Annotated in this window: 63 protein-coding genes and 1 pseudogene (2 of these 64 running past the window's edge); 38 read left to right on the plus strand and 26 right to left on the minus strand. The window is 62.8% G+C overall.

Features of this window, described 5'->3' with window-relative positions:
• The 3 genes in view from NKH28_RS09800 to NKH28_RS09810 are tightly spaced (at most 5 nt apart) and all read left to right on the plus strand, a layout consistent with a single transcriptional unit that may run on beyond the window.
• A protein-coding gene (locus tag NKH28_RS09800; RefSeq protein WP_352978664.1) for an ATP-binding cassette domain-containing protein crosses the window boundary here: on the plus strand, window positions 1-87 show its 3' end. It extends 657 nt beyond the left edge of the window; the window shows 87 of its 744 coding nt (coding positions 658-744); its start codon lies beyond the left edge, outside the window; the stop codon is at window positions 85-87.
• The gene (locus NKH28_RS09805) at window positions 84-1,034 is read left to right on the plus strand and encodes an ABC transporter permease (protein ID WP_352978666.1); all 951 of its coding nucleotides are present in this window, start codon (window positions 84-86) and stop codon (window positions 1,032-1,034) included. Before NKH28_RS09800 ends, NKH28_RS09805 begins: the two co-directional genes overlap by 4 nt.
• Before the next feature lie 5 nt (window positions 1,035-1,039).
• Window positions 1,040-2,005: an ABC transporter permease gene (locus NKH28_RS09810; protein ID WP_352978668.1), complete on the plus strand. Its 966-nt coding sequence runs from the start codon at window positions 1,040-1,042 to the stop codon at window positions 2,003-2,005.
• Between the two features lie 66 nt (window positions 2,006-2,071).
• Here the strand turns inward: NKH28_RS09810 and NKH28_RS09815 are convergent, their stop codons facing one another.
• Both NKH28_RS09815 and NKH28_RS09820 read right to left on the minus strand, forming a co-directional pair.
• Window positions 2,072-2,908: an amidohydrolase family protein gene (locus NKH28_RS09815; RefSeq protein ID WP_352978670.1), complete on the minus strand. Its 837-nt coding sequence runs from the start codon at window positions 2,906-2,908 to the stop codon at window positions 2,072-2,074.
• A 67-nt stretch (window positions 2,909-2,975) separates the two neighbouring features.
• Window positions 2,976-3,764, minus strand: a complete 789-nt coding sequence (locus NKH28_RS09820) for an IclR family transcriptional regulator (RefSeq protein WP_352971062.1) — start codon at window positions 3,762-3,764, stop codon at window positions 2,976-2,978.
• 158 nt (window positions 3,765-3,922) lie between these two features.
• Between NKH28_RS09820 and NKH28_RS09825 the strand changes: the two genes are divergently transcribed.
• The 8 genes from NKH28_RS09825 to NKH28_RS09860 all read left to right on the plus strand — a co-directional run bounded on the left by NKH28_RS09825 (window position 3,923) and on the right by NKH28_RS09860 (window position 11,255).
• Window positions 3,923-5,242, plus strand: a complete 1,320-nt coding sequence (locus NKH28_RS09825; protein WP_352768372.1) for an ABC transporter substrate-binding protein — start codon at window positions 3,923-3,925, stop codon at window positions 5,240-5,242.
• A 142-nt stretch (window positions 5,243-5,384) separates the two neighbouring features.
• The gene (locus NKH28_RS09830) at window positions 5,385-6,281 is read left to right on the plus strand and encodes a carbohydrate ABC transporter permease (protein WP_352451568.1); all 897 of its coding nucleotides are present in this window, start codon (window positions 5,385-5,387) and stop codon (window positions 6,279-6,281) included.
• A gap of 2 nt (window positions 6,282-6,283) precedes the next feature.
• Complete coding sequence (locus NKH28_RS09835) at window positions 6,284-7,150, plus strand: carbohydrate ABC transporter permease (protein WP_352451567.1); 867 nt, start codon at window positions 6,284-6,286, stop codon at window positions 7,148-7,150.
• 1 nt (window position 7,151) lies between these two features.
• Window positions 7,152-8,249 carry an ABC transporter ATP-binding protein gene (locus tag NKH28_RS09840; protein ID WP_352978672.1) on the plus strand — a complete coding sequence of 366 codons (1,098 nt, stop codon included), beginning with the start codon at window positions 7,152-7,154 and terminating at the stop codon, window positions 8,247-8,249.
• A 4-nt stretch (window positions 8,250-8,253) separates the two neighbouring features.
• Window positions 8,254-9,366, plus strand: a complete 1,113-nt coding sequence (locus NKH28_RS09845) for a mandelate racemase/muconate lactonizing enzyme family protein (protein ID WP_352978673.1) — start codon at window positions 8,254-8,256, stop codon at window positions 9,364-9,366.
• A gap of 9 nt (window positions 9,367-9,375) precedes the next feature.
• The gene (locus tag NKH28_RS09850) at window positions 9,376-9,705 is read left to right on the plus strand and encodes an L-rhamnose mutarotase (protein WP_352978675.1); all 330 of its coding nucleotides are present in this window, start codon (window positions 9,376-9,378) and stop codon (window positions 9,703-9,705) included.
• The gene (locus NKH28_RS09855; protein ID WP_352978747.1) at window positions 9,701-10,774 is read left to right on the plus strand and encodes a Gfo/Idh/MocA family protein; all 1,074 of its coding nucleotides are present in this window, start codon (window positions 9,701-9,703) and stop codon (window positions 10,772-10,774) included. The genes NKH28_RS09850 and NKH28_RS09855 overlap by 5 nt, the downstream gene beginning before the upstream one ends.
• A gap of 1 nt (window position 10,775) precedes the next feature.
• Entirely contained in the window at window positions 10,776-11,255 is a 480-nt protein-coding gene (locus NKH28_RS09860) for a MaoC/PaaZ C-terminal domain-containing protein (RefSeq protein WP_352502203.1), read from the plus strand.
• Window positions 11,256-11,467: 212 nt separating this feature from the next.
• On the opposite strand, the gene NKH28_RS09865 is transcribed toward NKH28_RS09860, so the two are convergent.
• From NKH28_RS09865 to NKH28_RS09905, 9 genes are all read right to left on the minus strand, one after another.
• Window positions 11,468-12,424 carry a C-terminal binding protein gene (locus NKH28_RS09865; RefSeq protein WP_352502202.1) on the minus strand — a complete coding sequence of 319 codons (957 nt, stop codon included), beginning with the start codon at window positions 12,422-12,424 and terminating at the stop codon, window positions 11,468-11,470.
• A 12-nt stretch (window positions 12,425-12,436) separates the two neighbouring features.
• On the minus strand, window positions 12,437-13,195 hold the full coding sequence (locus NKH28_RS09870) for an HpcH/HpaI aldolase family protein (RefSeq protein WP_352819003.1): 759 nt from the start codon (window positions 13,193-13,195) through the stop codon (window positions 12,437-12,439).
• Between the two features lie 42 nt (window positions 13,196-13,237).
• Window positions 13,238-13,951 carry a hypothetical protein gene (locus tag NKH28_RS09875; RefSeq protein WP_352978677.1) on the minus strand — a complete coding sequence of 238 codons (714 nt, stop codon included), beginning with the start codon at window positions 13,949-13,951 and terminating at the stop codon, window positions 13,238-13,240.
• 26 nt (window positions 13,952-13,977) lie between these two features.
• Complete coding sequence (locus NKH28_RS09880) at window positions 13,978-15,288, minus strand: TRAP transporter large permease (protein ID WP_023676099.1); 1,311 nt, start codon at window positions 15,286-15,288, stop codon at window positions 13,978-13,980.
• Between the two features lie 3 nt (window positions 15,289-15,291).
• Window positions 15,292-15,804 carry a TRAP transporter small permease gene (locus NKH28_RS09885; protein WP_352978678.1) on the minus strand — a complete coding sequence of 171 codons (513 nt, stop codon included), beginning with the start codon at window positions 15,802-15,804 and terminating at the stop codon, window positions 15,292-15,294.
• 78 nt (window positions 15,805-15,882) lie between these two features.
• Window positions 15,883-16,860 (minus strand): TRAP transporter substrate-binding protein DctP, encoded by a 978-nt coding sequence (dctP, locus tag NKH28_RS09890; RefSeq protein WP_352750156.1) that lies wholly within the window; start codon window positions 16,858-16,860, stop codon window positions 15,883-15,885.
• Window positions 16,861-16,940: 80 nt separating this feature from the next.
• Window positions 16,941-17,486 (minus strand): flavin reductase family protein, encoded by a 546-nt coding sequence (locus tag NKH28_RS09895; RefSeq protein WP_352978679.1) that lies wholly within the window; start codon window positions 17,484-17,486, stop codon window positions 16,941-16,943.
• A complete protein-coding gene (locus NKH28_RS09900) occupies window positions 17,486-18,580 on the minus strand; it encodes an LLM class flavin-dependent oxidoreductase (RefSeq protein WP_352978749.1) in 1,095 nt (364 codons plus the stop codon). The genes NKH28_RS09895 and NKH28_RS09900 overlap by 1 nt, the downstream gene beginning before the upstream one ends.
• Complete coding sequence (locus tag NKH28_RS09905; protein WP_352978680.1) at window positions 18,580-19,296, minus strand: GntR family transcriptional regulator; 717 nt, start codon at window positions 19,294-19,296, stop codon at window positions 18,580-18,582. The genes NKH28_RS09900 and NKH28_RS09905 overlap by 1 nt, the downstream gene beginning before the upstream one ends.
• A gap of 446 nt (window positions 19,297-19,742) precedes the next feature.
• On the opposite strand from NKH28_RS09905, the gene NKH28_RS09910 reads away from it, so the two are divergent.
• The gene (locus NKH28_RS09910; protein WP_352502195.1) at window positions 19,743-20,003 is read left to right on the plus strand and encodes a hypothetical protein; all 261 of its coding nucleotides are present in this window, start codon (window positions 19,743-19,745) and stop codon (window positions 20,001-20,003) included.
• 15 nt (window positions 20,004-20,018) lie between these two features.
• Here the strand turns inward: NKH28_RS09910 and NKH28_RS09915 are convergent, their stop codons facing one another.
• The 5 genes from NKH28_RS09915 to NKH28_RS09935 form a co-directional block, all read right to left on the minus strand.
• Window positions 20,019-20,264 carry a hypothetical protein gene (locus NKH28_RS09915; protein ID WP_352978681.1) on the minus strand — a complete coding sequence of 82 codons (246 nt, stop codon included), beginning with the start codon at window positions 20,262-20,264 and terminating at the stop codon, window positions 20,019-20,021.
• Window positions 20,265-20,267: 3 nt separating this feature from the next.
• Entirely contained in the window at window positions 20,268-20,447 is a 180-nt protein-coding gene (locus NKH28_RS09920; RefSeq protein ID WP_352472894.1) for a hypothetical protein, read from the minus strand.
• Between the two features lie 126 nt (window positions 20,448-20,573).
• Entirely contained in the window at window positions 20,574-20,786 is a 213-nt protein-coding gene (locus NKH28_RS09925; RefSeq protein ID WP_036244132.1) for a hypothetical protein, read from the minus strand.
• A 94-nt stretch (window positions 20,787-20,880) separates the two neighbouring features.
• A complete protein-coding gene (locus NKH28_RS09930) occupies window positions 20,881-21,318 on the minus strand; it encodes a GFA family protein (RefSeq protein WP_352978683.1) in 438 nt (145 codons plus the stop codon).
• Window positions 21,319-21,343: 25 nt separating this feature from the next.
• On the minus strand, window positions 21,344-21,562 hold the full coding sequence (locus NKH28_RS09935) for a hypothetical protein (protein WP_352472892.1): 219 nt from the start codon (window positions 21,560-21,562) through the stop codon (window positions 21,344-21,346).
• A gap of 134 nt (window positions 21,563-21,696) precedes the next feature.
• Here NKH28_RS09935 and NKH28_RS09940 point away from each other — a divergent pair, with 134 nt between their 5' ends.
• Window positions 21,697-23,997: an FdhF/YdeP family oxidoreductase gene (locus NKH28_RS09940; RefSeq protein ID WP_352978684.1), complete on the plus strand. Its 2,301-nt coding sequence runs from the start codon at window positions 21,697-21,699 to the stop codon at window positions 23,995-23,997.
• Between the two features lie 66 nt (window positions 23,998-24,063).
• On the opposite strand, the gene NKH28_RS09945 is transcribed toward NKH28_RS09940, so the two are convergent.
• Together NKH28_RS09945 and NKH28_RS09950 are read right to left on the minus strand one after the other, a co-directional pair.
• Window positions 24,064-24,411 (minus strand): response regulator, encoded by a 348-nt coding sequence (locus tag NKH28_RS09945; RefSeq protein ID WP_352502221.1) that lies wholly within the window; start codon window positions 24,409-24,411, stop codon window positions 24,064-24,066.
• Window positions 24,412-24,419: 8 nt separating this feature from the next.
• Window positions 24,420-27,524, minus strand: coding sequence for a CheR family methyltransferase (locus NKH28_RS09950; RefSeq protein WP_352978686.1), 3,105 nt, complete (start codon window positions 27,522-27,524; stop codon window positions 24,420-24,422).
• Window positions 27,525-27,690: 166 nt separating this feature from the next.
• Here NKH28_RS09950 and NKH28_RS09955 point away from each other — a divergent pair, with 166 nt between their 5' ends.
• Together NKH28_RS09955 and NKH28_RS09960 are read left to right on the plus strand one after the other, a co-directional pair.
• Window positions 27,691-27,888, plus strand: coding sequence for a hypothetical protein (locus tag NKH28_RS09955; RefSeq protein WP_352472888.1), 198 nt, complete (start codon window positions 27,691-27,693; stop codon window positions 27,886-27,888).
• Window position 27,889: 1 nt separating this feature from the next.
• Entirely contained in the window at window positions 27,890-28,477 is a 588-nt protein-coding gene (locus tag NKH28_RS09960) for a response regulator (RefSeq protein ID WP_352768328.1), read from the plus strand.
• A 24-nt stretch (window positions 28,478-28,501) separates the two neighbouring features.
• Here the strand turns inward: NKH28_RS09960 and NKH28_RS09965 are convergent, their stop codons facing one another.
• On the minus strand, window positions 28,502-28,771 hold the full coding sequence (locus NKH28_RS09965; RefSeq protein ID WP_352467978.1) for a hypothetical protein: 270 nt from the start codon (window positions 28,769-28,771) through the stop codon (window positions 28,502-28,504).
• A 272-nt stretch (window positions 28,772-29,043) separates the two neighbouring features.
• Between NKH28_RS09965 and NKH28_RS09970 the strand changes: the two genes are divergently transcribed.
• The 9 genes from NKH28_RS09970 to NKH28_RS10010 all read left to right on the plus strand — a co-directional run bounded on the left by NKH28_RS09970 (window position 29,044) and on the right by NKH28_RS10010 (window position 38,304).
• A complete protein-coding gene (locus NKH28_RS09970; RefSeq protein WP_352978688.1) occupies window positions 29,044-30,150 on the plus strand; it encodes an NAD-dependent epimerase/dehydratase family protein in 1,107 nt (368 codons plus the stop codon).
• Window positions 30,147-31,223, plus strand: coding sequence for an NAD-dependent epimerase/dehydratase family protein (locus NKH28_RS09975; RefSeq protein ID WP_352978690.1), 1,077 nt, complete (start codon window positions 30,147-30,149; stop codon window positions 31,221-31,223). Before NKH28_RS09970 ends, NKH28_RS09975 begins: the two co-directional genes overlap by 4 nt.
• Window positions 31,220-32,512 (plus strand): TIGR04295 family B12-binding domain-containing radical SAM protein, encoded by a 1,293-nt coding sequence (locus NKH28_RS09980; protein WP_352978692.1) that lies wholly within the window; start codon window positions 31,220-31,222, stop codon window positions 32,510-32,512. Before NKH28_RS09975 ends, NKH28_RS09980 begins: the two co-directional genes overlap by 4 nt.
• Window positions 32,497-33,597, plus strand: coding sequence for a glycosyltransferase family 4 protein (locus NKH28_RS09985; protein WP_352978693.1), 1,101 nt, complete (start codon window positions 32,497-32,499; stop codon window positions 33,595-33,597). The genes NKH28_RS09980 and NKH28_RS09985 overlap by 16 nt, the downstream gene beginning before the upstream one ends.
• 2 nt (window positions 33,598-33,599) lie before the next feature.
• Entirely contained in the window at window positions 33,600-34,730 is a 1,131-nt protein-coding gene (locus NKH28_RS09990) for a CgeB family protein (protein WP_352978695.1), read from the plus strand.
• Window positions 34,727-35,821 carry a CgeB family protein gene (locus NKH28_RS09995; protein WP_352978696.1) on the plus strand — a complete coding sequence of 365 codons (1,095 nt, stop codon included), beginning with the start codon at window positions 34,727-34,729 and terminating at the stop codon, window positions 35,819-35,821. The genes NKH28_RS09990 and NKH28_RS09995 overlap by 4 nt, the downstream gene beginning before the upstream one ends.
• Window positions 35,818-36,927 (plus strand): CgeB family protein, encoded by a 1,110-nt coding sequence (locus NKH28_RS10000; protein ID WP_352978698.1) that lies wholly within the window; start codon window positions 35,818-35,820, stop codon window positions 36,925-36,927. The genes NKH28_RS09995 and NKH28_RS10000 overlap by 4 nt, the downstream gene beginning before the upstream one ends.
• 23 nt (window positions 36,928-36,950) lie before the next feature.
• Entirely contained in the window at window positions 36,951-37,997 is a 1,047-nt protein-coding gene (locus NKH28_RS10005) for a UDP-glucuronic acid decarboxylase family protein (RefSeq protein WP_352978699.1), read from the plus strand.
• Window positions 37,998-38,106: 109 nt separating this feature from the next.
• Complete coding sequence (locus NKH28_RS10010; RefSeq protein ID WP_023676132.1) at window positions 38,107-38,304, plus strand: hypothetical protein; 198 nt, start codon at window positions 38,107-38,109, stop codon at window positions 38,302-38,304.
• Here the strand turns inward: NKH28_RS10010 and NKH28_RS10015 are convergent.
• Window positions 38,241-40,073 carry a hypothetical protein gene (locus NKH28_RS10015; protein WP_352978701.1) on the minus strand — a complete coding sequence of 611 codons (1,833 nt, stop codon included), beginning with the start codon at window positions 40,071-40,073 and terminating at the stop codon, window positions 38,241-38,243. The two genes, NKH28_RS10010 and NKH28_RS10015, sit on opposite strands and share 64 nt — an antisense overlap.
• A 152-nt stretch (window positions 40,074-40,225) precedes the next feature.
• On the opposite strand from NKH28_RS10015, the gene NKH28_RS10020 reads away from it, so the two are divergent.
• The 10 genes and pseudogenes from NKH28_RS10020 to NKH28_RS10065 all read left to right on the plus strand — a co-directional run bounded on the left by NKH28_RS10020 (window position 40,226) and on the right by NKH28_RS10065 (window position 48,816).
• Window positions 40,226-41,329 (plus strand): inositol-3-phosphate synthase, encoded by a 1,104-nt coding sequence (locus NKH28_RS10020; RefSeq protein ID WP_352488477.1) that lies wholly within the window; start codon window positions 40,226-40,228, stop codon window positions 41,327-41,329.
• Window positions 41,326-41,922, plus strand: a complete 597-nt coding sequence (locus NKH28_RS10025) for a histidine phosphatase family protein (protein WP_352472876.1) — start codon at window positions 41,326-41,328, stop codon at window positions 41,920-41,922. Before NKH28_RS10020 ends, NKH28_RS10025 begins: the two co-directional genes overlap by 4 nt.
• 14 nt (window positions 41,923-41,936) lie before the next feature.
• Window positions 41,937-43,040: a CgeB family protein gene (locus tag NKH28_RS10030; RefSeq protein ID WP_352472875.1), complete on the plus strand. Its 1,104-nt coding sequence runs from the start codon at window positions 41,937-41,939 to the stop codon at window positions 43,038-43,040.
• A complete protein-coding gene (locus NKH28_RS10035; protein WP_352768297.1) occupies window positions 43,040-43,840 on the plus strand; it encodes a nucleotidyltransferase family protein in 801 nt (266 codons plus the stop codon). Before NKH28_RS10030 ends, NKH28_RS10035 begins: the two co-directional genes overlap by 1 nt.
• Window positions 43,841-43,842: 2 nt before the next feature.
• Window positions 43,843-44,604, plus strand: coding sequence for a TIGR04290 family methyltransferase (locus NKH28_RS10040; protein ID WP_352768295.1), 762 nt, complete (start codon window positions 43,843-43,845; stop codon window positions 44,602-44,604).
• Complete coding sequence (locus NKH28_RS10045) at window positions 44,597-45,529, plus strand: glycoside hydrolase 5 family protein (RefSeq protein WP_352818931.1); 933 nt, start codon at window positions 44,597-44,599, stop codon at window positions 45,527-45,529. Before NKH28_RS10040 ends, NKH28_RS10045 begins: the two co-directional genes overlap by 8 nt.
• A gap of 20 nt (window positions 45,530-45,549) precedes the next feature.
• Window positions 45,550-46,614: a glycosyltransferase gene (locus NKH28_RS10050; protein ID WP_352818928.1), complete on the plus strand. Its 1,065-nt coding sequence runs from the start codon at window positions 45,550-45,552 to the stop codon at window positions 46,612-46,614.
• A 7-nt stretch (window positions 46,615-46,621) separates the two neighbouring features.
• Window positions 46,622-47,611, plus strand: coding sequence for a GNAT family N-acetyltransferase (locus NKH28_RS10055; protein WP_352818925.1), 990 nt, complete (start codon window positions 46,622-46,624; stop codon window positions 47,609-47,611).
• A 59-nt stretch (window positions 47,612-47,670) separates the two neighbouring features.
• Window positions 47,671-48,372: pseudogene (locus tag NKH28_RS10060) on the plus strand (class I SAM-dependent methyltransferase); the annotation flags it as partial.
• A gap of 225 nt (window positions 48,373-48,597) precedes the next feature.
• The gene (locus NKH28_RS10065; protein ID WP_023676213.1) at window positions 48,598-48,816 is read left to right on the plus strand and encodes a hypothetical protein; all 219 of its coding nucleotides are present in this window, start codon (window positions 48,598-48,600) and stop codon (window positions 48,814-48,816) included.
• A gap of 188 nt (window positions 48,817-49,004) precedes the next feature.
• On the opposite strand, the gene NKH28_RS10070 is transcribed toward NKH28_RS10065, so the two are convergent.
• Both NKH28_RS10070 and NKH28_RS10075 read right to left on the minus strand, forming a co-directional pair.
• Entirely contained in the window at window positions 49,005-49,133 is a 129-nt protein-coding gene (locus tag NKH28_RS10070; RefSeq protein WP_352502174.1) for a hypothetical protein, read from the minus strand.
• Window positions 49,134-49,183: 50 nt separating this feature from the next.
• Window positions 49,184-49,747 (minus strand): sigma-70 family RNA polymerase sigma factor, encoded by a 564-nt coding sequence (locus tag NKH28_RS10075; protein WP_352488584.1) that lies wholly within the window; start codon window positions 49,745-49,747, stop codon window positions 49,184-49,186.
• A 317-nt stretch (window positions 49,748-50,064) separates the two neighbouring features.
• Between NKH28_RS10075 and NKH28_RS10080 the strand changes: the two genes are divergently transcribed.
• The 3 genes from NKH28_RS10080 (at window position 50,065) to NKH28_RS10090 (ending at window position 51,115) form a co-directional block, all read left to right on the plus strand.
• On the plus strand, window positions 50,065-50,268 hold the full coding sequence (locus NKH28_RS10080; RefSeq protein ID WP_292657608.1) for a hypothetical protein: 204 nt from the start codon (window positions 50,065-50,067) through the stop codon (window positions 50,266-50,268).
• A gap of 118 nt (window positions 50,269-50,386) precedes the next feature.
• Window positions 50,387-50,734, plus strand: coding sequence for a DUF982 domain-containing protein (locus NKH28_RS10085; RefSeq protein WP_352818920.1), 348 nt, complete (start codon window positions 50,387-50,389; stop codon window positions 50,732-50,734).
• 33 nt (window positions 50,735-50,767) lie between these two features.
• Window positions 50,768-51,115: a DUF982 domain-containing protein gene (locus NKH28_RS10090; protein ID WP_352978704.1), complete on the plus strand. Its 348-nt coding sequence runs from the start codon at window positions 50,768-50,770 to the stop codon at window positions 51,113-51,115.
• Here the strand turns inward: NKH28_RS10090 and NKH28_RS10095 are convergent.
• From NKH28_RS10095 to NKH28_RS10110, 4 genes are all read right to left on the minus strand, one after another.
• Window positions 51,103-51,600 carry a hypothetical protein gene (locus NKH28_RS10095; RefSeq protein ID WP_352971107.1) on the minus strand — a complete coding sequence of 166 codons (498 nt, stop codon included), beginning with the start codon at window positions 51,598-51,600 and terminating at the stop codon, window positions 51,103-51,105. The two genes, NKH28_RS10090 and NKH28_RS10095, sit on opposite strands and share 13 nt — an antisense overlap.
• Window positions 51,601-51,680: 80 nt before the next feature.
• On the minus strand, window positions 51,681-52,316 hold the full coding sequence (locus NKH28_RS10100; protein WP_352978706.1) for a LysE family translocator: 636 nt from the start codon (window positions 52,314-52,316) through the stop codon (window positions 51,681-51,683).
• Between the two features lie 4 nt (window positions 52,317-52,320).
• Window positions 52,321-52,506 (minus strand): hypothetical protein, encoded by a 186-nt coding sequence (locus NKH28_RS10105; RefSeq protein WP_352978708.1) that lies wholly within the window; start codon window positions 52,504-52,506, stop codon window positions 52,321-52,323.
• Between the two features lie 84 nt (window positions 52,507-52,590).
• Complete coding sequence (locus NKH28_RS10110) at window positions 52,591-53,421, minus strand: SIR2 family NAD-dependent protein deacylase (RefSeq protein ID WP_502906616.1); 831 nt, start codon at window positions 53,419-53,421, stop codon at window positions 52,591-52,593.
• Between the two features lie 329 nt (window positions 53,422-53,750).
• Between NKH28_RS10110 and NKH28_RS10115 the strand changes: the two genes are divergently transcribed.
• A protein-coding gene (locus NKH28_RS10115; protein ID WP_352978751.1) for a methanol/ethanol family PQQ-dependent dehydrogenase crosses the window boundary here: on the plus strand, window positions 53,751-54,124 show its 5' end (the start). It continues 1,420 nt past the right edge of the window; 374 of the gene's 1,794 nt are visible here — the first part of the coding sequence; it begins with the start codon at window positions 53,751-53,753; its stop codon lies beyond the right edge, outside the window.

A 54,124-nucleotide genomic window follows, 5' to 3' on the forward strand; every position in this document is an offset into this window, starting at 1 on the left:
CGCGAACAGCAGGTGGCGGCTGAAATCACCGGAGACGAGATGAAAAGCGATACGGTGATCGCCGCCATGTTCGGGCGCGCGGCATGAGCGGGTTGCGGCGCATGGCGGCGCGATGGCGCGGCGCCGGCTTTGCGGCAGTGCTGTTGGTGATCCTGATCGCGGTCAATCTGCTGCTCAATCCGGCGCGCTTCCATCCTGCCGCCTGGGGCGCGCTGATCGGGCTCGCCGCGCCGCTGATCGGCGCAGCGCTCGCCTCGGCTCCGGTGATCCTCGCCGGGCGCGGCGGCATCGACATTTCCGTCGGGCCATTGATGGGCTTCGTCAATGCGATGGTGATCCAGGTGCTGTTCCTCAGGCTTGGCATATCTTCGCCGCTGGTCATCGTGCCGGCGGCGCTTCTGATCGGCGCGATCGTCGGCGCTGCCAACGGCTTTCTGGCGACCATCGTCCGCATCCAGCCGATCGTTGCGACGCTCGGCACCTATCTGATCCTCACCGGCATGACGCTGACCGTCCTGCCGGCGCCGGTCGGGCCGGCGCCGGGCTGGCTGAAGGCAATGGCCGGACCCTGGTCGGCGCTGCCGCTGGCGCTGATCTTGCTGTTCTGGTGGCTGGTGCGACAGACGCCTTATTACGACCAGCTGATGGCGGTGGGCAGCGACGACCGCGCCGCCTACACGGCCGGCATTCCGGTGACGAAAGTGCGTTTCATAGCCTATGTCATGACCGGCATACTTGCCGCCTGTGCCGGCCTCATGCTGACCGCCCTGATCGGTTCGGCCGACCCCAATATCGGGCCGACCTACACGCTGATCGCGATTGCCGCGGTGGCGCTCGGCGGCGTCAGCCTCGCCGGCGGGCGCGGCGGGCTCGCCGGGGCCGCGATCGGCGCTGTCGATATCTTCCTGCTGCAGAGCGTGCTGACCGCCTTCAACGTCTCCACCTATGTGCTGCAGATCGCCTATGGCGCGATCCTGGTTGTGGCCGTCATCATGACGGCGCTGCAGGAACGGCTCTCGGGAGGGAAAGGCTGAGAAGCATGCGCCAGACCTGGTTCCAATCCACCAATGCGCGTGTCGCCGGTGCCTTTGCCGTCGCTGCCGCCTTGCATATCCTTGGCACCTTGCTCATTCCGGGTTACTCCCAGCCGTTCGCCATCCGGGCGCTGCTGGTGATCGCCTCGCTGCTGGCGGTGGCATCGATCGGCCAGACCCTCGTCGTCATCCTCGGCGGTATCGATCTGTCGATCCCGTTCATCATCGGCTTTGCCAATGTCGTTGCCGCACAGCTCTACGGCGTCGGCTGGAATTTTGCCCTTGTCTGCGCAGTCGTCGTCGCGCTCGCCATACTGATCGGGGCGCTGAACGGCCTGATCTCTCGCGGGCTCGACATCCACCCGCTGATCGTCACGCTCGGCACCGGCATGATCGTGCAAGGTGCCGTCCTGTTGTGGACCGGTGGCTTTCCATCCGGATCGGCGCCTGCCGCGGTTTCCGCCTTCGTTTCGATCGGCGGTTCGGTCGGACCGCTGCCGGTGCCGGGGCTGGTGCCATGCGTCGCGGTGCTGACCTTGCTGGTGGCGCTGGTGCTGGCGCGCACGCCATACGGCCGCCGTCTCTACGCCCTAGGCAGCAATCCAGGTGCTGCGCCACTGGCGCTGATCGATCCGGTCCGCATGTGGACCGTGACCTATGCCGCGAGCGCCTTCTTCGCCGCCGCGGCCGGCGTGCTGCTGCTCGGCTTCACCGGTTCGGCCTATGGCGATGTCGGCCAGCCCTATCTGTTCCAGACGATCGCGGCAGTGGTGGTCGGCGGCGCCGCCCTTGTCGGCGGCCGCGGCAGCTATTTCGGCACCATTGCCGGCGTGCTGGTGCTGACGGAGATCAACACGCTGTTGATCGGCCTCGGCTTCCGGCCCTCGACCGTGCAGGCGGCACTTGGCCTGGTCATCGTGCTCCTGGTTTCGCTCTACGGTCGCGAGCGGCACGTGTCGGCGACGATCTGAGGCTACCTTATTCGTTTTAGCCGCATATGCGCGACGCCAAGTGATCCCACTTGGCTGCAAAATGCTCTACAAGCTCCACAGCCGCTTGGCGTTGCCGGAGAGCAGCTTTTGCCGCTCATCGATGCTTGCACCGGCGAGCAGCGCGTGCGTTGCCGCCACCCAGGTCGCAAGCCCGCCGCCAAGCGTGCAGACCGGCCAGTCGCTGCCCCACACAACGCGGTCCCAGCCGAAGCATTCGATGGTGTGCTCGACATAGGAACGCAGCGTTTCGACAGTCCAGGATCCGGCATCCGCATAGGCGACCACACCGGAAATTTTGCCGACGACGTTCGGACGCCGCGCGATCTCCGCCATGTGCTCGCGCCAGGGGTGCTCGGCACCACCCTTGATGTCGGGCACGCCGCAATGGTCGAGCACGAACTGCACGTCCGGCGCGAGGTCGGTGAGTGCAATCGCCTTGGGGATCTGGTGCGGCAGAACGACAAGGTCGAAGGTCAGGCCGCTGCCGGCAAGCCGCTTGATGTTTTCACGAAACAGCGCGCCCTCCGAAAGCTCGTCCGGCATGACGTGCAGCACGCGGCGAAAGCCCTTGACGAAAGGATCGGCGCGCTGGCGCTCGAGATAGGCGGCAAAGCCGGGCTCTTCCGGACGGCAGGAGGCAATTGCCCCCCGCAGCAAGCTGGCCTTTTCCCGCGACAGCGCTTTGACACGGCTGGTTTCAGCCTCGATGTCGGCAGGATCGACATCGACCTCCATATGCAATGCGCCGTCGATGCCGGCACGGCGGGCCTGGACTGCATATTCGACGTAGGAGAAATCGCGGTTGAGCGCCGGCACGCCGGCCAGCCAGGGATAGCGCAGCGCGGACTGGTCGATCAGGTGCAGATGGGTGTCGAAGATCATGGTGGCGCGCTCCTCCTTGGCGACTTCGAGATCATCTCACGGAGAAATTCTTCATTCAAATAAGAATTCATCGCGATTGCTTGACGGTCGATCCCGCCAGTTGCGACAGCTTTTCGGTCGCTGCCAGCAGCAGCTCAATCGTCCTCGTAATGTCGGGCGCCTTGGGTGCGTTGACCAGGGTTATGTAGGGGATCGACAGCGCGGCGATCGCCCTGCCGTCCGAACCAAGAACCGGTGTCGACAGGTTGAAGACACCGGCGGTCTGCATCGATGCCATCATCTCGTAGCCGCGTTCCCGGATCTGGTCGAGGCGGGCAAAGAACTCCGGCGATTGCGGTGGCTTGTCGGTGCTGCGCAGATGTTCTGAGATCATCATCTGCCGCTCTTCCGGCTGGCGGAACGCCAGCAACACATGGCCGGAGCCGGTGTCGAACAGGCTGATATGCGAGCCGACGCGGATCGAGATGCCCCAGTAATCAGGCGCCTCCTGCTGTGCGATCACCACCGCGGAACCGCGGTCGAAGACAACCAACTGATTTGCCTGCTGTGTGGTTTCGGCCAGTTCGCGCATCAGCGGCGTCGCATAGGAAACCAGCCGGCGCACCGGCGCGTGCAGCTGCGCGAGGCCAAACAGCTTGAGTGTCAGCGAATAACGGTCGCCATCCGGCCGCGTGACGTAGCCGCGCCGCACCAGCCGGTCCAGCATGCGGTAGAACTCGTTCGGGCTGCGGTCGAGCTTCTTGGCAATTTCCGCCTGCGTCAGGCCGCCGTCGACGCCGGCCAGCAGCTCGAGAATGTCGAGCCCCTTGTCCAACGCCGGGGCTCGATAGCGGTCGTCTTCCTCGTCCTCTGCCATTGGGCTTCTCCAGTGAATTTCACCTTTCATATACGCATAACGGCATTGCTTCCGGAAGAACTTTCGGCTTGACGATCCTATAAATGTTTTGTTTGTATATGAATGAAGCTGCCGATCAGCCCTCGCTATGGATCGACGCAGACTCTTGGGAGGATACAATGACGAAACTGTTTTGCGGCCTGTCGGCCGGCGTAACGCTGCTCGCACTTGGTGCGAGTGCTGCCCTTGCTGCCGACCTGCCCGGTAAATTCGACGGCGTCACCATCGACGCCAAGCTGATCGGCGGCCAGCAATATGAAGGGCTGTACGCGCGCATCGGCGAATGGGAAAAACTGACCGGCGCCAAGGTCAACGTGATCTCGAAGAAAAACCACTTCGAGCTCGACAAGGAGATCAAGTCGGACATCGCCTCCGGCAGCATCAACTGGTGCGTCGGGTCGAACCACTCGTCCTTCGCGCCGCAATATCCTGATATCTACACCGATCTCAACAAGCTGCTGCCGAAGGAGGAGATCGACGCCTTCGTGCCGTCGACGATCAAGGCCTCCACGCTCGAGGGCAAGCTGGTCATGCTGCCTCGCGCGCAGTTCGACGTCTCGGCGCTCTATTACCAGAAGAGCCTCTACCAGGACGAAGCCAAGAAGGCCGCCTACAAGGCCAAGTACGGCAAGGATCTGACACCGCCCGACACCTGGGACGAGGTCGCCCAGCAGGCGGAATTCTTCGCCAGCCCGCCCGATTTCTACGGCACCCAGTTCGCCGGCAAGGAAGAGGCGATCAACGGCCGCTTTTACGAGATGCTCATCGCCGACGGCGGCGAATACCTCGACAAGGATGGCAAGCCGGCCTTCAACTCGGAAGCCGGCGTGCACGCGCTCGACTGGTTCGTCAATCTCTACAAGGCCAAGGCGGTGCCGGCCGGCACCACCAACTATCTGTGGGACGATCTCGGCCAGGGCTTTGCCTCGGGCACCGTCGCCATCAACCTCGACTGGCCGGGCTGGGCAGGCTTTTTCAACGATCCGAAGTCGTCGAAGGTCGCCGGCAATGTCGGCGTGAAGGTGGCGCCGAAGGGATCGGCCGGCATTCGCACCGGCTGGTCGGGGCACCACGGATTTTCGGTCACCGAAAACTGCGCCAGCAAGGAGGCCGCGGCGTCGCTGGTCTGGTTCCTGACCAATGAGGACAGCCAGAAGCTCGAGGCGGCAAGCGGCCCACTGCCGACCCGCACGGCGGTGTGGGACTGGGATATCCAGCAGGCGGCCAGCGATCCTTACAAGAAGGAAGTGCTGGCGGCTTTCCAGGAGGAGGCAAAGCACGCTTTTGCCGTGCCGCAGACACCTGAATGGATCGAAATCTCCAACGCCGTCTATCCCGAATTGCAGGCCGCCATCCTCGGCGACAAGACCTCCAAGCAGGCGCTGGACGACGCTGCCGCCAAGGCCACGCAGATCCTCGAGGACGCCGGCAAGCTTTGACCATTTTCCCAAGGGGGCGCCGCGCTCATCGAAGAGCGGCGCCCCCGAACTTTTTGCGAACCATGCGCAACACGCTTTGTCTTGATCCCGGCTGGCCGATGGCGGCCTTCGGTATCCGGGCACCAACCAGAACCGGATCGCCATGAAAGGCTGGAGACCTTCGCCGCCATTGCTGCTCCTGCTGCCGGCGGTGATCGTTCTGGCGGCGGTGGTGGTGGTGCCGCTGCTGCTTTCGCTCTATTCCAGCTTCACGCCGTTCCGGCTGACCAGGCCGGAGACGTTCTGGGTCTTCATCGGCGCGCGCAACTACGTCGCCATCCTGACCAGCCGCGCTTTCTGGGTCGCCTTTGCCCGCACCGTGGTGCTGCTGACGGTGGCGCTCAACCTGGAAATGCTGATCGGGCTCGGGCTGGCCCTGCTGGTGGAGAAAGCGTCGCGCGGCCAGCGGATCCTGCGCACCATCATGATGTTTCCGATGATGTTTTCGCCGATCCTCGTCGGCTTCCAGTTCAAATTCATGTTCAACGACAATATCGGCCTGGTGAACAACGCCCTGCAGGGGCTTGGCCTGACAGATCGCGCCATCCCGTGGCTGATCGACGGAAATCTCGCCTTCATCGCCATCCTGATCGCCGAGATCTGGTCGTCGACCTCGGTGTTCGCGATCCTGATCCTGGCCGGGCTGCTGGCGATGCCGCGCGAACCGGTCGAGGCGGCCCGCGTCGACGGCTGCACGCCGTGGCAGACATTCCGCTATGTCACCTGGCCGTTCATCATGCCGTTTGCCTTTATCGCCATGACCATCCGCTCACTCGACGTCGCGCGCGCCTATGACATCGTCAAGATCATGACCGACGGCGGCCCCGCCGGCCGCACTGAACTGGTCTGGACGCTGGTCGCCCGCACCGCCTATGGCGATGCCAGGATGGGAATGGCCAATGCCATGGCCTATTTCTCGATCCTGCTATCGATACTGTTCACCGTCTATTTCTACCGAAAGCTCGCCGCGGCGCGCACGCAGATCGCGGCGGAGTGGTGAGGATGGACCAGAACAGCCTGCATCGCGTCGGCAACAAAGCGCTCGGAATCGTTCACGGCATCGGACTGTTCCTGGCCATGCTGGTCATCTGCCTGCCCGGCATCTGGATCGTGCTGTCGTCGCTGCGGCCGACCGTCGAAATCATGGCCAAGCCGCCGGTGTGGATCCCGCAGCAACTCTCGCTCGACGCCTACATCGCCATGTTCAGCGGCGTCGGCCAGGGCGGCATTCCGGTGCTCGACTACTTCCGCAATTCGCTGATCATCTCGGTGACCTCGACGGTGATCGCCATCGTCATCGGCATGGCCGGCGGCTACGCCTTTGCGCGCTACCGCTTTCGCGCCAAGTCGGCGATGTTCCTCGGCCTGATGCTGACGCGCACGGTGCCCGGCATCGCGCTGTCGCTGCCGCTGTTCTTTGTCTTTGCGCGGCTCGGCATCATCGACACGCATTTCGGGCTGATCCTGGTCTATGTCGCGCTCAACGTGCCGTTCACCGTCTGGCTGATCGACGGCTTTTTCCGCCAGGTGCCGAAAGATCTCGCCGAAGCCGCGCAGATCGACGGCTGCACGCGCTGGCAGGCCTTCTGGCAGGTCGAGTTTCCATTGGCCGGGCCCGGCATCGCCTCGGCCGGCATCTTTGCCTTCCTCACCTCCTGGAACGAGTTCGCGCTCGCCTCGCAGCTGACGCGCTCGATCAATTCCAAGACCCTGCCGGTCGGCCTGCTCGACTATACGGCCGAATTCACCATCGACTGGCGCGGCATGTGCGCGCTCGCTGTGGTCATGGTCATACCGGCGCTCACGCTTACCTTCATCGTCCAGAAACATCTCGTCGGTGGCCTCACTTCCGGCGCGGTGAAAGGCTGACATGGCAACAGTATCGCTCAAGAAACTCATCAAGAGCTATGGTCCGGTGGCGGTGGTGCACGGCATCGACCTCGAGGTCGCCGACCGCGAGTTCATCGCGCTGGTCGGGCCGTCCGGCTGCGGCAAATCGACAACCCTGCGCATGATCGCCGGCCTCGAGGCGATCAGCGATGGCGTCATCGAGATCGGCGGCCGCATGGTCAACGACCTGCCGCCGCGCTCGCGCAACATCTCGATGGTGTTCCAGTCCTACGCGCTCTACCCGCATATGACGGTGCGCGAAAACCTCGGCTTCTCGCTCAAGATAGCCGGCGCCGCGAAGGAAGAAATGGACCGTCGCGTCGCCGAAGCGTCCGGCATTCTCGGCCTCGGCCAGTTGCTCGACCGCCGGCCGTCGCAGCTGTCGGGCGGACAGCGCCAGCGTGTCGCCATGGGCCGCGCCATCGTGCGCGATCCCGACGTCTTCCTGTTCGACGAGCCGCTTTCCAATCTCGACGCCAAGCTTCGGACGCAGATGCGCACCGAGATCAAGAAGCTGCACGCCAAGGTCAAGTCGACAGTGATCTACGTCACCCATGACCAGGTCGAAGCGATGACATTGGCGGACCGCATCGTCATCATGCGTGACGGTTTCATCGAGCAGGTCGGCACACCCGACGAGGTCTTCCGCCGGCCGCAGACACGCTTCGTCGCGGGCTTCATCGGCTCGCCGCCGATGAATCTGCATGAGGCGGTTGTCGACGACGGACAGCTGCTGTTCGCCAGCGGCGAGAGGCTGCCTTTGCCCAGCCAGTTCAAGGCCAATATCGAGGCCGGCGACAAAGTCGTGTTCGGCCTCAGGCCCGACGACATCTATCCGACCGGGCATGGCATCAGCTCCGGCGAAGACGTCGACGTCCACCAGGTGGAGTTGCCGGTGACCGTCACCGAGCCGCTCGGCAACGAGACGCTGGTGTTTGCCGAATTCAACGGCAGCGACTGGGTATCGCGGATGCTCAATCCAAGGCCGCTGAAAGCCGGCGACCGGGTCAAGATGAGCCTGGACCTGTCGCAGGCCCATCTGTTTTCCGCCGAAACAGGCAGGACATTGCGAGGTTAAAACCATGGCAAAGATCGAGAAAATCGAACTGCGGATGGTCGACCTGGTGCCGAAGGTCAAGCGCACCGATGCCATCCAGAGTTTTGTCAGCCAGGAAACACCGATCGTCACCATCACCGACGCCGACGGCGCGGTCGGCACCGGCTACAGCTATACGATCGGCACGGGCGGCTCCTCGGTGATGCGGCTGCTGGCCGACCACCTTGCGCTGCGGCTGATCGGCCGCGACGCCGACATGATCGAGGCGATCTGGCACGAGCTGGAGTTCGCCACCCATGCCACGACGATCGGCGCGATCACGGCAATCGCGCTCGCGGCCATCGACACTGCTCTTTGGGACCTGCGGGCCAAGAAACAGAGGCTGCCGCTGTGGCAGCTGGCCGGCGGCGCCAAGGACCGCTGCCCGCTCTACACGACCGAAGGCGGCTGGCTGCATATCGAAACCGAGGCGCTGGTCGCGGATGCGCTGGCCGCCAAGGCCAAGGGGTTTCGCGGCTCGAAGGTCAAGATCGGCAAGCCGCACGGCTCCGAGGATCTTGCCCGGCTGACGGCGGTGCGCCGGGCGGTTGGAGATTCCTACGAAATCATGACCGACTGCAACCAGGGCTTTTCGGTCGACGAGGCGATCCGCCGGGCCGAACGCCTGCGTGAACTCGACCTCGCCTGGATCGAGGAACCGCTGCCGGCCGACGACATAGACGGCCATGTCCGCCTGTCGAATGCGACGTCGACGCCGATCGCCGTCGGCGAGTCGCTCTACTCGATCCGGCATTTCCGCGAATATATGCAGAAGGGCGCGTGCTCGATCGTGCAGGTCGATGTCGGCCGCATCGGCGGCATCACGCCGTGGCTGAAGGTGGCGCATGCAGCCGAGGCGTTCGACATACCGGTCTGCCCGCATTTCCTGATGGAACTGCATGTTAGCCTGACATGCGCCGTTCAGAACGGCAGATATGTCGAGTATATTCCCCAGCTCGACGAGCTGACCGGCAAGAAAATGCGTATCGAGGACGGGCACGCATTGGCGCCGGACGAGCCCGGCATCGGCATCGACTGGGACTGGGATGCGATCAAGGCGAAGAGCATCGCGGAATTCACCATGGCGATAGTGAAGTAGGAGGCGGACATGCAGCGAATGGGAATGGTGCTCGGCCTCAAGCCGGAGAAAGTCGCCGAGTATGTGCGGCTTCACGCTGCCGTGTGGCCGGACGTCCTCAAGATGATTTCCGCCTGCAACATCAAGAATTATTCGATTTATCTGAGGGAGCCGGAGCACCTTTTGTTCAGCACCTTCGAGTACCACGGCACCGACTATGCCGCCGACATGGCGAAGATGGCCGCCGATTCCACGACGCAGGAATGGTGGGCGCTCTGCATGCCATGCCAGGAGCCGCTGCCGACCCGCAAGGAGGGCGAGTGGTGGGCGTCGATGGACGAAGTCTTCCATTATGATTGATGACATTTTCGATCCTGCCTCGCTTTCCCAGGCCTGGGCACAGCCGTCAAAGCCCAGGCCGATCGTGATTTTCGGCGCCGGCTCGATCGTCGGCGATGCGCATTTCCCGGCCTATGGGAAAGCCGGCTTCCCGGTTGCCGGGCTGTTCGACCCCGACCTGCCCAAGGCGGAAAAACTGGCGCAGAGATGGGGCGTCGCCGCTTACCGGTCGGTCGAGGAAGCTGCGTCAATCAAGGACGCCGTCTTCGATCTGGCGACGCCGCCGGCTCATCATGCCGGCGTGCTCAGGGCGTTGCCCGATGGTGCGGTGGCGCTGATCCAGAAGCCGATGGGCAGCAATCTCACCGAGGCGACCGAGATCCTCGAAATCTGCCGCGCCAAAGATCTGAAAGCGGCGGTGAATTTCCAGCTGCGCTTCGCGCCGATGATGCTGGCGCTCAGGGATGCGATCGCCAAGGGCTGGCTGGGCGAAGTGGTCGATTTCGACGCATGGCTTGCGCTGGCGACACCCTGGCAGCTCTGGGAATTCCTGTTGCGGGCGCCGCGCGTCGAGATCGCCATGCATTCGATCCATTATCTCGACCTGATCCGGCAATTGCTCGGCGACCCCAAGGGGGTTCACGCCAAGACACTCGGCCATCCCGGCCACGAGGTTGCGCAAACGCGCACCAGCGCGATCCTCGACTATGGCGACACGGTGCGCTGTGCACTGTCGATCAACCACGATCACAAATTCGGTCGAAAACACCAGGCCTGCGAATTCCGCATCTGCGGCACCGAAGGCGCCGCTTACCTCAAACTGGGCGTCAACCTCGACTATCCGCGCGGCGAGCCGGACATTCTCGAAATCTACCCCAAAGGCGGCACGGACTGGATTGCGGTTCCACTCGTCGGCGCATGGTTTCCGGACGCCTTTGCCGGCCGCATGGCCAATGTCCAGCGCTACGCGTCGGGCGAGGACGCCGAGCTTGTCAGTTCCGTCGAGGACGGCTGGAACACCATGGCGCTGGTCGAAGCCGCCTACCGATCGAGCGCGGCGCCGGCAACACCGATAGCGGCGAGGCCCTGACATGGAGCAGACAGTCTATTTCGAGGACTACCGGATCGGCTCGTCGCGCATGACCAGCGGGCGCACCATCACCGAGACCGACTTCGTCGTCCATGCCGGCCATACCGGTGATTTCTTTCCCCACCACATGGACGCCGAGTTCATGAAGACGACGCCGTTCGGGCAGCGCATCGCCCACGGCACGCTGGTGTTTTCGGTCGGCGTCGGGCTGACGGCCAGCGTCGTCAACCCGGTTGCCTTCTCCTATGGCTACGACCGGCTGCGCTTCATCAAGCCGGTGTTCATCGGCGATACGATCAGGACCCGCACCACCATCTCGGCTAGGGAAGACGACCCGAAGCGACCCGATTCAGGCCGGGTCGTCGAGCGCTGCGAGGTGATCAACCAGCATGGCGACGTGGTGCTGGTCGCTGATCACATCTACATCGTCGAGCGTCGCGACAAGCCGAGCAGAGCCTCGACAGATGACGCTGAAACCTAAAGACAAAAAACCGCCTTGCGGCGGGTCCTCGGTGAATCATCACCATACGCAAATTAGTAGCATAGCTGCCGGCACAAAGCAAGAACAAAATGTGGCAAACCGGATAAATCGCGACAGGTTGCGCTGCCCCTTATCGCCCTGCGAACCCCGACTTGCAGGACTTGGGTTCCGCGGAGCAGGCGGATAGAGGTGGTGCCGACATCGGGAATTGGTCATATCCGGTTGACCGGATATACAGGCTTGCCGCCGCGCAGGACTGATGCGACATCGGCAAACACCTTGTTGCGAACCTCCGCGTAAGACTGGGTCGAGTAGTGCGCCGCGTGTGGACTGACCAGGACGGTGTCCAGCGCCAGCAGCGGATTGTCGGGCGAAGGCGGCTCCCGCTCGAACGTGTCGATGCCGGCGCCTGCCAGATGGCCGCGCCGGATCGCGTCCGCCAATGCAACCTCGTCGACCAGGCCGCCGCGGGCCACGTTGATGAGTATCGCCCCTTTCTTCATCCGCGACAGGGCTTGCGCCGACATGATGTTTCTGGTCTCCGGTGTCGCTGGAACGTGCAGCGAGACGATGTCGGCCCTGGCCAGCAACTCGTCGAAGCCGACCGGTTCGGCATCACCGGCCGCGATGCGCTCGGCCGGCATATGCGGATCGTAGGCGATGATGTGGTAGCCGAAGACCCGCGCCCGCTCGGCAGTCAGCCGCCCGATCTGGCCGAAGCCGATCAGGCCGAGGATCTGCCTGTCGGGCCGTGTGATGCCGGCGCCATCGGTCATTGCAACCCAGCGGCCGGCGCGCACCGCGCTGTCGAACTGCTTCAGCCTGCGCGTCAAGGCCAGGATCAGGGCCATGGCGTGGGTGCTGACTTCAACCAGATTGGCGTCCGGCACGTAGGTTACCTGAACACCGGCACGGCTGGCAGCCTCGACGTCGATCGAATCGAGCCCTACGCCGAACCGCCCGATGACCTTGAGCCTCTTCAGTTCCGCCAAAACGCGAGCCGTGATCGGCTCCCGCAATACCATCAATGCGTCGGCGTCGCGGCAGTGTTCGATCAGGGCATCTTCCGTGAGCAGCGTCTTTTCGACAAATTCGACGTTCAAGCCGTCGAGGTAGCGCAGCTGCTCCTCCTCGACTGACAGCACACCGTCGGTCTTGATGATCTTCATGGCAAACTCTTGCTATGAGGCGCTGCGCGCCGAGGCGACGCCGGCGGCAAGGCCGGCGCCGAGAAACATCGTGTCGCTGGCCAGCATGTAGAAGCTGATGCCGTGCCGCGACCATTTGCCGACATCATCCGCCGAAGGGCGAAAGATGCCGACGGCCTTGCGGGCCGTGCGCGCCGCGGCCGCGATCCTCATAATCGCTGCATTGAGCTTGTCCTGGCCGGCCGGCCCCATGGCGTCGATCGAAACCGACAGGTCGCCGGGACCGATGAAGATCACGTCGACGCCGTCGACCTGGACGATGTCGTCGATGTTGGCGAGCCCTTCGGCCGTCTCGACCTGGATGGCGACCGTCAGGACATCGTTGGCCGAGTTGAGGTAGTCCGGAATCCTGTAGCCATAACCGGCGGCGCGGCCCGGGCCGACACCGCGGGCGCCGACCGGCGGGTACCGGCAGGCCATGACCGCCACGCGCGCTTGCTCGGCCGTGGAGACGCGGGGTACCAGGACACCCGACGCGCCGGCGTCGAGCGCGGCGGCCATCCACTCCGGCGTGTGGCCGGGAACGCGCACCATCGCGGGAACCTTGTGGACATCGGCGGCGCGGATCAGATCCTCGAGCCGTTCGCGGCCGATCTGCGAATGCTCCCAGTCGATGCACAGGAAATCGACCCCGCTGGCGGCGGCCACTTCGACCGCCACAGGGTGCGGGATGGCGCAGAAGGTGCCGATGAGGCGATCGAGAGAGATACATTTCTTGCGAAAGTCGTACATGAAATCTCCAGAAATTTTCGGCGTCGGCAAAAACCTGTTTGCCTATGTGGCCCTTGACGAAGGATGCACGGCTTCCGTCGACATCGGAAAATGCCGGCTGCCGCCTGAAAACGGCGGGAAGGTCTTGTAGTCGGCGCGCATCTCCAGCCGCGCCGGCGATTGCAGCGCGTGCGTCAATGCAGCGGGACTGTCGAACATGACGCGATTGCGCTGCATATGGTCGATCCGCGGCCAGGGCAGCGAACCGCACCAATCCAGTCGCGACAGAACCTCGATGTGGCGAATGCCGGGGAAGCCCCGCATCAATTGCGGATGATGCGTCACATAGTGGTAGAGCCAGGCATTCATGTCTTCGGCCGGCCCGGGATAGTGGACAAGATAGCTGCAGGGGAGCCCGGACGTCTTGACACCAGCGTCGTCGACGGGAAACGGACGCACGCACATTGCCTGTTGCGTCGGCCTCGAACCGGCGATGCTCGACAGCATACCAGGTGCGGCAAGCGCCTGCAGATGGCCGGACGGCGCCAGCGCCGCCTCCATGTCCGCCAGTTCGTCGAAATAGAGCTGGAAGCCAAAGACCGGCGGCGGACCATCGTTGTTGAACATGTCCGTCGCCACTTCGGGCAGATAGATGTTTGCAAGCGCAAGGCCCGGCGTCGATGCAATCACACGCCGCACGGCGTCAACGTCTTCACCGGCGATGGCCGAATTTGCCTCGCGGTCATCCTGGAAGAAAGCAAGATAGGCAAAGCGCATGTGGACACCTGCTGGATCGAGTTCGACTAGATCAAATTCGGAAGAAAGAGAGCGATCTGCGGAAAGAGGACAATCAGCAGGATCAGCAGAAGCGTCAGCGCGATGTAAGGCGCCGCAGCCATGGCAACCGTCTTGAGCGATGTGCCTTTCGGCGCAACGCCGATCATGATGAACAGCAGCAGACCAAACGGCGGCGTGGTGAAGCCGACCTCGTAGGCGAGCAGCAGGATCAGCCCGAACCATACCGGCTCGTAGCCGAATTGCTGGGCGATCGGCAGGAAGATCGGCAGCGTGATCAGCATCATCGAGACCTGATCCATGAACATGCCGAGCAGCAGGATGACGAGCACCATCATGAGCAGCATGGGATACGGTCCAAGATCGTAGCCGACGATGAACTGGATAAAGCCGTTGGAGGCGCCGGAGAAGGCGAATATCTGCGAGAACGTCGTCGAAGCCGAGATGATCAGGAAGGTCATGCCGGTGACCTTCATCGCATCGTCCAGCGACTTCCAGACAACCGACCAGCTGAACCGTCGGTAGACAAACAACAAGGCGAAGACGGCGGCACAGCCGAGGCCTGCCGACTCGGTCGGGGTCGCTATTCCAAGGATGATCGTGCCGACCACCATGAACACGATGACGCTCATCGGAATGATGTTGACGGCGACCGCCCTCACCTTCTCGGCCGCGGGAACGGCGGGTACCGGATAGTGCGGAGCGGCGTCCGGATCGATCTTTGTCTGCGCGAAGATCAGCGCCGCATACATGACAACGAGCAGCAGTCCAGGCAAAGCCCCCGCGATGAGCAGCGCGCCGACGTCGATCTGGGCCAGCGAGCCGAGCAAGACGGCCAGCGAGGATGGCGGGATGATGACGGCAAGGCTTCCGGCGCCAAGCACCGGGCCGTAGGCCATATGCGGCTTGTAGCCTCGCTTCAGCATCTCGGGCACCATCAGCGAGCCCATCATGCCGGTATTGGCGAGGCTCGAGCCCGACAGCGCGGAAAAGATCGTGCCGGCGGCCAGCACGACATAGGCGAGGCGTCCGCGCAGATTGCCGATGCACAGGTCGAGCGCGTAGATGACCTTCTCGCCGAGGCCGGAGCGGAAGAACAGGCTGCCCATGACAAGAAACATCGGCAGCGGAGCAAGCGCGTAGGTCGAGACAGCGTCGGAGAAGTTGGCGACCATCTGCGTCACGCCGATCGAGCCGCCGAAGAACAGATACAGCCCGATCACATTGGTGACGAAGAACGCGAAGGCGACCGGCAGCCCAAGGCCCATCAACACCAGGATGGTGCCAACGAGCACGGCGAATGGAAACAGCCAGGCCACCGGTCAGAGCCCTTCCATTTCCAGCGGATCGAGCGTGTACAGCGTGTCACGGCCGAGCAGATATCTGAGCCATTCCAGCGCCGAGAGATAGAAGGCGAGCATGATGGGCAGAAAGACCAGCCATTTCGGCATATCGAAGCTGCGCGTTTCATATTCGCCGCCCGCAACGGCACTTGTCAGCGAAGACAGAGCGACGCTGCCGAGGTAGAGGCTGACGCCGATGCAGGCGAGATAGACCAGCTTTTCAAGCACCGCCCGTGCCCGCACCGGCAGCGCCTGGCGCAGGAACTCGACGAAGACATGGCCCTTGCTGTGGACCAGCCATGGCATCGGCAGAAATGCCGCGTAAAGCAGGCCGTATTCCGTCGCCGACACCGCCCAGGCAAGCGGCCTCAGGCCCAGATTGCGGACGCACACATCAGCAACCACCGCGACGATGATGAGGCCAAGCACCACTTTTGCCGCCGCCGCCAACGCAAGGCTCAGCTTCCCAATCGCTGCAAACGATCTGTCCATTCCCGACGACCCTCATGTCCACCTTCGTCCCCGTGGCCCAGCTTTGATGGAGGGCACACAAGGCACCCTCGGCCCAGGCTACTGGAAGAATTTCTTCAACTGATCGATGCTGGTGGGATCGCGTTTGGCCATTCTCGCCCAGCTCGCCTGCGTGGCAGCCGCCAGGAATTTGTCGCGGCCGGCGCCGGTCAAGCTGATCACCTTCTGCCCGCCGTCGATCATCGCCTGTGCCTGTTTTTCGGACTGGGCAAGGTTGGCGTCATAGCTCGCGCGCTCGTATTCGACGGCCGTGTCGGCAAGCAGCTTCTGCGCTTCGGGCGACAGCGTGTCCCATTTGGCCTTGTTGATCGAGATCAGCACGTCGGTTTTGAAGAACTGCGGGTCGACACGGTATTTGGTGAATTTGTCCCAGCCGAACGACGCATAGCCAAACACGGTATACGCGTTGGCATTGACGACGCCGCGCTCGAGCGAGGTATAGACATCCCCCGGCGCTTGCACGATCACCGTTGCGCCCAAGGATTCAAGGAAATCGCGGTAGAGCGGCGACGAGCGGATCTTCAGACTGCCCCAGTCGATGCTGCCTTCGCTGTTGAGCTTGGGTTCGTCGACGGTGAAGACGTTGAAGCCCGAGCCCGCGTCGACATGCGCCAGCAGATGGGCATTGGCCTTCTTCTCGAAAATCCCGCTGATGAAGTCCCAGCCGCCATTGTCGCGGACCTCCCACGGCGTCTTCGTCGATGCGGAGAAAACCTCGCCTTCGGGCACGAGCTCCAGGAACTGCCCTGCCGGTGTGTCGATCACATCGATCAGGCCACTCCTGAGCGCCGCGCCCTGCTGGATCGGCGGAATGACCTCCGGCCCGCCACGCACGTTGATCTGGACCACGCCCTTGCCCTTTTCGTTCACTTTCTGAACGAACTTCAGGAAGCTCTGGGCGTAGCCGTTCTGCGTCGGTGTAAAATGCACGGCGTTGAGGACGACCTCTTCGGCCGCGGCGCTACCCGCCACACCCGACATGAGTGCAGCCAGAACAAGGGATTTCCAAATGCGCATTGCCATACTCCCTTTGATAGTTCGTCCATGATCGGGTTCGATCTAAAATTGCAATCGCCGCGCCGCCGCGTGAACGGCGGTTAGTTGGCATCATCTCCTACTGTCAGGAACCGCCCATGCGCGTAGAAGACCGGCGATCGATGAGCGCGGTCCAGCGCAACGCCCGAGACGATGCCGATGACGATCATGTGCGATGCCCGCACGATGATTTCGGCCACCCGGCATTCGAATATTGCCCGTGCGCCGACAAGCAAGGGCGCGCCGGTTTCGCCACGCACCCATGATCCGGACGAGAACCGCGCGGCGCCCTTGGCTTTGGTCATGCCGCCAAAGGCACGTACAACGTTCTCCTGGTCGCCGGCGGGAAGATTGACCGAAAACGGCAAACCTTCGTGAATGACCGAGGCAAAGGTGCTGCCGCGGTTGACACAAGCCAGCAGCGACGGCGGCTCGGCGCTGAACGAGCAGAGAGCCGTCGCCGTGATGCCGCAAAAACCGATCTCGTCATGTTCCGACGCGAGGATGGCGACCGAGCCCGCCACGGCCCGCATAGCCTGCTTGAACGCGCGCGGATTGATGGCGTCGTGCCCATCCACCCACTGCGTCGGAATGGCGGCCGCCGGCATCAATTTACTCGAAGCCCGGCCTGGCGCATCAGCGGCAGCACGCGGTCGCAGAAGAAGGGCAATTCGTAGGTGTAGTTGACGAATGTGAGGGCGGCGCCGGAATAACCCTGTTCCATGATCTCGGTGAGGTCGTCGACGATCTTTTCCGGCGTGCCGATGAGCGGGAACGTCCCGGTACCGCCGGCGAACCTTTGCCGATATTCGGTGAAAGCCTTCGCATCGTGCGAGTTCGCGAATTCCTTCTTCTTGCGCATGTGCTCGTCGACCGCACCCTCGTCCGCGCATTCCAGCGCGTAATGCCGGTAGTAGTCCTCGGCTTCCTGCTGGGTCTCCCGGCAGACGACGTGACAAACCGTATAGACGCCGACTTCGCGCCCGACTTCGGCCGCGCGGTTGGTGATGTCGACCACATGCGCACGGCCGTCGGCAATTTCGGAAAAGGTCGAAAACAGATAATCGCAGTGGCGCGCTGCGTAGTTGCGCCCCGGCGCGCCGAAGGCGGCGTTCATGGTCACCGGTCGCGGCGCCTGCAGGCTTGGCGGCCGGCTGACGACGCCCTTCAGATCATAGAACTCGCCGCTGAAGTCGAACGGCTCCCTCGATTGATAGGCACGCGCGATGATGTTGATCCATTCCTCGGCCTGATCGTAGGTCCGCTCGCCGACCGTCTGCCCGAACATGGCGAACTCATCCGGGTTCCAGCCGCAGACGATGTTCAAGCCGGCACGCCCGTTGGAGATGTGGTCGACCGTCGCCAGCGCTTTTGCAGCCTGCAGCGGATGAACCAGCGGCACATGCACCGTCATGAACAGGCCGATGTTTTCCGTGGCGACAGCAAGACCCGCCGCCCAGGTGAACGTCTCGAACGACCATTCCCGCACATGCGTCAATCCGCCGAAGCCGCGCCAGCGGGCGATCGGCAGCAGAAACTCGAGGCCGGCGCGGTCGGCGATGCAGGCGGAATTGAGGTTGTCCTCCCAGCGGGCACGCCAGCGCTCGGGGACGGTGGTCATTGCCAGGCCGCCATCGGCGTTCATGGAAAAGACGCCGAGCTTGAACCTGTTCGGCCCTTTCAGCGGGTGCTGCTTCCTGATCATGCTTTCCCCTGCCGCGACATGCCCTCACCTTCACCGTTGGAGTTTTGAAACGGTGGGCTAAGCTTCGTGAAACGCTCCTCGGCGTTCTGAATGAAGTGGGTCATGCGGTCGTAAGCGGCGACGGCGTCGCGCTTGACGAATGCCTCATAGATTGCGCGCATGCCGGCAACGATGACGGCCTGCGTCGGCTGGTGCGACAGCGTCCTTAAGCGGACGACGAGCACATGGTCGGCGAACCTTGCAATCGTTTGGGAAAGGCGCTCGTTCTCGACGGCGCCGAGCCAACAATTCCTGAATGCCGAATTGGCCTGGAAAAAGCGGTCGGCATCGCCGGCGGCGGCCGCAGCCTCGGCCTCCCGAAGCGCGGCTGCCAGCGTCTTGAGGCCAGCGGCGTCAAGTGTCCGTGCGGCGTGCGCGGCGGCCCGTGGCTCAAGCAGGCGGCGGACCTCGAAGATGTCGGCGACATCCGTCGCGGTAATCGTGGGCAGGGTGAAGCCGCGTGTGGTGCCGACGAGATAGCCCTCATGCACCAACTGCATCAAGGCGTCGCGGACAGGCATTCTGGAAATGCCGAGCTGGGCGGCAATATCGACATCGACGAGCTTCTGGCCAGGCGCCAATTCGCCATGCTGTATCGTCAGCCGGATTTGTTGATAGACCTGGGCACGCAGATTGCCATCGCCAACCCGTTTGAGCTCTATCGTTTCCGTCATCCACGCCTTCCCATGCGAAGATTTCGTATATTGTTTGAGGCTGTGTTCTCGCAGTCGTGCCGTTTGAAATGCAGCCACGTGTCGGCAGAAATCGACCTATCAGCCGTGTTCCCGGCTCAAGTGGAGCATAGGCTGGATCACCTGGCAAGATGTTTTAAGTTTATAATGTATACTGTTTGAGTTCGCTGTCCGGAGGGCAAAGGGTCACGCCATCCGTACGGTCGCGCCGCGCGACGGCGGGAACAGCCAGCGGTCCGTGCGGTTCGGTAAAAAACGTACAGACGTTTTTCCGTGACACATCGAAGTTGACGGATTTAACTAAAATTACTTGCGATCTGCGCGCGCCGGCACGCCCACCCCGATCCCCCGCCGGTACGCATTACTGGATCGCCCGCCGTATCGAAAGGTGCGGCGGGCTTTTCGTTTCGTTTGGCGGGGAGGCGCTTATGCGAGACTTGCCCAGGAATATCGACGCCGACGTCGTGATCGAAATCAGCAAGCTGCTCGACGACCGGGCGAAGTCCGTGCCGGTGCCGGTGCACAAGCTGGCGGCGATGATCCGGCTGGGCGTCGAGACGCGTCTGACCGATCACTCCATCGAAGAACTGATCGTGGAGATGGCCGCGACGCGGGGGCTTCCGATGCTGTTCGACTTGCCGGTGGTCGACAACGTCGTGCCGATTGCCTCGGCGCGCCGTCCCCGCTGACACTTCGCTCGAACCTCACCGATCGTCGCGTCGCCGGCCGACTTCACTTGTCCTGATGCGCGGACCGGGTGTCGCCTTTCTTTTCGGGGTCGTGGTATGGTGGCTGTCGTGTTCGCCGCCGCCGCCGGAAACCTTGCTGTGGCTGCGACGGTCGGAGTCGGCCGGCGGCTTTTCGACGCTCAGCGGCTTCTTGGCGTTTTCGTGCGCGGCGCCGGGACCGCCCTGGCGGATGCTGGCAGGAGTCTTCTTCGACGTGGACATGACCTAGCGATCCTGGACGTTGCCTTGATGGGTGGTGTTGACCTTCGTATTGCCTTGCTGGCCCTGCTTGTCGGGATCCGGAACGGCTGATTGCGGTGCCTGGTCGGCTGCTACCGGTTTTTTGTCACCGGTGCCCTTTGGGCTCAGGTTCTTCGGCGGCACAGGGGGAGGTTTTGTGCTCATGGCGTGTCTCCTTCCGTCACCCAAACAAGCGGCTCGGGAGAAAGGTTCCCGATGGGCCCGGTCCGAACGGCAATTGCCTCGAATAGCCGGGCCCGCAGGCCGTGGCTTGGCCTGCACAATCCAGGATTATTTCTTGATGATGTTTCCGTTGTTCAGATCGAAGGCCTGGGCGCCGAACGCCTGCCTGAAGAAGTCCTCCTGCAGATCGCCCCATTCGCCGAGATAGGCGCCGCAATTGCTGCAATAGATCGGCGTCGAATCCTTCGGGTTGTCGGGAATTTCCATCAGGATCGTCCCGCACGCCTTGCAATCGAGCTTGTCATCCAAACGGCGGCCCATTGGCCTATAATTGCGCGTTTTCGGCCGCGCGCCAATTGTCGTATTCGTACGAAACTGCGAACGGTACGTTTTCCACCTGCAGGCGGGCAGCAGGCTAGCGGTCCGCCGGATTTCCGAAAGCGGGATCGCGCCGCCTCGAATACCTTCCCACCCGCGGCAGCTCGTCTGGAAAGTCGACCCAGGGAAGCCTCATGTCCCAATATGCGTGGGCCTGCGGCGGAAACCGTTCGGGGTGGTCAAGAAAGCCGATCGACAGATAGAGTTCGCCGGGCAGGCCCTGGTCGACATAGCCGATCGATGTTCCGCAATCCGCACAGAAGGACCGGAGCACGCCGGGGGTTTTCGAAAAGGTCTTGGGCGTGCCGGTGAGCAATGTGAATTCGGAAGGCCGATAGCCGACCCACACCGTTAGCGGGCTTCCTATCGCCTTGCGGCAGTCGTCATCGTGATCGGAGCAAACCCAGAACGGCTCGCCGCGCATCTCCGCCGTTATGGCGCCGCAAAAACAGGACCCCGTTTCAGTTCGTGGCATTGCCTGCCTTCATTGCTGACCTCACTCATTGCTGGCCTGGCATTTCGGTATTTTCCTTGGGGTTCTTCTTGATGCCGGCGGCAGGCGAGGTGTCGGCCGGAGCATTGCCACCCTGGTTCTGCTCAGGGGCTCTTTTGAGCGGCGAAGTTCGCCAGCCCATATCGCCGTACAAAAAGCCGATGAGAAAGCCGACGATGATGATGGCCGAAATCACCATCGCAATTAACGCGTTACGTCGCTCCATTTCGCGCGGCTCCTTTCTTCGGGCCGAACAAACGATGGCGGAAATGGTTCCGGCGAGACGGAACGGACCCGGCCCGGAACATTCAGCCTTACGGCGGGTTCTTATGCATGCTCTTCTTACAGGGAGTGGCTCGCATGAAACCCGCCGTAACCGATCGCATCGAAACCAAGAAATACGATCACCCGACAGGCGGCTGGGGATCGCTCAAATCCCTGGTCCGCAAGGCGCGCGGCGAAGGCCTGCTGTTGTCCGGGATATGGAGCACGCTGCTCAAGCAGAACAAGGCCGACGGCTATATGTGCGTGTCTTGCTCATGGGCAAAGCCAGCCCAGCCGAGGCCTTTCGAATTCTGTGAAAACGGCGCCAAGGCGACGATGTGGGACCAGACCAAGCTGCGCTGCGAACCCGCTTTCTTCGCCGAGCATTCGGTGACGGAACTACTCGATTGGCCGGACCACGATCTTGAGAAGCAGGGCAGGCTTACCGAGCCCATGCGCTACAATGCCGCCACCGACCGTTACGAGCCGGTTTCCTGGGACGATGCATTCCGCGACATAGCTGCCGAACTGCGGCGGCTCGATCCAAAATCGGTGGTGTTCTACACGTCCGGCCGGGCCTCGCTCGAGGCCTCGTTCATGTACCAGCTTTTTGCGCGGATCTATGGGTCTTCGAACCTGCCCGATTCGTCCAACATGTGTCATGAATCGACCTCGGTCGGCTTGCCGGAATCGATCGGCTCGCCGGTGGGGACCGTGCAGCTCGAAGACTTTGCGAAATGCGACATGATGTTCTTCTTCGGGCACAACACCGGGGTGACGGCGCCGCGCCTGCTGCATCCGCTGCAGGAGGCACGTCAACGCAACGTGCCCGTCTTCACTTTCAATCCCTTGCCCGAGCGGGGACTGAAGCGCTTCAAGAATCCGCAAAACCCCCTCGACATGCTGTCGCCCGGACCGGGTACCAAAATGTCCAGCGACTACTTCCAGGTTCGTTCGGGCGGCGATATCGCCGCGATGACGGGTATCGCCAAGGCGTTGCTGGCGCTCGACGACGACGCCCGCGAAAGCGGCAGGACGCGTGTCCTCGACACGGCTTTCATCGCCGAACACACGCATGGCTTCGCCGAATTCGAAGCCTTCCTGCGCAAAACCCAGTGGAGCGATATCGTCGCGCGATCCGGCATTGCGCAGACCGACCTGGAGCATGTCGCCGAGGTCTACAGCCATGCCAACGCGGTGATCGGCAATTACGGCATGGGCCTGACCCAGCATCGGCACGGCACCGAGAACGTCCAGATGCTGTGCAACCTTTTGATGCTGCGCGGCAATATCGGAAAACCCGGCGCCGGCATTTCGCCGCTGCGCGGCCATTCCAATGTCCAGGGGCAGCGCACCGTCGGCATATCGGAAAAACCCGAGCTCGTCCCGCTCGACAAGTTCGCCAAGTTCTACGCCTTTGAACCGCCGCGCGAGAAAGGTCTCGATACGGTCGAGACCTGCGAAGGCGTCATCGACGGATCGGTCAAGGGCTTTGTCGGGCTCGGCGGCAATTTCGTGCGGGCCGTGCCGGAAACCGGCCTGGTCGAGAAAGCCTGGCGTGGGCTCGACCTGCATGTCGAGATCGCGACCAAGCTCAACCGCAGTCACCTGATCGCCGGCCGGGCAACCTATTTGCTGCCTTGCCTGTCACGGCTGGAAAGAGACCATCAGGCAAGCGGCGACCAAAGGGTGTCGGTAGAGGATTCCACCGCCTGTATCCACGGCTCGTTCGGATCGCGACCTCCGGCTTCGCCGCATCTGCTTTCAGAGCCCAGGATCGTCGCCGAACTCGCCAAGGCCACGGTGCCGGGCAGGAGTTCGATCCCATGGGATGAGTGGGTTGGGGATTATTCCCGCATCCGCGACGAAATCGAGCGCTGCTACCCCCAACATTTCCGCGACTTCAACGAGCGTTTCCTGACGCCCGGCGGCTTCCATCGCGACATCAAGGCGAGCAAGCGGGTGTGGGAGACGCCGAACAAGAAGGCCAATTTCAAGCTGCCAAGTGGCCTTGAAACCGATCCTGACATCGATGTCGCCGGCGATGATGTGCTGACACTGATCACGGTGCGCTCCAACGACCAGTTCAACACGACCGTCTACGGCTACAACGACCGGCTGCGCGGCATCAGCGGCACACGCATGGTGCTGTTGATGAATGAAAAGGATATCCAGCGCCTCGGTTTGAGCGCGGGACAGGAGGTCGATCTCGAAGCCAACGCGCGGGACGGTGTGGAGCGCCGCGTGCACGGACTGCGCATCACGCCTTACTCGGTGCCGGAGGGAAATTGCGCCGGTTACTACCCCGAGCTCAACCCGCTGGTTCCTTTGTGGCACAGAGCCGAGAGGGCTCATGTTCCGGCGGTCAAATCGGTACCGGTGCGGATATTGCCATAGGCGTTCGTCGTTCGCGGCAGGCACGCACCACGCCGATGTGACCTGGCGCCACTTTCAATCGCGACCTCAGCCGGCTCGCGCGAGTTCATCCACGGCATTCAGGATCGCACTCTGGCTCGCCGGCTTCTGCACCATCCTGCAAGCGCGGAACCCGGCTGGAATTTCGCGTTCGCCAAAGCCTGAGAGGAAGGCGAACGGAACACCGCGCGTCCGTAACGCTTCCGCGATCGGATAGCTGGTCTCGTCGTTCAACTGGATATCCAGCAACGCGGCGTCGATCCCGCCTTCGCCAACGAGCCGGAGTGCCGCCGTTACCGACGAAACAGGTCCAACCACCTGATGGCCGGCTTTGCGCAGGTAAGCCGCCGCGTCGTCGGCGATCAGCCATTCGTCCTCGACGATCAGCACACGCATCTTTCCGGTCACGACGAGCCCTCACGGGTCAGAGGGAATGCGATTTCCGCCTCCAAACCATTTGAGTGGAAAGTTGTTTCAACCTTTCCGCCCAGCCGGTAGCCGATTTCTCCGCGCAGAAGAGTAAGGCCGAAGCCGCTGTCGGTTGGCTCCTTGATTCGGGGGCCGCCCTTCTCGCGCCAAGTGAGCCTGAAGGTTCCGTCCGCCACCAACCATTTCACGACTATCCGCCCGGCAGGTTTCGAAAGTGCGCCATATTTCGCGGCATTCGTCGCCAGTTCATGGATTGCCATGCCGAAGGAAAGCCCTTGTACCGGCTTGAGGCTTACCCGTTTGCCATGGAGTTCGAACCGTTCGGCCCCGAAGGGATCGAGTTCCTGGCGCAGCAGTTCCTCGACGGAAGCTTCGGTCCAGCTTTCTCGCGAGAGCAGACTGTATGCTCGTGACATCGCCTGCAGGCGGCCGATCAAGGCGTCGGCGAACTCGTCTTTCGACGCCGAGTTTTCACGGGTCCGGTTGGTGATGCTGGCGACGACCGCCAGCATGTTCTTGACGCGATGGTTCAGCTCCGAGATGAGCACCTGCTGACGCTCTTCCGCCTGCGCCAGCGTCGTCACGTCGATCATGGTCACGACCACGCCTTGGACGCCGCCGCTCTTGTCCCGATAAGGGTTGATGCGAACCAGGTGAAACCGGCCGTTGTCATCGCGCGCAAGGTGATGGTTCAGGGTCTCTCCCGTCTCGAACACCGCCTGGATGTGCCGCTTCAACTCGGGGTAGTCGAGTCGGCTCGAAAGATCGGTCAGCGGGCGGCCGACATCGGACGGACGCAAGTTGAAGAACGACGACGCGGCGGGAGTAAAGGTCCGCACCACAAGGTTGCGGTCGAGGAAGATGGTGGCGATTTCCGTGCTTTCGAACAAGTTTCTGAGATCGCTGTTGGCGCGATCGAGTTCCTCTATCTTGCCGGTCAGCTCCGCGTTGATGGTGTTTAGCTCTTCATTGAGCGACTGCATCTCCTCCTTCGAGGCCTCAAGCTCCTCATTGGTCGACTGCGCCTCTTCATTGACGGAGACGAGTTCCTCGTTCGAAGATTTTACTTCCTCCAGCGCGGTTTCGTATTCCTCGATGGTCGATTGCAGCCGCTCGCGTGTGTCGCGCAACTCCCGCTCGAGATCGGCCGCGTCGTCGGTGCCGCGGCTTTCGTGTGCCGGCTCGGAGCGGATCTGGGACTGTCCCACCGGATTGAACAGGACGAGGTAGAGGGGCTCGCCATTACCGCGTTCCGTGTATGGCTCGACCGTCAATGTAATGAACTGAAGCTGTTCGTCGTCTTCCTCGACCGCTATGTTCTCCCGCACGACCGTGCGGCGCGTCGTGGCTGCTTCCCGCAATGCGGCGCGCAGTTCCAGTCTCAGCCCGTGGCGGGCCTGGGTCAGCAACTGCCGGCTCGGGGCGCCTTGCGGCGCTTCCAGATATTTGCCCGTCCGCGCCGAATAGTAGACGATGTCGCCATCGCCATTGACCAGAACGTGAGGCGGGGCGAACCGCTCCAGCACCTGAGCCTCGATCGCCTGGCGCAGTGAATGGCTGGCCGCATCCTTCTTCGAGCCGCCGCGTCCGACCGGAAGGGCACCCGTGCGGCCATTGCCGATCAGGACCGGCGGCCGCGGCGTGGCATGTTCCCGCGCCTGGAATATCCGCTGCTTCTTGTCGACCGTGGCAAACAGGTCACCGTGCTGACCGATGGTTTCCGAGGTCCCGAGGAACAGATAGCCGCCCGGGCGCAGCGCGTAGTGGAAGATCGGGATGACCCGGTTCTGGATCTGCGGGCCGAAATAGATCAGCAGGTTGCGACACGAAATCATGTCGATGCGCGAGAAGGGAGGATCGCGGATAATGCTGTGCGGCGAAAAGATGCACAGTTCGCGCACCTCCTTGCCGAGCACATAGCTCTCGCCGTCACTGTGGAAAAAGCGTTGCCTGCGCTCGGGCGAAAGCCCGTGCAGCAGCGCTTCTGGATAACGTGCCGCACGCGCCACCGCGAGCGCCGGCTCATCGATGTCGGTCGCGAATATCTGGACGCGCGGCGGCGCCGAAAGCTTCTCCATGCGCTCGCGCATCAGGATGCCGATAGAGAACACCTCCTCGCCGGTGGCGCAGCCGGGCACCCACACACGCACCGCATCGGAGGCGTTCTTGCCTTCGAAAATCTGCGGTATGATCTTGTCCTCCAGCAATTTGAACGCGTCGGCGTCGCGAAAAAAGCTGGTGACGTTGATGAGGAGGTCGCGAAACAGCTTCGCCACCTCGTCCGGATCCCTTTTCAGCCGTTCTGTGTAGGTGGTGATCGACTGCAGCTGCGTTATCTGCATGCGCCGCTTTACGCGACGCAGGAACGTCTTGGCCTTGTAGCCGGAAAAGTCGTGACCGGAATGGCTGCGCAAAATGGCGTAGATTTCATCGCGGGCTCGATCCATCTCGGCCTTGTGTTCGTCGTCTGCTTCGGTCAGGCCGTTCAGCACGTCGAAACCGCGGACAAACGCCTGAAGCTTTGCACCGATCTGCTCGGCGGGCGCCGCTATGTCGATCAGGCCGCTCGAAATCGCGCTCTGCGGCATGGCTGGATTGCGCGGGCCGGAACCGTTGGAGGCCTGGGCAATGGTCAGCCCGCCATGCTCCTTGATTGCCCTGGCGCCGAGCGTGCCGTCCGAATCGCCACCCGACAAGATAATGCCGACGGCATACTCGCCCTGGTCCTCGGCCAATGCGCTGAAGAAGATATCGATCGGCTTGCGCTCGCGGCTGAACGTGTTCGGCCGGCGCAGCGAAAGCGCGCCCTTACGGATGGTGAGAACGACGTTTTGCGGCATCACATAGACCTGGTCGGGTTGGACCGCTGCCCCCTCCTCGGCCACCAAGACCGGCATTTCGGTGTAACGTCGGATGACCTCGTGCAGCAGGCTTTCCCGCTCCGGGCTGAGGTGCGTGACGACGACGAACGCCATGCCGGTGCCGCCGGTCATTCCCTTGAACAAGCCCTCCATCGCCGGAATGCCGCCGGCCGATGCACCGACGCCGACTATGGGAAATCTGCCATTCTGGGATGCCACGCCAAGCCCCTGGTAACAGCCGCGAACACAAAGCCGTCAAATCGGGCCTCAGACCCTAATCACGCCTCAGACTAAGACCGGGCCGAGCCTGAGGCCAGTAAATAGTCCAGTAACGGAACAAAGCACCGCGGCTGGGCATTAACATTTGACTTCGGAGGCGGTTCCAATGGCAAGACGACCACCTGAAATAAAGCCGGCCAAGCGAATCCTGTTGCCCTCGCCGGATCTGACCAAGTTCCCGGTATCTGAAAACATCCCGCCTCGCCTGCTCGCGCTCGCGGAACGGTTGCAAGAGGTCCTGGCCCGCCATTTTGCGGAAGTCCGCGCCGACAGCCGTAAATCCCGCAGGAAGAAGGAACAATGAGGTGCGCGACCTGCAAGGCTTGCATATCCTGATCGTCGAGGACGAATGGATGCTGGCGGGCGATCTTGCACGTTACTTCAGCAAGATGGGCGCCGTCGTGCTTGGCCCAGTGGCGACGGTCGAACAGGCATCGAAACATACGGACGAGGCGGAGGCCGCGATCCTGGACGTCAATCTCAACGGACGACGGGTATTCCCGATCGCCGACGAGTTGATGCGCCGTGGCGTGCCGTTCGTGTTTTTCAGCGGCGATGAAGACATCGTTATTCCTGAGCGCCTTCGCTATGCCAGCAGCCTCCGAAAATCCTCGAACGGCCAGGCTGTCTTCGATGCTCTCTTCCCAGCCGAGACGCCTGCAGGCCGAGCGTCGGAGCCCTCGGACGACGTATTTTCGCTGCTGCCCAAGCTCAGGCTCGCGGCGCGCCTGCTGCTGGGAGATGTGGAGGCCTCCGACCGGCTGGTCGAGCGAACGCTCGAACAGGCCATCGGCGAAATCGACAAGAGACGATCCGGCTCCTCCACGGAGGACTGGCTCAACGGCATCATGCGAAACATCGTCAGGGCACGCGGGCCAAACCTGCTGCACTGACCGTGGCCGCTGTTTGCCGCGACCCTACTTCCGGCTGCGTTCGACGAATTTGTTGAAGCGGCTGGTCTTTCCGCCGCTGGTCTCATCCTGGTAGAGGAAGGCCAGTTCGTTCTCATCGAAGATCCTGAAGAACTCGTCCCATTCGACAGGCTCGAACGTCTCTTCAGGCTCGCCGAAGTCGATGCGCAGTATGCCTCCCTCGCCCTTGGTGCGCACCACCGCCGGTCGCCCGTCGCGGTCCTCGGCCCAACGGCGGATTTCGTCGTGATCGGTGGTCGTCTTGGATTCAGACATCGCAATCTCCCTTCGATTCCACCGCAGGCCGCGAGATCTCACGCGTTGCTCCGGTCTGCCCTCACACAACCAGCAGATGCATTGCTGCCCGGCATGTGCGCGCGGTTGGTTGATTATGGCTCCTAACACCAAGCGCGCTTCGATGTTCCCGTGCCCAGCCCAAGGCGGGGTCGCTTTCGGAGCGCAGCGTTCCGGGAACTTTGTTGAAGCAAGGGAACAAACCTTTCGCCCGGAAGTTTGGGGCGGCAAAGCCATTCGTATGAGGAGTTGTCGTGAAACGTATACTGGTCACGGGAGGCTGCGGTTTTATCGGCCGCCACGTCGCCCAGGAACTCGTTGAACATGGCTATGGGGTTTCAATTCTCGATGCGCTGCTGGATCAGGTGCATGGCGGCGAGGCAATCAGCCTGCCGCCAGGCGCCAAGCTGATCAAAGGCGACGTTCGCGATCGCGACGCCGTCACAGAGGCGGTCGAAGATGTCGACGCGATCATTCACCTGGCGGCTGAAGTGGGCGTCGGCCAGTCCATGTACGAGATCGCCCGCTATGTCGGCGCCAACGACCTCGGCACCGCCACGTTGCTGGAAATGCTGATCAAACGCCCGATCGAACGCATCGTCGTTGCTTCGTCGATGAGCGTCTATGGCGAGGGTCTCTATGCGACGCCGGACGGCCAGCGCATCGACAATGCAAGACGGCAGCCGGACGACATCCGTAGCGGCCAATGGAATCCCCTGTCGCCGGAAGGTGAAGTCCTGTCGCCGCTGCCGACCGACGAACAGAAACCGGTCGATCTCGCCTCAATTTACGCGCTGACGAAATACGCCCAGGAACGCGCCGTACTGATCTTCGGCGAAGCCTATGGGGTCGATGCGGTGGCGCTGCGCCTGTTCAATGTCTTCGGCGCCGGACAGGCGCTCTCGAACCCGTATACCGGCGTCCTGGCGAACTTCGCCTCGCGCATCGCCAACGGCCAGCGGCCGCTGATCTTCGAGGACGGCGAACAGCAGCGCGATTTCGTGCATGTACGCGACGTCGCGCGCGCCTTCCGGCTGGCGCTGGAACAGCCGCAGGCGCGCGGGCACGTCATCAACATCGGCAGCGGCCGGGCCTACGCGGTCAGCGACGTCGCCCGGCTGCTCGCCGAAGCGATGGGCGTGCCTGGCCGCCAGCCGGAAATCCTCGGCAAGGCACGCTCCGGCGATATCCGCAATTGCTTTGCCGACATCTCCAAGGCGCGCGAACTGCTCGGCTTCCAGCCGCAATACCGGTTGGAGCATTCGCTCGGCGATTTCGTCGCCTGGGTGCGCAACACGGTCGCCATCGATCGCAGTGCCGAGATGAAGCGGGAACTCGAAGCGCGAGGGCTGGTATCATGAGACCGGAGTCACCCGATTTTCGCGAAGCGCCCATCGCCATTATCGGCGGCAGCGGCTTCATCGGCTCCAACCTCGCCGACAGCCTGTTGTCGGATGGCGAACCGGTGCTGGTCATCGACAACCTGAGCCGTCCCGGCGTCGAGCAGAACCTGGAATGGCTGACGCAAAAGCACGGCAGCCGCCTGACCATCGAAATCGCCGATATCCGCGACGCAGAGGCGCTCGCGCCGCTGGTGGCGCGTTCGAAAGCGGTTTTCCACTTTGCCGCGCAGACCGCCGTCACCACGAGCCTGGTTCGACCGGACGAGGATTTCGACATCAACCTGCGCGGAACGTTCAACGTCCTGGAAGCCGCTCGCCGCAGCGGCAAGCGCATCCCCGTCGTTTTCGCCAGCACCAACAAGGTCTATGGCCGCCTCGCCGACCTCGCCATGGGCGAAGAGGACGGCAGATACGCGCCTCGCGACGCGGCCATCCATGCGCACGGCATCGACGAGACGCGCGGCCTCGATTTCTGCACGCCCTATGGCTGCTCCAAGGGCGCGGCGGACCAGTATGTCCTCGACTACGCCAAGTCATACGACCTGCCGACGGCGGTGCTGCGCATGAGCTGCATCTATGGACCGCGCCAGTTCGGGACGGAGGATCAGGGCTGGGTCGCCCACTTCCTGCTTAGCGCCTTCTCCGACCGGCCGATCACCATCTATGGCGACGGCAAGCAGGTGCGCGACATCCTACACGTTGCCGATGCGGTCGCGGCCTATCGCGCCGTGCTCGACCGGATCAAGGAAGTCAGCGGCCAGGCATTCAATCTCGGCGGCGGACCACAAAACGCCGTCAGCCTGCGCATGCTGCTGAAGGAGATTCGCGACATAACGAAACGGGACGTTTCGATACGTTACGACCGCGAACGCACCGGCGACCAACCGTTCTTCGTCGCCGACACACGCGCGATCGAGGCGCTGGGATGGAAAGCGCACGTCCCGTGGCAAAATGGCATCCGCGACCTCGCCGACTGGCTGCAGCGTCATCGCCTCGACCCGCATCCCGAACCGGCGAGGTACGTGGCATGAAGGTCGCCCTGGTCAATCCGTCCTGGACGTACCAGGACAGCATCTATTTCGGCTGCCGCCAGCCGCATCTGCCGCTCGAACTCGGCTATTCGAAAGCGCTGCTCGAAGCAGCCGGCCACGAGGTGCTGATGCTGGACGGGCAGATCCAGAAGCTCGACAACGCCGCGCTCGCCGATCGCGTCGCCGCATTCGAGCCTGGCATGACCGTCGTCAGCACCGCGCCGACCTACCTGTTCTGGCGCTGTGCACCGCCCGAGTTGCGGGTGCCGGCCGATTTCCTCAATCATCTTGCCGGGCGCGGCGGTCGCACCGTCGCCGTCGGGCCGCATGGCTCGGCGACGCCGACGCCGACTTTGCGCAAGCTTGGCGTCGACATCGTCGTGCGCGGCGAATGCGAGGAAGTGGTCGCGGAACTTGCCCGGCGCGACGACTGGACTGCGGTGCCGTCCACCGCCCATTTCGAGGATGGAGAACTGGTCTCGAACGGCGGCGTGCATGCGAGCTCGTTCATCGATCACCCGCCGCTCGAATGGCCATCGGACTGGATTGCCGCGCATTCGCACCACCATCACCGCTTCGACGACAACCAGGTCGGCTTTGGCGCGGAGGTCGAGGCGTCACGCGGCTGCCCGTATAATTGCAGCTTCTGCGCCAAGATCGATTTCCGCGATGCCTATCGCCGCCGGAACCACGAAGCAGTGATCGCCGAGATCGACCGGCTGATCGCACAGGGTGTCGGCTACATCTACTTCATCGACGAGATCTTCCTGCCGCAAAAGGCATTGCTGGAGGCGCTGGTCGATCGCGATGTGAAGTTCGGCGTGCAGACCCGTATCGACCTCTGGAAACCGGAACTGCTGAGGCTGCTCGGCGCCGCCGGCTGCGTCTCCATAGAGGCGGGGCTCGAAAGCCTGACTGTGGAAGGCCGCGCCATGCTGGCAAAACGCTGCCGTTTGGGCACCGAGGAGCTGGCCGCGCTGCTGGTCGACGCAAGGCGCCACGTGCCGTTCGTGCAGGCCAATCTGATCGGCGTGGTCGAGGACGATCCCGCGCTCGTCGATTATTGGCGGAAGCACCTGATCGACAACGGCGTTTGGGCCAACGAACCGGTGCCGCTCTATCCTTATCCGAGTTCGCCGAGCTACCGCGAACTTTGGGGCGAGCCGGACGATCTCGCCTGGGAGCGCGCGCATGAACATTATCTCGCATCCTTCCGAACGTTCAGCGACATCCAGGAGAAGCGTCCGCGTCCGCTGGCTGAATTGGAGGCCACATGTTGCGGACGCTGAGCCCGCCGCGTCGCATACTGATGACCGTCGATGCCGTCGGTGGCGTCTGGCGCTATGCGCTCGATCTGGCCAGGCAATTGGTCGCCGGCGGCGACAGCGTCGTGCTTGCCGGGCTTGGTCCGGAACCGTCCAGGCAGCAGGCGGAGGAGGCCCAGTCATTCGCGGCGCTGACCTGGCTCAACACGCCGCCCGACTGGATGACCCGCAACGAGCACGACCTCGATACATTGCAGCAGGAGCTGCACCCGCTCATACGTGACTACGCCGTCGAAATCGTCCATCTCAACGCGCCGACGCAGGCCGCGGGGCTCGATGTGCCATGCCCCGTGATAGCGGTGTCGCATTCCTGCGTGGTGACATGGTTCCACGCCGTCAAAGGACAGGCGGCGGACGGCGAATGGGCCTGGCAGAAGGACCGCAACCGGCGCGGTTTCGACAAAGCAGGCATTGTCGTTGCACCCAGCCGCAGCCATGCCGACATGCTCGAAACCTGCTACGGGCCGATCGCCCACCTGAGCGTCGTCGGCAACGGGGCGCGGCCCGGCGCGAAGAGCGAAAGGCGGGAATCGGTGGTTTTCGCCGCCGCGCGCTGGTGGGACGAAGGGAAGAATGCGGCGGTGCTGGACCAGGCCGCCTCCCTGACGCAATGGCCGGTCTTCGTCGCCGGCTCCTTGCAAGGCCCGGACGGCCAGCATGTTGGCTTCAGTCACGCCGTTCCCGTCGGACCGGTGCCGCATGAGGAAGTGCGCTCGCTGATGGCCCGGGCCGGCATTTTCGTATCGCCGTCGCTCTACGAACCGTTCGGCCTGGCCACGCTGGAAGCGGCGATGTCGAAGACGCCTTTGGTGCTCGCGGATATCTCGACCTATCGCGAATTGTGGGACGGGGCGGCCATGTTCTTCGACGCGCGCGATCCGGGCGATCTCGCCAGATGCGTCAACAGCGTTTGCAGCGACGCGCAGCGCCGGCGAGAGCTCGGTGAAGCAGCCGCTCGCCGAAGCCGCAGATTTTCATTGGCAAGACAGGCGACCGCCATGCGCGGCGTCTACGACAAGGCGGCCCTGGCCACCATGGCGGATAATTGATTATGCGATTTTTATTCTACACCCATTCGATCGTTTCCGACTGGAACCACGGCAACGCACATTTCCTGCGCGGCATCATGCGTGAGCTGGTCGCGCGCGGGCACCAGGCTATCGCGCTGGAGCCCGCCGACGGCTGGAGCCGGTCGAACCTGCTGGCCGAGAAAGGGTCCTTCGCAATCGAGCGATTCCGGAAGGACTTCCCCGAGTTGATGCCGGTGACCTACGATGCCGCTTTCGACCACGAAGCCTGGATCTCCGACGCCGATGTGGCGATCGTGCATGAGTGGACCGAGCCGGACCTTGTTGCGCGGCTGGGCAGGGCGAAAGCAACTGGCGGCCGTTTCACGCTGCTGTTCCACGACACGCACCATCGCGCTATCTCGGCCACGCAAGCGATTTCCGCCTTGCGGCTTGAACATTACGACGGCGTGCTCGCCTTCGGCGAGGCGCTGCGGGAAAGCTATCTTCGCGCCGGATGGGGCAAGCGGGTCTTCACCTGGCACGAGGCAGCCGATGACCACCTGTTCCAGCCGCATCCTGAAATCGAGCGCAGCGCCGACTTGATCTGGATCGGCAATTGGGGCGACGACGAGCGCAGCGCCGAAATCAGGGAGTTCCTGGTCGGCCCGGTGCGTGAACTCGGCCTGAGCGGAACCGTCCACGGCGTTCGCTATCCGCGGGAGGCGCTCGCCGACCTTACGGCCGCCGGCCTGCGCTGCGAAGGCTGGATCGCCAATGCCGACGTGCCGAAGGCATTCGCGGCGAACCGCATCACGATTCACATCCCGCGGCGTCCATACCGCGAAAGCCTGCCCGGCATCCCGACCATCCGCATGTTCGAGGCGCTCGCCTGCGGCATCCCGCTGGTTTCGGCGCCGTGGTCCGATGTCGAATGCCTGTTCAGGCCAGGCGTAGATTTTCTGTTTGCAAACAACGGTTCCGAGATGCGGCGTCATCTTCGCGCCGTGCTGCACGACGCGGATCTCGCCGCTTCTCTGGCGACGTCGGGCCTCGAGACCATTCGCTTGCGGCACACATGCCGGCACCGGGCGGATGAGCTGTTCGGCGTGCTCGCCGAATGCGGGCACCGCCAAGCCGCCGACACGATCCTTGCAAAGGAGGCCGCCGAATGAAGATCGCATTTTACGGGTCGAGCCTGCTGTCGTCCTATTGGAACGGCGCGGCCACCTATTACCGCGGACTGCTCAAGGCCCTGGCAAGGCTCGGCTACGACATCACCTTCTACGAGCCGGACGTCTACGATCGCCAGAAGAACCGCGATATCGAGGCGCCGGACTGGTGTGCCGTCGTCGTCTACGAGGCCACTCCGCATGCCATGATGCAGGTGGCGGCGCGAGCGGCGGAGGCAGATATCGTCGTCAAGGCGAGCGGCGTCGGTTTTGCCGACGACGCGCTCCTGCGGGCGGTGCTCGATCACGCCCGTGCCGATGCGCTCACCGTATTCTGGGATGTCGATGCGCCGGCGACGCTTGGCCAGTTGCGCGACGAGCCCGACCATCCGCTGCATCGCGCGCTGCAGGAAATCGACCTCGTGCTGACCTATGGCGGCGGCGACCCGGTGGTCTGGGCCTATCGGGCAATGGGGGCGGCCGAATGCGTGCCGATCTACAATGCGCTCGATCCGGAAACGCATCATCCGGTCGGCAAGGATATGCGCTTTGCCTGCGATCTCGCCTTTCTCGGCAACCGGCTGCCGGATCGCGAGGCGCGCGTCGAGGCCTTCTTCCTCGACCCGGCCAGCCGCTCCGCCGATCAGCGCTTCCTGCTCGGCGGATCGGGCTGGGGCGACAAGCAGATGCCCGCCAATGTCCGATGGCTCGGCCATGTCGGCACGCGTGACCACAATGCATTGAACGTCACGGCCAAGGCGGTGCTGAACATCAGCCGCGACAGCATGGCGGCCAATGGCTTTTCACCTGCGACGCGCGTTTTCGAGGCGGCGGGCGCCGGCGCATGCCTCATCACCGACGCCTGGCTCGGCGTGGACCTGTTCCTGAAACCCGGAGAGGAAATCCTGGTCGCGCGCGATGGCGAGGACGTCGCCGAGATCATGCAAAGCCTTAGTGCCGGACGGGCTAAGGCGATCGGGACATCGGCGCTTCGGCGCGTGCTTGGCGAACATACCTATACGACACGTGCCGTTTTGGCCGACGCCATCTTCAGGCGCCATTTCGAGCGTCCGACCGTGGAGGCGGCCGAATGACAAAGCCGCTCGACATCGTCTTTCTTGGCCTGTCGCTCTCCTCATCCTGGGGAAACGGCCACGCCACCACTTTTCGGGGGCTGCTTAAAGGTCTCCACGAACTCGGCCACCGCGTCAATTTTCTCGAACGCGACGTGCCGTGGTACGCAAGTCACCGGGATCTGCGCGATCCCGATTTCTGCGCCTTGCGCTACTATGAAACGATCGATGATCTTCGCCGCAATTTTGCGCGCTGCCTGCGCGATGCCGATATCGTGGTCGTCGGCTCCTTCGTTCCCGAAGGCCCTGAAATCATCGACGTCGTGGCATCGCTGTGCACGGGTCAGTTCTGCTTCTACGACATCGACACGCCGATCACGCTGGCAAAGCTTTCGACCGATGATTGCGAGTACATTGGCCGGCGGCAGGTCCCGTATTTCGACGTCTATTTCTCCTTCACCGGCGGGCCGACGCTTGCCCGTCTGACGGCGGAATTCGGCGCGAGGCGGGCCGAGCCGCTCTACTGCTCCGTCGACCCTGAACGGCATCACGGAACCGGTGATCCAATCCGCTGGGATCTCGGCTATCTCGGCACCTACAGCCCCGACCGCCAGGCGACGCTGGAGGCGCTGCTGTTCGAACCGGCGCGTCGCATGCCGGAGCGCCGCTTCGTCGTGGCAGGCTCGCAATATCCGCGCGAAATCGCCTGGCCGGACAATGTGGATCGCATCGAACACCTGCCGCCGGCAGATCACGCCGCCTTTTACAGCCGCCAACGCTACACGTTGAACGTCACGCGCAGTTCCATGATCGCGGCCGGATGGTCGCCCAGCGTGCGCCTCTTCGAGGCCGCCGCCTGCGGTACGGCGATCATCAGCGATAGCTGGGCCGGACTGGACAGCCTGTTTCCAGAGCGGACGATCCACACGGCTCGCAGGACCGAGGACGTAGTCGGTATCCTGTCCGGGGAATCCGACGGCGCCCGGCTTGCCATGGCCAGGCAGGCGCGCGTGCTCATCCTCGCAGCTCACACAAGCATCGCAAGAGCCCGCGAATTCGTTTCGCTGCTGGCGCAGGCCAAATCGCCACGTTCTGTTCTCGATCTGGACGTCGAGAGCGCAGCATGACCCGCAGACGGGAGAAGATAGAGATGCAGCTATCAAGAAAGGCGCAACGGACCAAGACCGTGCTTGTCGCCGGCGGCGCAGGTTTCCTCGGTTCGCATCTTTGCGAGACAATGTTCCAGGCCGGCTGGCGCGTGATCTGCGTCGACAATTTCCTTACCGGCCGCATGGAGAACATAGCATCGATCGCCGATCGTCCGGATTTTCGGCTGATCAAGCAAGACATTTGCCGACCGTTGGAGTTTGGCGAACCGGTTGACCGCATCTTCAACATGGCGTGCGCGGCCTCGCCGCCGCGTTACCAGGCCGACCCCGTCCATACGACGCGGACTTGCGTCATCGGAACGCTCAATCTGCTGGAGCTCGCCGCCCGCAATGGCGCCCGGTTCCTGCAGGCGTCCACCAGCGAAATTTATGGCGATCCCGAACAGCATCCGCAGAAGGAAGACTATGTCGGCCACGTGAACTGCATCGGGCCCCGCGCCTGCTATGACGAAGGCAAGCGCACCGCCGAAACCTTATGCTTCGATTATTTGAGAATGGGAAAGGCCGATATCCGTGTCGCGCGCATCTTCAACACCTATGGTCCCAGGATGGACCCTGCGGACGGACGGATCGTTTCCAATCTGATCATGCAGGCACTCGAGAGACGGCCGCTGACGATATTCGGCGACGGGCTGCAGACCAGGTCGTTCTGCTACGTTTCCGATCTGGTCGACGGCTTGATCCGGTTGATGGAGGTCGATCCCAATCCACGCCAGCCGGTTAATCTGGGCAATCCGGGGGAGTTCACCATCCTGCAACTGGCGAGCCTGGTGAGAGGCATGACCGCAACCAAATCGGGCCTGAAATTCCTGCCGCTGCCGCAAGACGATCCTCGTCGTCGGCAACCCGACATTTCCCGCGCAAGGAAGCTTCTCGGCTGGTCGCCAAAAGTGCCGCTCAGGCAGGGTTTGATGCACACGATCGGCTATTTTGCCGAGCTTGAGACGGCGCAGATGATCGACAGAAGACGTCGAATTGCCGCCACCGTGCGTTCTGCATCAGGTCGGCTGCAAAACTTGCCGGCCTGAGGCGAGGAGCGTCTGGCCGCTGTATGATCGCGCGGTCGTTTCGGATTTGGTCACTTTTTCTCGTCGCGGGAACAACCCGTCCAGCTTCTGGTTCTGCCAAGGTACCGGCATGGAGACGATTGTGCATCCGAAGCGATCCGCCAAAGACATCGAACAAATGGCCGCAAAGGAGACGGCTGCCTTCCTGCGGCGCGCCTCTATTACCTATCTGGAATGTTGTGTGAGCCTGATGATGACGCATCTTCAGCGCGAGGAGGTAGCCGCCATCCTCGAAAAGGAAGCGGATATGCTGCGCCGGCTGGACTGATCCCGCTCGAGCGGCGGCAGGTCGCCTTGGCTTTCCAGGAAACGAAGCAGCGCGGCAGCGTAACGTCTTGCCGCGGCCGCCAGCCGGATCTGTTCCCGATCATCGCCCGATCGCTCAGCCATGCTCCACAAGCCAAGCTGGAAGGCGAGATAGCAGGGCTCGTAGTAGTGGACCAGTTTGGCATCGACGGGACGAGACGTAGTCGCCTCGACAGCTTTGCACAGTGCCACAGTCGCCGCGTCGGAGAGGCTGTACTCGACACGGGCGCCGGCAATGTCCCAGGCGATGTCCTGGCAGCCGATCAGATCGTGCGATCGGCAATGGTCGAGGGCGTCCGTCTTGATCAGCGTTCCGCCGCGCGAAAGGATGAACTCCCACGGATGAAGCCGCCCGTCGATTTCGACCCGCTGCATGGTCTTTGGTGGAGCCTGTTTCGAGAACCAGTTCCGCAGCTCCGCCGCGCGGCTTTCGCCCAAAGCCTCGCTTGTATTCCGCACGGCCATGTCGGCAAGCGCCTTCAGCGAGGCGCCCGGTTCGGAGGCGGGCAGATTGGCTGCGCGCCAGGCGAGATAGCGCGCGAGATGAGCGACCATTTTTTCTTTCGAATGCCTTGCCCGCTCCAGCGTTGCACCGTCGCTCCAGCGTTCGACGAGAAAGCCATGGCACAGCCCGGCAATTTCCGGGCCAAAGCCTGCGTCATGCAGCCTCCTGGCAGTCTCGGCATTGTGCATTCCGATTTCACCGAGGCCGACGAATTTGACCGACCATTTTTCCCGGCCCGCAGAAGCAAGAAACTTTCGCCGCTCGAAGCCGCGGTGGACGGGTGGCCAATGATCCTGCGAGCTATAATGCAAGCGACGCCACTCTCCGGCGGATATTTCCATCAGGCTGACCGCTGTGCGGCCGATCGTCCTGGCCACCCAATCCCGCAGCGCCGGCAGAGCGGATCCCGCGGGGAAAGTCCGTTCGAAATCCGCGGTGTGTTGTTGGCAAACCGTCCATGCCTCACGGATGTCCGCCGATGCCTCGGCCCCCGGCCCACCCGAATGGCTGGGGAACAGATGGATGCGCCCGGCATCGATATCCAGCGCTTGCAGCCATGCGACGACGGCGTGAAACGAGCTGCCGGACAGGCCCGGGCCCTCATCGACGATGGCAAAGCGGGCCGACGGCTTCGCCATCCAGCTACCGATCAACTCCGGATCGGCGGCAAGCCGCCTGCGAAACGGATGACCGGTCGGACGGACGCTGACGGGTGCCGGTGCGCCGATGGCTGCAGCCACCATCGCTGCAAGCCCCAGGCCGATGCTGCGGATGCCGATTACGCATGTGTTCGCATCGAGACCCGACTGCCGCGCGGCGACCAAATAGCTTTCCGGATAGAGCGCGTAATGCGCGTAGCCCTCGGCCGTGCCGATGAGGATTTCGCCGTCGCAATCGAGTTCGGCCAGCATTCGCGGCACGTCGGCATCGATCGGGCCGTCGACGGCGAATCCGGCCCTCCACGATCTGCCCACGTCCCGGGCCAAGCCGACCAGGAGATTTGCGCCCGCGATCCGCTGTCGAGAATACCTGTCGATGCCGTTGGCCTCGAATTCAGCATCGGCAAGGCCCTGGACCAATTCCGAGGTCTTGATGAACAGGCCGACCAGGGCTGCGTGGCGTTCGATCCCGCTGGGCATGTCCGCAATGTGCCCGGCCGCTTCGCAGGCCGAGCTGCGAACATGTCGCGCGCTCTCAATTCGCTTGTGGTCGCCATAGACGATCATTGTCCCGTCCCGGTTGGCCTCACTGCACAACTCGGCGAGCGCTACTTTGATCCACCATCGGTTGCACGATTTTTGCAGCCGGCAAGGAACAATCAGCGAGGCAGGCGGTTTGGCACGAAGAACTTACCTTCAACAGCATAGGCAGCGGTTTCGTGGGATCGAAGAAAGTTCGGATCGGAATAGTCGGCGTCGGCAACTGCGCCTCCTCCCTTGTTCAGGGCATCACCTATTACCGCGACGCAAGAAGCAATGAGCCCATACCCGGGCTGATGCATGCCGATCTTGGCGGCTACCATGTCAAGGACATCGAGGTGGTCTGCGCTTTCGACGTCGCCAAGGGCAAGGTCGGACGCGATGTGGCCGACGCGATCTACAGCGCGCCGAACAATACTTTCCGCTTTGCCAATGTAGCGCCTACCGGCGCCCGCGTCGAACGCGGACCGACGCTGGATGGCATCGGCAAATATCTGCGTGACGAGATCGTGGAGGCCGACGAACCCGTCGCCAACATCAGCAAGATCCTCGCCGAAAGCGGCGCCGAAATCCTGGTGTCATATCTGCCTGTCGGTTCGGAGGAGGCAACGCGCTTTTATGCCGAGTGCGCGCTCGAGGCGGGCTGTGCCTTCGTCAACTGCATACCCGTCTTCATCGCCTCGCGGCCGGAGTGGCGCCGGCGCTTCGAGCAGCACGGCCTGCCGCTGATCGGCGACGACATCAAGAGCCAGGTCGGTGCGACGATCGTCCACCGGCTGCTCGCCAACCTGTTCCGCGAGCGCGGCGTGCGCATCGATCGCACCTACCAGCTCAATTTCGGCGGCAACACCGACTTCCTCAACATGCTGGAGCGCGAGCGGCTGGAATCGAAGAAGATCTCAAAGACGCAATCCGTCACCAGCCAGATCGACGTTCCCCTGGAGCCCGGCAACATTCACGTCGGGCCGAGCGACCATGTCCCGTGGCTGACCGATCGCAAGTGGGCCTATATCCGGGTCGAAGGCACGACCTTTGGCGGCGTACCGCTCAATGCCGAGCTCAAGCTGGAAGTGTGGGATTCGCCCAATTCGGCCGGCGTCGTCATCGATGCGGTGCGTTGCGCCAAGCTGGCGCTCGACCGCGGTATCGCGGGCGCGCTGACCGGTCCCTGCAGCTATTTCATGAAATCGCCGCCCGAGCAGTTCACCGACGCGGAAGCGCGCCAGCGCACGCTCTCTTTTATCGCCGGCAAGGACGAGCCGATGCTCGATGCCGCGGAATGACGACGACGTTCTTTCTGGTGCGCCACGCCGCGCACGACAATGTCGGCTGTTATCTTGCCGGAAGGATGGCCGGCGTTTGCCTCGGCGAAGCCGGCAAGGCACAGGCCTCGCATCTGGCAGACCGCATGGCACGTGAGGCGATAGCGGCAATCTTCTGCAGCCCGCGCGAACGCACGCAGGAGACTGCCAATCCGATCGCGCTCGCCTGCAATGCCGGTGAAATCGCGATCCGCGAGGAGATCGATGAGATCGACTTCGGCACCTGGTCGGGGAAGACCTTCGAGGAGCTGAACCAGGATGCCGACTGGCGGGTGTGGAACGACCAGCGTCAGCAGGCGAGAACACCGAGCGGCGAGACCATGCTGGACGTGCAGCAACGCGTCGTCTCATTGATCGAGCAGGTCCGCGGCACCTACCAGAACCAGGGCGTCGCGCTGGTCAGCCATGCCGACGTCATCAAGGCCGCCGTGTGCAAGGTGCTCGGCCTGTCGCTGGGAAACTGCTTTCGCTTCGATATCGACCCAGCGTCGATCACCACGGTTGTTTGGGGCGACTGGGGGTCGAAGCTGATCAGACTCAACGAAGCTGCCTGACGAGGAATTGCCGGATGCGCATGGCTATTTTCGGTCTTACCGTGACATCGTCGTGGGGCAATGGGCACGCCACGCTGTGGCGCGGATTGATCCGGGCGATGGCCGGGCTGGGCTGGTCCATCACCTTCTTCGAACGCAACACTCCCTATTATGCCGGGACGCGCGACCTCGATCAGTTGGATGGCGGCAGCATTGTCCTTTATCCGGACTGGCAGGACATCCAGAGCGTTGCCGAGCAGGCGATGAGTGAGGCCGATGTCGTCATCGTCACCTCCTATTGCCCCGATGCCGTGAGCGCGTCGCGCCTTGCCCACCAGGCCTGCCGCGGACTGAAGGTGTTCTACGATCTGGACACGCCGGTGACGCTGGCGCGGATCGAACAAGGTGAGCCTCCGGCCTATTTCGGGCCGGAAGGGCTTCGCGATTTCGATCTCGTGCTGAGCTACACGGGAGGAACCGCGATCGACGCATTGAGGTCGATGCTGGGTGCGCGCCACGTCATGCCGCTCTACGGCCATGTCGATCCAGAGCGACACCGGCCGGCTCCGCCCAGGCCGGAGTTTGCCGGCGACCTTTCCTATCTCGGGACCTATGCGGCAGACCGCCAGGCCGGGGTCGAGAGGCTGCTGGTCAGTCCGGCTGCGCGCCTGCCGGAGCGCCGCTTCATCATTGGCGGCGCACAATATCCGCAGGAATTCCCGTGGAGCGACAATATTTTCTTCGTCCGTCACCTGCCGCCCGCCGACCACCCCGCCTTCTTTTCATCATCACGGCTGACTCTGAATGTGACCCGCGAGGCGATGGCAGAAAGGGGCTGGTGCCCATCCGGCCGGCTGTTCGAAGCCGCCGCTTGCGGTGCCGCGATGGTGAGCGACACATGGCCGGGACTGGAGGCCTTTTTCCGGCCCGGCGAAGAGATCGTCGTGGCGAACAGCACCGACGACGTGGTCGCCGCGCTCGACCTGTCCGACGCCGAGCTTGACGCCATCCGCCGCCGAGCGCGCGAGCGGGTGCTGGAGGAACACACCTCGGCACGGCGCGCGAAGGAATTCGACCGCATCCTGTCCGATGCACTGCACGGCTCCACGCATGGCGAGCCGTTGAAGGAGGCAGTTTGATGTTGGGCATCGTGCCCGCAGCCGGACGGGGAAGCCGCATCCAGCCGCTCGGCTTTTCGAAGGAGCTTCTGCCGGTCGGCAGCCGCATCGACGGCAACACCGAGCGGCCTTGCGCGGTCAGCGAATACCTGGTGCGCCGCATGGTGCGCGCGGGGGCCGACAAGATCTGCTTCGTCATCGGCTCGGGTAAGTCGGATATCCTCGAATATTATTCTGCCGGCTATGCCGACGCGACTGCGCTGTTTGTGGTGCAGCCCTCTCCGGTCGGCCTTTGCGACGCCATCTTCCGTGCCGCACCGCTCGTCACAGCCGATGAGACCGTTCTGGTCGGGTTGCCCGATACGATCTGGTTTCCCGAAGACGGCTTCCTGGCCCTCCCGGACGACGGCCTGTCCTTCCTGCTGTTTCCGGTGGACCAGCCGGAGTTCTTCGACGCCGTCGTTGTCGACCAGGACAGCCGGGTGAAGCAAATCCAGGTCAAACAGCAGAATGCCGCGTCGAACTGGATCTGGGGTGCGTTCAAGATGCCCGGCCGCACCCTTCACCAGCTCGCCGCGCTGTGGCGGGAACGGGACCGGTGCGACGAATATATCGGCACGCTGGTCAATGCCTATCTCGCCGCCGGAGGCGATGCCTGCGGCATCAAGGCTGGCACCGCCTATGTCGACGTCGGCACCTTCAACGGCTACCGCACCGCACTTCGCCTGCTTGAAAGCGCCGCCGGTACCAGGGACGATCAAGTCGACATTACGCTGGCCAGCCACCAGCACGTCCCTGTCCTCGCAGGCGAAAGAGGCTAGCCATGCTGCATTCCGATGCCGAAATCCGCCGCCGTATCGATGCGCTCGGCCCATGGTTCCACAATATGGAACTGGCCGGCATCGAAACCGCTCCCGACCATTTCCTTGGCAACTACCCGCTGATCAAATGGCGCAAATTCGCCGACGCGATTCCCGCCGATCTTTCCGGCAAGGCGGTGCTCGACATAGGCTGCAATGCGGGTTTCTATTCGATCGAGATGAAACGCCGCGGCGCCGGCCGCGTGCTTGGCATCGATTTCGATGAGGCTTACCTGGCGCAGGCGCGCTTTGCCGCCGAGGTAGCAGACTGCGACATCGAATTCCGGCAGCTCTCGGTCTACGACGTTGGCGCCCTGCATGAGCGGTTCGACATCGTACTGTTCATGGGCGTGCTCTACCATTTGCGCCATCCCTTGCTCGCACTCGATCTGATCCGGGAGCACGTCGCCCGGGACCTGATGATCTTCCAGTCGATGCAGCGCGGCAGCACCAACGTGCCGGCGCTCGAGCAGAATTATCATTTCTGGACCCACGACCTATTCGACCGGCCGGAGTTCCCAAAGCTGCATTTCATCGAGCATCGCTATGCCGACGACCCGACCAACTGGTGGATTCCCAATCGCGCCTGCACCGAAGCCATGCTGCGCAGCGCCGGCTTCGAGATCGTGCTGCAACCGGAGCAGGAGGTCTATTTCTGCCGCACCGGCGACGTGCCGGCCGGCGGCGCCGCCGTCTACCCGTCGAAAGGACAGATAAATGATTGAAGCCGCCATGATCTGGAACGAGCCCAACAACAAATCCCACTGGGATCCCGAGCTCGACCCCGACTGGAGTCGCTTCGCCGCTACGGCAATCCTGGCCGCCGACGCGATCGCGTTGGAGAATCCGGCCTTGACCAAGGTCCTTGGCGGCATCTCGCCGATCGATGCCGGCTTCATGACACGGATGAAGGAATTCGGCGTGCTCAATCATGTCGACGCGGTCGCCGTGCACGGCTTTCCGCTCGACTGGAACCTCTGGCAGATCCACGAATGGCCGCAAAAGATCGGCGAGATTTCGGCTGTCACCGATCTTCCGGTATGGGTCAGCGAGGTCGGCGTGTCGACCTTCGGCGCCGAGGAGGTACAGGTCTGGGGCCTGCGCCGGACCGCGGAATTGCTGATCGGCAAGGCACCGCGCATCCAATGGTACAGCCTCTACGACCTGCCGCGCGAGTGGGAAGCGACGACGCGCCATCGCGAGGCGGAAGGCTCGTCTTACTACCGCCATTTCTACATGGGCTTGCTCCGCCAGGACGGCACGCCAAAGCCCGCGCTCGAGGAGTTCCTGCACCACACGCCGGCAATGGGACTGGTGCAGTGGTTCCATTTCGAAGATCACCGGCTGGACGATGCCGTTGCCTGGATGAAACGCCTCGGCGTCACCAATCTGCGCACCGGGCTTTCCTGGGCCGACAGCTTCAGGCCGAACGCACTTGACTGGTTCGACCGGCAGATGGAAGCTTTGGCCGACTTCGACGTGACGGTTACTTTCTGCTTCACGCCGGAACACCGCGGAATGATGCCGCACCACAGCAGTCCGCCGCTGGTGCCGGAGGAATTCGCCGACTTCTGCGCGGCAATGACGCGCCGATATGCCGGCAGCATCGCTGCCCCTTCGGTCGGCAGGCTGCGCGCCTCCGCAGCGTGAGGAGCTTCGGCTCTCCAGCCATGACGCTCACCGTCCTCAACGTCGCCTATCCCCTCGCCCCGGTCGGGCCGGATGCGGTCGGTGGTGCCGAGCAGGTGCTGTCGATGCTCGACCAGGCGCTCGTACAGGCCGGACACCGCTCGATCGTGATCGGCTGCCAGGGCTCGAGCGCTGCGGGTGTCCTCATCGAGACGCCGGCCGAACCGGGCGTGCTCGATGAAGCGGCCAAGCGCCGGGCGCAGCGTGCTCATTGCGCCGCAATTGCTACCGCACGGGCTCGCTGGCGAATCGACGTGGTCCATTTGCACGGTATCGATTTCGATGCCTATCTGCCGGGCGACGGGCCGACATTGGTGACCCTGCATTTGCCGCTCGACTGGTATCCGGCCGACGCCCTCAATCCGGCGCGGGAGGATCTGTGGCTGCATGCGGTATCGGCGGCTCAGCAAAGAACCGCACCGCCGGGAGCCAGGCTGATTGGGCCGATTCCCAACGGAGTGGACGTCGACGCGCTGAGCGAGCCGCAGGCCAAACACGACTTTGCGCTCGTGCTCAGCCGCGTCTGCCCGGAAAAGGGCATCCATCTGGCGCTCGAGGCAGCCAAGAAGGCCAGCGTGCCGCTGGTCATCGGTGGCAAGGTCTACCCCTATGAAACTCACACAACGTATTTTCGCGACGAGGTCGAACGCCGGCTGGACGACCGGCGCCGCTTCCTTGGTCCGCTCGGTTTTGTCGCCAAGCGGCGCCTGCTGAATACAGCCCGCTGCCTAGTCATCCCGAGCCTTGCCGCGGAGACCAGTTCGCTCGTCGCAATGGAGGCGCTCGCCTGCGGCACCCCCGTGGTGGCCTTCCCGAATGGCGCACTGCCGGATGTGGTCGAGCACGGCAAGACCGGGTATCTGGTCGGGGATGTCGACGAGATGGCCGAAGCCATCGCTGCCGCACCCAGCCTGGACCCCGAGACCTGCCGAGCCGAGGCGCGGCGGCGCTTTTCACTCGACCGCATGGTTTCCTCCTACATGGACGCCTATCGGGCGCTGGCACGGCTCGGCACAGACAGCGGGCAGCTCGCGACGGCGAGGTGAGCAGGACATGCTCCGCAGTGAGATCATCGACGATCCGGCGGACCTCGAAGCCCTCGAGCCGCACTGGTGGGAACTTTGGTCGCGCAGTCCCTCGGCGACGCCGTTCCAGTCTCCCGCATGGTTGCTGCCATGGTGGCGGACATTTGCTCCCGGCGAGCTAGCGACGGTCGCCGTCTGGCGTGGCGACGATCTGGTCGGCCTGGCGCCACTCTATCTGGAACGCCACGACGCCGGCGCGCGATTGCTTCCGCTCGGCATTTCGTTGAGCGACTATCTGGATGTCCTTTGTCTTCCCGAGATGGCCGAACCGGTCGGCGCAGTCATCGGTGGCGCCGTTCTTTCCGTCGGCTGGTCACAGTGGATCTTGCAGGATCTGCCTCGCGGCGGCGCCGGCCTTGCCATCAGGCATGCCGCGCTCGAATCGTGCCAACCCGTCGGTCACGCCGCTTGCCCGGTGCTCGCCCTCGCCGGCGACCAGACGCTTCAAGGCTGCGTTCCGGCACGGCGGAGGCGACAATTGCGGCGCGCCCACAGGGCCGCGTCGAGACGCGGCAGTGTCTCCATCGAACCCGCTCTGTCCGATCCGCAGACATTCTTGGACCACCTGATCCGCCTTCACCGCGCGCGCTGGGCCGGACACGGCGACGGGGTTCTGTCCGATTCCCGCGTTGAAGCATTCCACCGTCAGGCGCTGCCGCAGCTGGTCGCACAGGTGCTTGCCCGATGCTGGCTTATCACGATCGGTAACGCGATCGTGGGCGCCTATTACGGGTTCCATCATCGTGGCCGCGCTTGCGCTTATCTCGGTGGCTTCGATCCGGCCTATGCCGAGGAAAGTCCCGGCGCGCTGCTCATCGGCCAGGCGATAAGGCAGGCGATCTGCGAAGGCGCGGAAGAGTTCGATTTTCTGCGCGGACAAGAGGCCTACAAGTACAGCTGGGGCGCCGTAGACCGGTGGACGATGCGCAAGATCTGGACGCGGAGCAAAGGGCGATGAGCGCGACGCAGCCGGAATCTCGGCGGTCGATATCAGCAAGGCGGGTGCTGGAGGATTGCATGGCAGACGGTACCGGCGTCGAAGCCGTCATCGCCAGGCTGGCTCTCCGTCTCGAGACAGGAATCGATGCTGCAGAATTGGCGAAGATTGCGCAAAACACGCACTCGGCTGACCCGCGAAACACGGCAAAACTGCAACGGATTGCCGACCTGCTTCGGCGCAGGCCCGAGATCTTCGCCACGCTGCGCAAAACAGGTGGTGCCGTTCGGCACGGGCGTGGCGAGGACGAGACCGACGATGCGGTCGTCAAGCGGCTGGCGGCCGGGTTTGACGCGGCGGCGGCGATCTCCCCGGCGGCGAGCGTCCAGCTGTCATCGCTGGGCAATGAGGAAAAGCTCTCTGCCGCTACGGCTGAGATCGTTGCATGGCTGGAGAGGCGAGGCTTTACCGGTACCGACTACGACATACTGGATATCGGCTGTGGTATCGGTCGCTTCGAAAGCGCGCTCTCCGCTCTATCGCACCGGCTCGTCGGCAGCGATATATCCCCAGCGATGATCTCGATCGCCCGCCGGCGATGCGCCGGGCTCGGCAACGTAGAATTCCGCCCTACGCGCGGTTTCGATCTTGCCGATTTTTGCGATGCCAGCTTCGACCGCGTACTGGCCGTCGACAGCTTTCCCTATCTGGTGCTGGCCGGCCTTGCGGAGCGACATTTCGTGGAAATCGCGCGCGTGCTGAAGAGGCCGGGGATGGCCGCGCTTTTGAATTATTCATATCGCGGATCGCCGGCGCTGGATCGCGCCGATGTCCATAACTTCGCCAACGCAAATGGCATGCAAGTCCTCGTCGACGGCGAAAAGCCGTTCCGGCACTGGGACGGCGATGCCTTCCTGCTTACCATTTCCGGCGGAACATTGCGGCCCAACGATGGTTCGGATGCCGAACGGGAAAAGCCGCTATTCGACGGTATGAAGGAGGACAAGATGGCGTCCGGAAGCAAGAAACACATCGGTCGCGGCAGTCACGGCAAAGGCGCTGGCGCTGGCGCGATGACCGATCTTCCCAAGGACAAGATCGGAGAGAACGCCGTTCTGTCCAACAGAGACAAGAAGCAGCACACCAAGGAGCGTGGGCTCGACGGCAATCGGGTCAAGTCCGAGCAGTACCAGGATCATTCGGCGGATCGGCGGCCTGAAGACTGATCGTTGCGGCGGCATATGGCTTGCAGCCGGCGAGCAATTGAAACGCAGCGAGAGGCCAACCGCTGACGAAGCTGTGCAAGGACCGAAGCCGGTCGCATGGATGGCCTGCAAATTCTTGCAAACTCGCACTGTTGCCACCAGAGTGAGGTGAAGGGACCAACATTTGCCAAGAGAACGCGATGTCTCGCTCAAGGGAAGATTCTGTCAGCACGCGTGCCGATCTGACGATAGACCGGGAAATCGCTTCCTTGCTTGCGGCCATCGAACAGGAAAGGGTTCCTGACCGGCTGACCAAACTTGCGATCGAGTTGCAGCATGCGCTTGTCGAAAGGCGCTTGCGCGAGACCAGCAACTAACGTGACGTGTATTAGCGGCGCCTCTCGGCTTCGAAGTCCAGTTGTCCTTCGGACAGATAGCTGCGCCTTTCCATCAGGGTTTGCGAGGAACTTTCGCCAAGGTATTCCAGCACGCCGGCGCGTGCCCTGTTGAGCCGGCTCTTCACGGTTCCCACCGCGCAACCGCATATTTCGGCCGTTTCCTCATAGCTGACGCCCAGAACGCCTATCAACATCAGAACCTCGCGCTGGTGCTCAGGAAGGCTCTGGATGGCCTGGTGGACCTCCTTGCCCTGTACGGACCATTCCTGCGTCGCTTCCGAGATCGGCCGCAGCGAAGCGCAGTCGAGCAGGCCGGGCGCTTCCCTCACCGCGGCCCTGACACGCGTGTAGTAGGTGTTGCGCATGATCGTGAAGAGCCATGACTTCATGCGCGTTCCAGCTTCGAACTTGTCAATGTTGGCCAAGCCCTTGGTCAGCGTCTCCTGGACCAGGTCGTCGGCATCATCGGGGGTGCGGCAGAAGGTGCGGGCGAAAGCCCTCAAAGCGGGTATGAGGTCGACGATGGAAACTTCTTCGGTTTCGCGAGTCGCCAAGGCGTAGGCTGCAGGTGGCAATGGTCCAGCTCCCGTCCAGAATGAGTTCGTGAGCGCAGACCAGTTAAATGCATTGGGCGAAAGATCGTTCCGGTTGGCGAAAGCACTCGGCTCCAGAAACCGGAGAGGACTTGGCTGAGCAATCCCGGCCGACGGCGATATTTTTGACGGAACAACCATCGGGATCGCGGAGTTCAAAATCAAGGTCGTCCGACAAATTCGGGCGCCGACATTTGGCGCGTCGAAATGCGATCTCGCAGCGAGCCTTGGCTGCGACCTCAAGGGCGGCCCGCCACCTCAAGAAACAGGAGGAGTCCATGACAGGAAACAAGCACGCCAAAGGCAAAACGCCGGCCGATAGCGATCTTGCCAACGATCCCGGCATCGGCAGTTCCAGGGGCACGATCAAGGAGGGCGACCGGCTCGATCAGGGCAACAATACGTTCGAAGGCGATGTCGAGAACGACACCACGCCGCAAGGCGGTATCAATCCCCGGCAAAAGATGCGGACCAACAAGTGACCGGCTGCGCACGATCGAACAAACCTGCTGCAACCCGTGCAGCAATCCCGCGTTAAAGAGCATGAGCCTCGTGTCCGCCCCGGACGTTGATGCGACAGGCTCTTTCGCGGAGACACAGATGACAAAAAAATCGTTTGGCCGCCCCGTTCCAATTCTCGTCGGCCTTGGTTTCCCTCGCCATGTCGAGAATATCTGGCAGGCCTATGACGTCTTAAACGAATGGCCGAGCCGCGGTCCGGCGCACAAGGCGGCGTTCGACGCCTGTCGCGCCGGGCTGGCTGACGAGGTCGACGTCGAGGCGGTGCGCGCGGCGTTCGATACATTCGCCCGCAAGGCGGGCATTCTGGCCTACGATATCGCAGCCGAAACACCAGCACGCCCCACAACAGCTGCGAAGGCCCACGACGCTTGGCTGAAACGCCCATCGGACGGCCGTGTAGACCCTGAAGACGCCCAGCTTGCTTGAAGCGACCACCTTGGTTGAACCGGGAGGAATACGGTGCTGAGAACAGAGTTCGATACCCCTGTTTGCATCTATTTCGGCAAGCCTGGGCGATCGCGATTGGTCAGTTCCGTTTTCGAAGCAGTACATTGCCTGAAAAGCGAGAAATGGCCGGCGCGCAATGCTCCGCTGGCGCAGGCGGCCGCTGATGTATTGAATCGCGCCCGGACCGGTGAAATTACGGCCGCCAAAGCGCGGCAAGCATTTGTCGACGCCGCTTGGGAGGCGAACATTCTTGCCGAAGGCGAGGCGCATGACGCGCGTGGCCTGACAGCCTTCATGTCGGACAGCGGGTGCACGCTGCTTCCCGGCAGTTCCGTCCAAAGCTTGGTTTATCGCGAATGATTGGCGTTCTCGGCCTTTTTCTCCCGCTGCTGCCTGAGGACCTCGTCGGTTCCGACCAGCTTCTTCGATCCGCCGGGAATCGCGGTGGACACAACAGCCGGTGGGTCGCTTGCCGGGAAAGAATCCTCCAGACCCGCCTGCAACTGGTCTTCCAGCGTTTGCGGCTCTTCCGAGCGGCCAGGGGTCCTTCGGATGTCTACATTCTCCAGCGGCTGTGTCATGTCCGGTGAAGACCTGACTTCTCGAATCCAGCCATAGAGCTGTTCGATGGCAAATTCCTTCATTGTGTCGAAATCGGCCTTTTCGTCACGCGATGCCTCGATTTGGTCAACCATGGTCTTCTCGAACCGTTCGAGGCTCTCGCTTCCACACGCTCGGCAGAGACGCACCAGCGCCTCGCGCAGTATGAGTGGCGCAAAGTGCGCTGTCGCCTCGAGCCTGAGCTGCTGCAAACGCTCCGGGGTAGCGGCTTGGAACTTCGACATGCTCGACCTCTCGCCTGTGGAGCATGTCAACGAAAATTGTCGGCGGATGTTCCATCGGCGGCCGCTGCATCGCTCGATCCTCAGCGGTGCGCGCCACCACCGACTGCCATGCGGATACCGAGACAGACGACGAAGCAGCCTGCCACGCGCTGCTGCCAGAGCCTTACCTTCGGTCGTCTCATGATCCAGGCCCCGAGCGTACCGGAAGCGAGCGCATATGTGCCCAGCACGAGCACACCGGTTATTTTTTGGCTGCCGCCGAGCAGCAGCAATTGCAGTGTGACCGATCCGCGCGCGGGATCGACGAACTGTGGAAGGAATGCCACCATGAAGGTTATCGGCCAGGGATTTATCAGATTGGCGATCATTCCTTCGCGTGCGGCCACAAGCGGCCCGACACTGCGGGGCTCCTCGACGGCGACGCCGGCCGACGGCAGCAGCACCAGACGCGATCCAAGCCAAACGAGATAGGCTGCGCCCATCCATCGAAGCATGGCAAAGGCAAGGGGCGATGCCTGGAGCAGCGACGATATGCCGAGGGCAAGGAGTGGCAACTGGACCATGCCGGCGCCGATGGTCATTCCCAGGACGGTGAACAGGGCAACGTCACGGCCCTGCCCGACGCCACGCGCCATCACCAGCAGACTGTCAGGCCCCGGCGGCATCTGCATCAGAATGACCGTCCCGAGAAAGGCCGCCCACGAGGCAGGATCCATGCCGCTACTTCGCCCCGGTTTCGTAGGAGGCCTTCGCGCCGTCCTTCAACCGACCGGCATCTCGCATCATCTTGAGCGCCTCGTCCCTGGTCAGGCCGCACCTGCGGGCAAAGAAATTGACCTCATAGGCCTGCTCGGCCGACAGGCCGTCTTTGGCATGCACTCTGCGCTTGTGTTTGCCTCCGCTCATACAGGCTTGATCCCGTGAGACTTAGCCTCCCCAACTGACATCGGGCCAACCGGTTCCCCACTGCTTCGTCGCTGCGCAGGCTTTTCAGGCGCCGTCGGGCCGGCCCACCCTATCCTTGAGTTCGTTCAGGAACGCGAGCAGCGCGTCCTCAGGATCGTCGGCCTCTTCGGTCAGCATATCGATGCCCCAGCGGCCGAGGACAGCCTCCTGGACGATGCTCGGCTGCGACATGAAGATGAAGGATTTCGGGCGATTCTTGTCATAGCCGGAGCGGCGCCAGGTCTGCCAAAGCCGGTGCAGCAGCAGACGGATGTTCATGTCGGACATGCTGTAGCCGATGAACAGGATGGTGCGCCCGAGCGCGTCGGCCCGAAATTTCACGTCGAGCGGCGAATCGAACGAAAGCCGGTCGAAATAGTCGGTCTCCGCCAGGACCAAAGATTTGTCGTCGTCGAAATCGCCGTGGAATTTGATGATCTGCGTCACCTCGCCAGTGGCCTTGGGCAAATCCTTCGCATTGGCCACTTTCACAAAGGGCCGGCTATGGATCTCGAAGGCAACTTCGAGATTTCGGTCGTAGTTTGTCGTGTAGATGATCGGAAAATCGAGCGATACGATGAGCTTGTGGATTGCCGACCGCTGCACTTCTTCCCGCGAGACGCTCCACTCACGATCCATCCAACTGCGCAAAGGGCCGAGGCTCCCCTGCTTGAGCCGGTAGTATTCGGCAAGCGCCTGATAGCTGGCCTCCGGCGCACCGATCGTATCCTCGTCCAGACCGAGCTCTTTTTGCATGTGTTGGATGAGCTTTTGCCAGGACGGCAAGCCGACGCTCATCGACACCCCGGCTCCAACGAACAAGATCGCTCGCCGCTCTTTTACCGATTGAGCCAGTTGCTCGACTGCAGACAGCATTCGACACAACTGCGAAAAGCGCCGCTCCGTTCCAGCCGAACCCGGACCACCGGGAATAGATTTACTTCCGACTTGAGCGCTAACATTCGGATCGGCTGTCCCAAGCGCCCGGCCGCCGACTTTGGCCAACCGAATCCGACATTTATTTCGTTGCATTTGGCACTTCTGCGCCGCTCACGCGTTGGAGAGTGTTCAACAAACACGGCGCAGCGGCAGCTAGTGGAGCTCTGCGCCAATGTCGGCAAACTCGACAGCCAATGAGGCAAGCGCGACTGGTGGCGGCGAAAAATAGGGTGCCTGGCAAAAGGGGAAAGAGGCCATTGGCTGCGATGCTGGGATGGACGCTGCTGGCAGGCTTCGCGCTGACTACCGCGGCGGTTGCTCAGTCAACGTCAAGCTTTGCGATAAATCCGCCGGCCGCAGCTGCTCCGCCCGACGACGGCCAATGGGCGATGCCGGCAAAGAACTACGCCTCGACCCGCTACAGCGAACTTGCGGAGATCACCGAGGACAATGTCAAGAACCTGCAGGTGGCCTTCACCTTCTCGACCGGCGTCAACAAGGGCCAGGAGGCCGCGCCCCTGGTCGTCGGCAACACGATGTACATCGTGACGCCCTTCCCCAACATCCTCTATGCGCTTGACCTTACCAAGCCCGGCGCGCCGATGAAGTGGAAATTCGAGCCCAACCCCGAGCCCGCCGC

Origin of the sequence: Mesorhizobium sp. M1227 (assembly GCF_040318315.1) — a bacterium.
Classification (GTDB): Bacteria; Pseudomonadota; Alphaproteobacteria; order Rhizobiales; family Rhizobiaceae; genus Mesorhizobium.

Bases quoted from the DNA above. Each gene is read 5' to 3' on its own strand.
- NKH28_RS09805 (WP_352978666.1), top strand. From the start codon at position 84: ATGAGCGGGTTGCGGCGCATGGCGGCGCGATGGCGCGGCGCCGGCTTT.
- NKH28_RS09810 (WP_352978668.1), top strand. From the start codon at position 1,040: ATGCGCCAGACCTGGTTCCAATCCACCAATGCGCGTGTCGCCGGTGCC.
- NKH28_RS09815 (WP_352978670.1), bottom strand. From the start codon at position 2,908: ATGATCTTCGACACCCATCTGCACCTGATCGACCAGTCCGCGCTGCGC.
- NKH28_RS09820 (WP_352971062.1), bottom strand. From the start codon at position 3,764: ATGGCAGAGGACGAGGAAGACGACCGCTATCGAGCCCCGGCGTTGGAC.
- NKH28_RS09825 (WP_352768372.1), top strand. From the start codon at position 3,923: ATGACGAAACTGTTTTGCGGCCTGTCGGCCGGCGTAACGCTGCTCGCA.
- NKH28_RS09830 (WP_352451568.1), top strand. From the start codon at position 5,385: ATGAAAGGCTGGAGACCTTCGCCGCCATTGCTGCTCCTGCTGCCGGCG.
- NKH28_RS09835 (WP_352451567.1), top strand. From the start codon at position 6,284: ATGGACCAGAACAGCCTGCATCGCGTCGGCAACAAAGCGCTCGGAATC.
- NKH28_RS09840 (WP_352978672.1), top strand. From the start codon at position 7,152: ATGGCAACAGTATCGCTCAAGAAACTCATCAAGAGCTATGGTCCGGTG.
- NKH28_RS09845 (WP_352978673.1), top strand. From the start codon at position 8,254: ATGGCAAAGATCGAGAAAATCGAACTGCGGATGGTCGACCTGGTGCCG.
- NKH28_RS09850 (WP_352978675.1), top strand. From the start codon at position 9,376: ATGCAGCGAATGGGAATGGTGCTCGGCCTCAAGCCGGAGAAAGTCGCC.
- NKH28_RS09860 (WP_352502203.1), top strand. From the start codon at position 10,776: ATGGAGCAGACAGTCTATTTCGAGGACTACCGGATCGGCTCGTCGCGC.
- NKH28_RS09865 (WP_352502202.1), bottom strand. From the start codon at position 12,424: ATGAAGATCATCAAGACCGACGGTGTGCTGTCAGTCGAGGAGGAGCAG.
- NKH28_RS09870 (WP_352819003.1), bottom strand. From the start codon at position 13,195: ATGTACGACTTTCGCAAGAAATGTATCTCTCTCGATCGCCTCATCGGC.
- NKH28_RS09875 (WP_352978677.1), bottom strand. From the start codon at position 13,951: ATGCGCTTTGCCTATCTTGCTTTCTTCCAGGATGACCGCGAGGCAAAT.
- NKH28_RS09885 (WP_352978678.1), bottom strand. From the start codon at position 15,804: ATGGACAGATCGTTTGCAGCGATTGGGAAGCTGAGCCTTGCGTTGGCG.
- dctP (WP_352750156.1), bottom strand. From the start codon at position 16,860: ATGCGCATTTGGAAATCCCTTGTTCTGGCTGCACTCATGTCGGGTGTG.
- NKH28_RS09895 (WP_352978679.1), bottom strand. From the start codon at position 17,486: ATGCCGGCGGCCGCCATTCCGACGCAGTGGGTGGATGGGCACGACGCC.
- NKH28_RS09905 (WP_352978680.1), bottom strand. From the start codon at position 19,296: ATGACGGAAACGATAGAGCTCAAACGGGTTGGCGATGGCAATCTGCGT.
- NKH28_RS09910 (WP_352502195.1), top strand. From the start codon at position 19,743: ATGCGAGACTTGCCCAGGAATATCGACGCCGACGTCGTGATCGAAATC.
- NKH28_RS09915 (WP_352978681.1), bottom strand. From the start codon at position 20,264: ATGTCCACGTCGAAGAAGACTCCTGCCAGCATCCGCCAGGGCGGTCCC.
- NKH28_RS09920 (WP_352472894.1), bottom strand. From the start codon at position 20,447: ATGAGCACAAAACCTCCCCCTGTGCCGCCGAAGAACCTGAGCCCAAAG.
- NKH28_RS09925 (WP_036244132.1), bottom strand. From the start codon at position 20,786: ATGGGCCGCCGTTTGGATGACAAGCTCGATTGCAAGGCGTGCGGGACG.
- NKH28_RS09930 (WP_352978683.1), bottom strand. From the start codon at position 21,318: ATGCCACGAACTGAAACGGGGTCCTGTTTTTGCGGCGCCATAACGGCG.
- NKH28_RS09935 (WP_352472892.1), bottom strand. From the start codon at position 21,562: ATGGAGCGACGTAACGCGTTAATTGCGATGGTGATTTCGGCCATCATC.
- NKH28_RS09940 (WP_352978684.1), top strand. From the start codon at position 21,697: ATGAAACCCGCCGTAACCGATCGCATCGAAACCAAGAAATACGATCAC.
- NKH28_RS09945 (WP_352502221.1), bottom strand. From the start codon at position 24,411: ATGCGTGTGCTGATCGTCGAGGACGAATGGCTGATCGCCGACGACGCG.
- NKH28_RS09955 (WP_352472888.1), top strand. From the start codon at position 27,691: ATGGCAAGACGACCACCTGAAATAAAGCCGGCCAAGCGAATCCTGTTG.
- NKH28_RS09965 (WP_352467978.1), bottom strand. From the start codon at position 28,771: ATGTCTGAATCCAAGACGACCACCGATCACGACGAAATCCGCCGTTGG.
- NKH28_RS09975 (WP_352978690.1), top strand. From the start codon at position 30,147: ATGAGACCGGAGTCACCCGATTTTCGCGAAGCGCCCATCGCCATTATC.
- NKH28_RS09980 (WP_352978692.1), top strand. From the start codon at position 31,220: ATGAAGGTCGCCCTGGTCAATCCGTCCTGGACGTACCAGGACAGCATC.
- NKH28_RS09985 (WP_352978693.1), top strand. From the start codon at position 32,497: ATGTTGCGGACGCTGAGCCCGCCGCGTCGCATACTGATGACCGTCGAT.
- NKH28_RS09990 (WP_352978695.1), top strand. From the start codon at position 33,600: ATGCGATTTTTATTCTACACCCATTCGATCGTTTCCGACTGGAACCAC.
- NKH28_RS09995 (WP_352978696.1), top strand. From the start codon at position 34,727: ATGAAGATCGCATTTTACGGGTCGAGCCTGCTGTCGTCCTATTGGAAC.
- NKH28_RS10000 (WP_352978698.1), top strand. From the start codon at position 35,818: ATGACAAAGCCGCTCGACATCGTCTTTCTTGGCCTGTCGCTCTCCTCA.
- NKH28_RS10005 (WP_352978699.1), top strand. From the start codon at position 36,951: ATGCAGCTATCAAGAAAGGCGCAACGGACCAAGACCGTGCTTGTCGCC.
- NKH28_RS10010 (WP_023676132.1), top strand. From the start codon at position 38,107: ATGGAGACGATTGTGCATCCGAAGCGATCCGCCAAAGACATCGAACAA.
- NKH28_RS10015 (WP_352978701.1), bottom strand. From the start codon at position 40,073: ATGATCGTCTATGGCGACCACAAGCGAATTGAGAGCGCGCGACATGTT.
- NKH28_RS10025 (WP_352472876.1), top strand. From the start codon at position 41,326: ATGACGACGACGTTCTTTCTGGTGCGCCACGCCGCGCACGACAATGTC.
- NKH28_RS10030 (WP_352472875.1), top strand. From the start codon at position 41,937: ATGCGCATGGCTATTTTCGGTCTTACCGTGACATCGTCGTGGGGCAAT.
- NKH28_RS10035 (WP_352768297.1), top strand. From the start codon at position 43,040: ATGTTGGGCATCGTGCCCGCAGCCGGACGGGGAAGCCGCATCCAGCCG.
- NKH28_RS10040 (WP_352768295.1), top strand. From the start codon at position 43,843: ATGCTGCATTCCGATGCCGAAATCCGCCGCCGTATCGATGCGCTCGGC.
- NKH28_RS10045 (WP_352818931.1), top strand. From the start codon at position 44,597: ATGATTGAAGCCGCCATGATCTGGAACGAGCCCAACAACAAATCCCAC.
- NKH28_RS10050 (WP_352818928.1), top strand. From the start codon at position 45,550: ATGACGCTCACCGTCCTCAACGTCGCCTATCCCCTCGCCCCGGTCGGG.
- NKH28_RS10055 (WP_352818925.1), top strand. From the start codon at position 46,622: ATGCTCCGCAGTGAGATCATCGACGATCCGGCGGACCTCGAAGCCCTC.
- NKH28_RS10065 (WP_023676213.1), top strand. From the start codon at position 48,598: ATGGCGTCCGGAAGCAAGAAACACATCGGTCGCGGCAGTCACGGCAAA.
- NKH28_RS10070 (WP_352502174.1), bottom strand. From the start codon at position 49,133: ATGCTGCAACTCGATCGCAAGTTTGGTCAGCCGGTCAGGAACCCTTTC.
- NKH28_RS10080 (WP_292657608.1), top strand. From the start codon at position 50,065: ATGACAGGAAACAAGCACGCCAAAGGCAAAACGCCGGCCGATAGCGAT.
- NKH28_RS10085 (WP_352818920.1), top strand. From the start codon at position 50,387: ATGACAAAAAAATCGTTTGGCCGCCCCGTTCCAATTCTCGTCGGCCTT.
- NKH28_RS10095 (WP_352971107.1), bottom strand. From the start codon at position 51,600: ATGTCGAAGTTCCAAGCCGCTACCCCGGAGCGTTTGCAGCAGCTCAGG.
- NKH28_RS10100 (WP_352978706.1), bottom strand. From the start codon at position 52,316: ATGGATCCTGCCTCGTGGGCGGCCTTTCTCGGGACGGTCATTCTGATG.
- NKH28_RS10105 (WP_352978708.1), bottom strand. From the start codon at position 52,506: ATGAGCGGAGGCAAACACAAGCGCAGAGTGCATGCCAAAGACGGCCTG.
- NKH28_RS10110 (WP_502906616.1), bottom strand. From the start codon at position 53,421: ATGCTGTCTGCAGTCGAGCAACTGGCTCAATCGGTAAAAGAGCGGCGA.